The following is a 57,671-nucleotide window of genomic DNA, read 5'->3' on the forward strand; positions in this document are numbered from 1 at the left end:
TATGTGTACTATTGAATATCCGTAATGCAGCGAAACAATTAAAGCTATTCCAGTTAAGTAATCTGGATGAATATGCAAGCGGAAGCATGTGCTAAAAAAAATCCCGAAAAGACAATCTTTCCGGGACATTTTAAAACTAGAGAGGGAGGGGAATTAGTAGGTCATTTTAATGGTAATATCCCAGGTTCCCGGTTTGTAAATCGCGAAATTAAACCAGTAATTGAAATAGGCACCGTTGATATCTCCGTTGTTATACTGATCTATGGTGATTCTTTTTCCTGCGATATAAGGTAAAGGAAAATTCACATCCAATTCCAATCTGTCGGGAAAGACCGTATATTTTGTTGGATTTCCAGGTCCAAGGTTATGCCAGTCCTTAAGATCCGGATCGTTTCCTGCGGTTGCATAATCGTACCCCGACAATCTCGCCGGATTAACCGGGCTACCATCAGGTTTAAGGATGTGTACGATTAACTTATTTCCTGTTGCATCGATTTGTTTAAATTCAACAGCAATGGCATCTACCTTACCATCCACTCCCGAGAACTGATAGAAATAATCACCGGTTCCGGCAAACTTAACACTTAGACGAAGTGCTTTGGAAAAGACCTTTTCTCCACTGCTGTTCTTCACCCTGATGTCGATGAGATAGACACCTGCAGGAAATTTTGTGGGATCAAGCAGCTCCGGATAAATAAAAATCTCTCCGTTTACCGGATTGATATCCAACACAGGGCGTGTCACTTTCTTTCTTTTTGCATCTACCTCAACCGTTGTTTTTTCCTTCGAGGTGTACTCCCCGTTCCAGAAATAAGTATCGATGGTTGTGTTCAGTAAGAAATCAGCAGAGCTTCCGTCTTCCTTTTTGACCGATGCGATTGAGAATTCCAGCGGCTTTGTCGATTCATCTGTAATCATTGCTCCGGAACGGTACAACAGACCACCTACGTTGGCGGTCTGCAAACTCACATTATATTTGATCCCTTCGCTTAAGAATCCATCTTTACTATTTTTTTTACAGGATAAAATAAACATTACAGCGATGATCGAGGTGATTTTGAATATTTTTTTCATCTTCTTATTTTTTAATTTTTAGGCCTGAATGAAAGCTGGAATTGTAGTTTAACACATGCATAATTCCATTTGCAGTGATCAGGTTATGCGTTTTGATGTTGGACTCATAGTTGACTGTATCCATTTTAGTTTTACGGTGTTCATAAACAATTTTGAATCTTCCCTGTCCGATGGCAGTTACCCCGCCATTATCGTAATTTTCCCTGACTCCGGAAATGAACAGGCTATCTCCGTTATTGTCTTTATAATACTTCTTTCCATCGGCATAAGCTTTCTCGATATCGATTCTCGAATTCGGTATAATCAACCTGTTTAACAATAGCCTTAAAGTATCCAGGTTCATCTTACTCAATGGGCGGTTAAGTTGTTTCAGATCTGAGGGGTTGGGCTTGTATTGATTCTGAAACAGCACCACACTTTCATTACATGGAGGAAAAAACGTAATGCCTGGCTGGTTGATTAGATTTTTTGTCCCCGTCATGTCAATAATTTTCATCAATGAGTCGAAATTCCGGGCCTGATGACTTTTTAAATAATCGTACATGTTCATCGCTTTTTCGGCTTCTGACTGCGATGCCAGACCGCCGTCAAAATAATAATCCTTCTTTTTGCAGGCCGCAATGATGGACATACAGATACAGGCGTAAATGATTATTTTGGTTTTATTTATCTTTTTCATTGGAATACATTTGTTCTTATATTGATTTTCTTCAATCTTTTCAATGGATTTCATGGCAGGCTCAGGATTTATCTCCAGAAGCTGTTTTGAGTAAGTACAAAATTACTCGCCGCTATATTTGCTGCGGTTAATGGCAATAGCCATGCACCTGCTTCATACCAGTCTGCCTGCTTGATTTTACTATGGTATTTGGCCATTTTTCTCGTTCTGACCAGGTCAAAGAAATAATGCCCTTCACCAATCAACTCTTTTCTACGTTCGATCAGAATGGTATCTGCCAGCACTCCACCACTGGTATATACCGGTCTTTTTGCCCTGTTCCGGATTTTATTCAATTCGGTAATGGCCTCTCCCGGTCTGCCAAGGGCCTCCAATGCTTCTGCACGAAGCAGGATCACATCTGCAAGGCGGGTAATGACGATATTCGATTCATTGATGTTCTGGGACGCGGTATCTCCCTGAGCTTTAAGTGTGCGGTACTTTCCGAAAAAAAGAATTTCTTTAGTCCAGGTATCCTTGATAAACCATACATCTCTGCGCGTATCCCTTACTCCTGTAGGGAACAACAAAGCCCTGTTTGCAGGGGTAAAACCCAGGACATAATCATCAGTTCCACCACCACCATCACTCTGATCTTTATACCATGGACGTCCAAGTGTTCTGCCGTACACTTTATTTCTTTGCAACTCATTGTTTCTTGAGTCAAAATCAAGCTCAAAGATTCCCTCCTGCGACTTGCCGATAAAAATCGAGATCAGTGCTGCAGAATCCTGTACCAGACTATAAGTTCCTCCGGTGATCACGGTGTTACATAGTTTTTCACATTCATCGTACTTACGTAACCAGCCCATCACATGCGCTTTGATCGCAGCAGCGGCTCCTTTTGTTGCCCTGGTTGACTTTTCGGTATAGTTGTTTTGCAAACTCGCGATCGCGACATCCAGGTCCTCATTAATCAGCTTAAACACCTCTTCCTGGGGAGCACGTGGAATATTGGTAATTTCCACTGCCTTTGTGCTCAATGGGACATCTCCATACAAACGGGCCAGATAGAAATAGCACAATGCCCTGATGAACTTCGCTTCACCGATATACCTTTCTTTTTCATTGACCTGATATCCGCTAATTTTTGGAATAGTTTCCAGCAGCAGGTTACACTGTGCAATTGTTTTATAATAGCCATTCCAGTTTCCTGCTCCTGCCTGATATAAATCTCCCACACCACTTCTTCTTTGCAGGTCCGTTTCCAGTCTGGATCCGCCATTTTTAGCCTTATTGAAATTTTCCCCCTGAATGTCTCCAAATAAAAAGACCTGATCCGGAAGAAAAGTCCTCAGTATGGCATAAGCTCCTGCCACCCCGTGGTTGATGTCGGCCGGTGTTTTAAAGGCATTGGCTTCAGTTGGACTTTGAATGATGTCTCTATCAATAATTTTTTTGCAGGATGTGATGATAAAAAACAGCCCTATTATCATTAACCCTAATTTTGGGTACTTATGTTTGATCATGGTCATTGACATTAAATATTTACAATTCAAAATTAAATCCGATGTTAAACTTCTTAGGAATTGGGTATCCGTTTCCCTGTTCTACACCATAGTAATCGACATTCTCCGGGTCAACTCCGGAATATTTGGTCAGCAGCAGTAAATTATCTACACTGGCAAAAACCCGCAGTCTTCTGCCATTAAAACGTTTGATAAATTTCTGTGAAAAATCATAAGAGAAACTGATGTTCCTCAGTCTGAGAAAGCTGCCGTCTTCGAGAAACAAGCTACTGTTACCGATATAATTTCCGATAAAATCGTAGTTGACCTGATCTTTTCTCCAGGGATTGATCGTTGGATATTTCGCATCCGGATTTGAAGGGGTCCAGATGTCATATTTGGAAATGTCTACGAAGTTTCTTTGTCCTCCGGGAAAGTTCAGGTTACCTCCACCTTCCCAGCCTATGCTTCTTAAACGGTCGTTTAGTGTCTTATTGAGGACTTTATTTCCGATAGAATAGGTCATAAAGACATCCAGCTGAATGGCTGAACCGGATTTGAAGGCATAACGAAAAGAGTGGTTTAAACTTCCGTATACTTTAGGGTTCGGATCTCCCATATACACCTTATCCGAATAATCGTCGTCGTCCAGGCGAATCAGTCCGTCACCATTCTGATCTTTGAAAATGATGTCTCCAGCCTGGTAAGAACCACCAAAACTACCTACATTTTTATAGATGGAACGCAGTTTTGCTCCGGTATACTGGTTAATCGGCACTTCATCATTCGACTTATATACCCCCATATACTCATAGAGATAGAAACCATTCAATGGTCTGCCGATCTGTAAATAAGGTCCTGTTGCCCCCCTGCTGATACTTCTTCCAAATTCAGGAAGTTTGAGCAAGGTGTTTTTATTTTTTGAAGCATTTAAAGTGATGTTGTACTGGAAGGCATTGTTCACAGGCAAGGTATATACCGTTATTCCCAGATCAAAACCTTTATTTGAAACTGCACCACCATTGATAAATCGCTTACTGAAACCACTTGTACTAGGCAAAGGATCATCAAACAGGAAGTTGTCCGATTTCTTATAGTAATAATCAAAGGTTGTTGTTAAACGTCCGTTAAACAACTCCAGATCAAGTCCCCCGCCATAGTTTACAGAACTTTCCCAGGTTAAATCAGGGAGGGGAATTCCGTTTGAACCTTCATAGTTTGGGGCAAGGATCGATACACCTCCATAGGTCAGATTGGCGTTATACTTACCTACAGCCAGATAGCTGTCGTCATATTGCTTACCTGCCCGGCCATAGCTTCCACGCACTTTACCGAGGTTAAACCAGCTGCCTGCCAATTTCTCGAAAAATGATTCTTTAGAAAAAATCCAGCCTACCGAAGCGGAAGGAAAGTAACCCCATCTGTTGTCTTTACCAAATTTAGAGGAACCGTCGCCTCTCATGGCCAGCTGAAGAATATATTTAGCCTTGTAATCGTAGGTCAGACGACTGTAATAGCCCAAAGCACCATAATTGGTATTGTTTGTTCCCAGGAAAATATCCGTTTGAGGATAACCTGAAATCACTTGCTGGGCATCACTTGGCCCGTTCTTACCGGATCCGGTAATCGCATCAAATGTACTGACATTGATGGAGTTTCCCACCACGAAATCAAAAGAGTGTACGTTGTTAAAGGTATGGTGTGCCCTCAGATAGGTTTCACTTAAAAGGTTGAGTGTTTCAGCAGAATAGTAGGAAGCAGAAGTCAGCCCGTTGCTCGCTGCCTGCGAGGGCGTAAAGCCCCGTTGGCGGTCAAAATTATAAGTTGCAGAAGCGCGTGAAGTTAAGTTCAGCCATTTCAGGATATCATAAGAAGCCTCCAGTTTACCAAGCACCATTCTGCTCAGGTTCAGGTTAACCGATTTATTGTAGGCATCCAGATAGCGGCTGAAATAGCCGCTCTGCGGAGAAGGAAATAAAGAAGAGGTAAAATCATTCCCAATCACCGAAGCCAGGTTGTTGGCGCCTCTTTTTGCACTCGCATCTACCTGATTCAAAATTGCCTGCCCTGAAATACTCAATCCGGGTGTTGGATTGAACTGTCCTGTATAACTTAAGGCGTATCTTTTAAATCCAGACCCAACCACTACCCCGGTTTCATCATAATAATCAGCGCCCACTCTGTAGTTGGCATTTTCAGTTCCTCCGCTAATGCCCAGGTTTACATTTTTAAACAGCGCATTTTTGAATAAAATTCCCTGCCAGTCGGTAGAGTTGTTATAAAATGAATTTAAGCTGTCGGTCAGTTCTACTCCCAAATAGCCATAAGAGTTTTTCGGGTTTCCTGCCGAACCGAGATTTCCTTCCTGGGTAATTTTCTGGTAAGTATCCCAAAGCCTGATTTTCTGACCCCTTTCTGCATTTCCACCAATTGTAGCCCTTAATTCGGGTGTAGTAGATAAGCCAAACTGCGCATTCACTGCAACAACTGGTTTTCCGATTTTTCCTCTTTTGGTTTTGATCATGATCACTCCATTTGCTCCCCTTGAACCATAGATGGCAGTAGAGGAAGCATCCTTCAATACGTCGATAGACTCTACATCGTAAGGGTTGATCCCTGCCAGTAAACTCGTGAGCGACTGGTTAGGATTGGAGGCATTGAAATTATCCTGTTCCATTGGCACTCCATCAATCACAAATAAAGGCGGACTTACAATGTTAGAATTGGCGTCCCTGGAAACGGCAGCTAAGCCCCTCACCTGGATATTACTTCTTCCCCCCGGCAAGCCCGTATTGTTCTGCACCAATAGTCCTGGAACCAATCCCTGCAACATATTTTCTATCGTTGCATGCGGTTTATTCATCAGTTTTTCTCCGCTGACAGAGGAGATCGACCCCGTTACTTTTAATTTAGATTGCTCTCCGTAACCGATCACTACTACGTCATCTAACTGAGACTGATCTTCCAGCAGGGTAATTTTCAGCTTATCCTCTCCTTTCACCGGTACTTCTTTAGGCTTATAACCTAAGGAACTAAACACCAGTATATCCGTATCCTCCACGCTCAGGCTAAAACTTCCTGAGCCATCAGTAAAAGTTCCTTTTTTACTGTTCTTTACCCGGACATTTACGCCCGGGAGTGGCAATCCCTTCGTATCTACGACTTTTCCGGTAATTATTTTTGCGGTGGTAATGGTGTTACCGGATTCTTCTTCCCTCTTTCTAACCACAATCGTGTTTTGATTGATCGCATAAGTTAAAGGTTGCCCTTCGAAACACTTCTCCAGTACGGAATTCAGGGATTCGTCGGTTACCCGAAGCGTCACCCGCCTGGCTTCTTTTATTAATTTAGGGCTATACAGGAAGGTAAAACCACTTTGTTTTCTTATTTTCACGAAGAGTAGCTCCAGGGAGGCATTCTTTTCGGACAAGGTGATTTTTTGAGCAAATCCGCTTGCGCTAACCTGTAAAAAAGCGGTAATCATTAACACAACGGTCATTTTTATGCGCATGATGATTTGTTTTTTTATGCGCAGCCGACTGTTTTCATACGCCGACCGGCAATGAATATTTTTATTCATACTTTTGTATAGTTTGGGTTGAAATTAAATGGTCTTCAGAAATTCATTTGGCTGATCCCAGACCTTTGTCGGGAGGTGGTTCGAAGCACTTCCCGGCTTTTTCTCCGGATCGCCATGTAGGTGGGGCGTATCTATTTCTTCATATGTTGTTGGTTTAGGTGAGTTGATCAATTGCTTTTCACAGGCAGATGATTTTTTGATATGAGTGGTTAGTTCATATTTATGCGGTTTTATTGATGCTATCGTATTAGTTTGCGATAACTGTAATTCTCCTTCCTTCTACTTTAAAATGAACTATTCCTGTTAATTTCAGTGTTTTCAACACTTCAGATACATTTTGAAAACGGGATACTGAACCTGCAAGGTCCTGATCTCCAATATTGCCTTCGTACACGACCTCCATATCATACCAACGTGCAATTTTTCTCATTGCAGCAGGGATACTCTCGGCATTGAATACAAAGAATCCGTTTTTCCAGGCCATGCTCTCTTCGGCATCCACCTCTTTCAGCAGAAAAGTATTTCCATCCAGCTGAGCCTGTTGTCCGGGTTTAAGGATGACCTGACGTTGATTAGAGGTACTCGTCACCTTTACACTTCCTTCCAGCAGTGTGGTCCTTGTCCCCTCTTCGTCATCATAACTATTGATGTTAAAATGTGTACCCAGAACCTCTACACTTTGCTGTTTGCACAGTACCATAAAAGGTTTGTCTTTATTTTTTGCAATCTCAAAATAGGCTTCCCCATTGAGCTCCACCTGACGTTCTTTTCCGGTAAATAAAACAGGAAACTTTAAAGTGGAGGCGGCATTCAGCCAGACGGCACTGCCATCGGGAAGGTTGATTTGGTATTGTCCGCCTCTGGGTGTGGAAATCGTATTGTATCTTGTTGGATCTTCTTCTGAAACCGGGGCAGAATTATAAATCAGCTGCCCGTCTTTCGTTTTGGTAATGCGGAGCCCCGACTGACTGATGATGGTGCCCGTTTTTGCAGAATCCAGGTCGATGACTTTTCCATCTGCCAGCGTTAAAATGGCTTTATTTCCACCCGGAGCCACGTCATTAAGCCCTATAGACGCATTCCTGGTTTCCGGTTTCTGCTGTTGAGGGGGATAAAAGAATAATCCGGCAGCAACCATCAGCAACAAACTCGCGGCAATGGCCAGGTAAGTTTTCCGGGAGGGCTTAGCCCTCTGCTCTTCCTTTTGGTACAAGCGGATAACCGGGGCCTCCTGATCCAGACTCCGTTCTATCCTTTGGATCAGACTGCCGTCCGGGATTTCGACGCCCGGATGCCGGGTCAGCACTTCCTCCCAAAGCTTCAGAATGGACAAGTACGCCTTCTGATCAGCTTGCTGAAGCAATTTCTGAAAAGCAGCATTTTGTTCAGCATTCAGTTCACCTGTTGCCAATTGTTCCAGCAGTTCTTTGGTCTCTTGTCGGTTCATTTAATGGGGCCGTTTAAGAGTAAGACAGCAAGCCTTTACAATTAGACACCTCCAAATGAAAAAAAATAAAAATATTTATTATTTGATCTTAAAAACTGCCGAACAGCATAGGATGATCGCTGTTAAATCCGCGTGGACGCGTAGGTATTCCTTAAGGTACCGGACTGCGGAATAGAGTTGTTTTTTCACCATAGACTTAGAAATCTGCAATTCCGCAGCAATTTCATCATGCGACATTTCCTGGTACACACTCATTTCAAATACCTGTTTACGTTTTGGTGGCAGAAGATTGACTGCATTTTGTACCAGTTTATTGTACTGGGCACTGATGAAGGGTTCATCGGCCTGATTTCCAACAGCATCACTATGGCTGCTGATATAATCAATTGCTTTTTGTTTTACTTTGCCATGTTCATAGATGTTAACCAGCCGGTTTCTGGCCATACGGTACAGGTAACTGTTAAAAGAGCTGATACGGGAAAGTTCCTCTTTTCGCTCCCAGACCTTCATAAACAGATCGTGGAGAATTTCTTCTGTATCCGCTCTGGAAGAATTTACGAAGGGATAAATATATTTATATAATCTCGGGAGATAAAACTTATAAATTGCCGCAAATGCTTCACGATTACCCGTAGCGGCATCCTGAAGCAGCATACGTTCTCCCTGGAGCTCGTGCTGTCCTTTATTTTCCATTTAAAAAGATCCCCCTTCTTTTGATTGCCGTTAAACCAAAGCTAAGTAAAATAAATGTTACTTATTTAATTCAGGTTGAACTTATCATTTCTGACCTGCACCACGTTAGAAGCGGAGATAATCCCTACGATCAGTATACCGATCAGGACCGCCAGGGCAATCTGCAGGGTGGAATATAGTTTACTTCTGGAAACCATGGACGCGGAACTCTGGATCAGTTCCTGTCCTACCTGCGTCTGAATGTTCATCAGATCGGTCAGCTTTTCCATCGTTTTCAAACCATTTTCTCTTCCTATCGTTTCGTACAATTTCCTGCCATCTTCCAGGGTATGGCTAAGACTGAGCGCCATTACATGTTGTTCTGCGGCAATTAAGCCCATTAAGCGGTTCTTTAATTCTGCGAGTTGCTGTTTTTCCTTTTTGACCAGGAAAGTTTTCTCATACTTTTTCAGCAGGGAATCTATTGTCTTGTTGAAAGAGCTAAACTGTTCTTTTAATCCTGCGGCATCAGGTTGGGACAGCTTACCGGAATAGAGGAAGCTATCCAGCGCATATTTTTTAGCAAAAATATTTTCTGCAATATAAAACAGATCTGTAGCCGGTACCAGGCGATCGTTATACATGGACACGAACGATTCGTTCATGCTTTTCACACTCTTATCCTCTAAAATTCTGATCAAGATCATACACGCCATAATTGCAAACAGGAGTGTGGCGATTTTCATTTTCTGTTTTATAGAATAAGCAAATTTCATATCATTTAATACTAGGTTAGCTGACGATTATTCTTCTAAAGGAGAAGAAAAAAGGTTAGGGGCAAAATTTACTAAAAATAATTCTCTTTTCGCTCTTGTTACGCCGGTATATAACCAACGCAGGAAATCAAGGTCGATCATATCCTCTGTCAGATAGCCCTGATCAACAAAGACGGCATCCCATTGCCCACCCTGCGCCTTATGACAGGTCACGGCATAGGCGAACTTGATTTGAAGTGCATTATAATAGGGATCTTCCTTGATCGCTTTAAAGCGTTCCCTTTTATTGGTAATGTGTTCATAATCCTCATTGAGTCCTTCAAAGAGCTTATTGCTTTGTTCGTAAGAGAGGTTTGGCGTTTCGGCTGTCAGGGTATCCAGCATCACTTTACAGGTAATTTGTCCTGCATCCGGAAAGTCCATAAACTCCAGCAGCACTTCAGAAAACCGGAAGCCATACCGTTCTTCTTCGCCCCTTACGCGCAGTACTTTTGCCATATCGCCATTGGCGATGAAAGCTGCGGATTCATTGTCCGGGAGCCAGAAATAGTTGTTCCTCACCACCATGATCTGATCCCCTCCCGTTAACTCTTCTTCCCGGTAAAGCAAGCGGGCACGGATTTGCTGGTTGTAGACATTTGCCGATTTGTTGGACCTGCAAACCACCAGTGAATTTTCGATTCCGAATTTATGGTAGGCATATTCCAGTCCTTCGACCAGTTTTAGCCCCGTCATCCTGAAGATGTCTTTGTAATCCTTAGTGATAAACTGAGGGAGTTCCAGGCTACTGTCTTCCTCTTGTTCTTCGTTAATTAATTGGCGCAGCATGGTGGCATTGGCCAGAATTCCTGATTCTTTTTCCTGTCGGACCACTTCTTTCAGCTCCACCGCTCTTACGTCCATTCCGAAATTGGAAGCTACATAATCTTTATTCAAAGCCGGACTGTCGATGCTCCCCACCGGAGGCAGCTGCGCCGTATCCCCGACAAATACAGCCGCACAGTTTTTAGCATTATATACATATTCCATCAGGTCTTTCAGAAAGGAAGAGCCTGTCTGGGTATTCCATTCGTCTGCAATCATGGAGGCCTCATCAATGATAAACAAGGTATGTTCGGCAATATTCGGTGCAATCTGAAAAGACATGTCCGTGGATACTGCCGAGCGTTTTCTATAGATTTTCTTGTGGATCGTGAGTGCTTTCAGACCCGTATAATTGCTCATCACCTTCGCGGCACGCCCCGTTGGTGCCAGCAAAACTGCTTTCAATCCGAATTTAGGCAGTGCCTTCACCAAAGCCGCTACAGAAGTTGTTTTTCCCGTTCCCGCATAGCCCCTCAATATAAAACATTGATCATCCAGTCTTTGGGTCAGGAAGGAAGCCATCTCTCTGCAAAAAACAAGCTGTTCGGCCGTTGGTGTAAATGCATAAGATTGCGCAATAATTGATGCTTTATCCATTTAACAAAGATGCAATGGTGATGTTATAGAAAAAAGGATTAATTTTGATCTTAAATAATTTGATCTAGATGAGCCATAAAAACAGCATATTATTAGTCGATCCGGAATTTGATCCTAGTACTGCGCCAGACTGCAATTTATTGTTAAAGATTACAGCAGATAGCTTTTCCTATGCAATTATCGATAAAACCAGCAATCAGTTAAAAGCAGTATACGACCAGCAGGAATGCAATCATATTCCCCAGGCCCTTTCTGCAAAATTAAAAAACGACAGCTATTTAAACCTTGCCTTCAAGGAGATTAAAGTGGCTGTATATACAGAAAACTCCATTTCTATTCCGAATGACCTGTTTGACACGCACAATCTGGATCAATATGCTAAATTTTTCACAGAAGAGCAGTCGGACAACTTATATATCAGGCCATTTAGCAGTTATGGCTTTACTTCGATCTTTACTTTACACCGTTTTATAGATGAGACGCTGGCAGATTCACTGCTCAGCTGCAAGCTGTATGATCAGCTCGCCCCGGTACTGGCAATGAGCAAAGAGCAGCAGCAGAAATCATTGATTCTTGATTTCACCGCTTCTTCTTTTAATGCCGTTGTGACGGAAGGCGAAAAACTGATCTTCCGCAATTATTATGAAGTGGCCAACGCCGAAGAATTTAACTATTACCTGCTGTTTATCATCAACCAGCTTCAACTCAATACCAAAGAGAGCAATGTTCAGCTGAGTGGTATCGTCCATGAAAACGATCATTATTATCAATGTATTGAGAAATACTTTAGAAACATCAGTTTCATTACCCCCTTAAGTGATCAGGTAGATCACAAAATTTTAGACGACATGCCTGCTCATTACTATAGCAGCCTGCTAGCCCTTGACCTATGCGAATAATTGGCGGTACATTGAAAGGCATCCGTTTCAATGCCCCGGAAAGCTTACCCGTAAGGCCTACAACAGATATGGCCAAAGAAGCACTTTTTAATATCCTTTATAATACCTATGATTTCGACAGCTGCGATGTGCTCGATCTTTTTTGCGGCACAGGGAACATCAGTTTTGAATTTGCGTCCCGTGGAATCAGAAAGGTGACCGCAGTCGACAAACATTCGGGTTGTATTTACTGGGTAAAGTCTGTCATTGCCAAACATGGGCTTGACACGATCGATGTACAGAAGGCCGATGTATTCAAGTTTCTGGAATCGCATACCAAATCTTATCAGATCATCTTTGCTGATCCTCCATATGACCTGCCTACGATCCCATTGATCCCTCAGCTAGTCATGAAAAACAACCTGTTATCGGATAACGGACTGTTAATCGTAGAACATCCATCGTTATTGAAGTTAAAGGACCAGCCTGGGTTTAAGGAAACCAGAAGGTATGGTAATTCCTCATTCAGTTTCTTTGAAAAAACAACATAATATGAAGATTGCCTTGTTTCCGGGATCATTTGATCCCATTACCATTGCCCATGTTGACATTCTGAAGCGTTCCTTACCTCTTTTCGATAAAGTGGTGGTTGGGATTGGATTGAACAGCTCCAAACAGGGTTTTCTTTCCGCAGAAAAACGCGAAGAGATTGTTAGAAAAGTCTTTGTTCATGAGCCTAAAGTTGAGGTACAGCTTTATGAGGGGCTAACGGTTGATTTCTGCAGAAAGATCAACGCGCAATATATGGTTCGTGGCATCCGGTCTGTAGGTGATTTTGAGTATGAACGTGCCATCGCACAAATCAACCAGACCATGATGCCTGAAATGGAAACCATTTTTATTCTGAGTAAGCCGGAATACTCTGCAATCAGTTCTACAATTGTCAGAGATATCCTGCGAAACAACGGAGATGTAAGCCCTTTTTTACCCAAGGACGCTATCGCTTTCCTTTAATAGCGCACCAGCTTCCAGAACCTGGACGATGGAAGGGTAAGTATTACTCAGCACCGGTGCAAGTTCAGCTGTACTCAACCAGCTGGCTTTGGTAATGCCTTCTTCCTTTTGGGGAATCAATTTGGGTTCTCCTTTGACCGTCATACTGTACCAGTTGGTTTTCTTTAAAACCACTTTACTGCCTATCGTATATACGTGATAGGTTTTACATAGCTTTTCATCATTGGTATAAATTTTCACGCCACATTCCTCTTCTACTTCCCTCAGTGCGGCTTCTTTCATCTTTTCGTCTTTCTCGACTTTCCCTTTGGGCAGGTCCCATTTCTTGTTCCTGAAGATAAACAGGTAATTTCCTTTGGCACTTTTTACCAGGCCACCTGCGGCTTTAATGAGGGTAAGGCTATTTTTAATCTTTTTGAATACCGCCTGCGGATTTGCATCCAATAATAAATAATCTTTCTTACTATCGGACGGAATGCTTTTATAAAGCTGCTTGAAATCAAAATTCTGAACGTCGATTTGCTGAATTTCTTTCTCCTGTTTAGGTGCGGAATCGGCAATAAACAGGGTATTGTCGTTGATATAAATTCTATAATTCTTCATGATAAACGCTCAAAATGGTTTTAATAACAGGCCTTTAAAATTCCCATAGAAATAACAGACCCCTTTGAATAGCATTCTAAAGGGGTTTTCAATGGAAAATTCTACAAAATCACCTGGATATTTGAGTTTTTAAAACTATAAATATTTATTCAATTTTCCATTAAAGGCAATTACTATTCTCTCTGGATCCCCATAAACCGCTATTTTAGTTCTTATGATGCTGATTCTCAAAGGATGGCAAAAAACAGCTTTTCTTCCCAACAATAAATCCCGACATTTGACGCTAAATAAGAAATATTTAAACGAGGATTTTTAAGCGATATTTCTCACATTACTGAAAGTAGTGCTAGGACAAACGTATGAAATTCTGTAATTTTGGAGCATGTATAATAAAAGTGATATTGAATTAAAGGTAGCTGAATTTTTATTACAAATAAAAGCAATAAAGTTACAGCCTAACAATCCATTTACATGGGCTTCGGGTTGGAAATCTCCTATTTATTGCGATAATAGAGTTACACTTTCCCATCCCTCAGTAAGAACATACATCAGACAGAAGCTGACGCAATTGATCCAGGAAGAATTTGGTTCCGTAGATCTGATTGCGGGTGTAGCTACTGCAGGTATCCCTCAGGGGGTTCTTGTTGCTCAGGAGCTGGGATTGCCTTTTGCTTATGTAAGAGCTAAAGCAAAAGAACACGGCACCGGAAGTCTGATTGAAGGAGAAATTGTGGAAGGACAGCGCGTAGTAGTGGTAGAAGATCTGATCTCTACAGGAAAAAGCAGCTTACAGGCTGTGGAAGCATTGAGAAATGCAGGTCTTTCCGTAGCTGGTTTGGTATCTATTTTCACCTATGGTCTTGACCAGGCAGAAGAAAACTTTAAAGTTGCCAAATGTCGTTTCGCTACTTTATCTAATTACAATACATTGATTGAATATGCTGCTGAACATAGCTTCATTGCTCAAAACGATGTAGATCTATTGGCCAAATGGCGTAGAAACCCTTCAGACTGGGGAAAAGAATTAGAACAACTAACCTAAGATCATATAATGACAGTTATCGAGAGTACTACTGAGATCAACCAGCCTGTAGCCACAGTTTATGCATTTTTAGCTGATTTAAACAACCATCAGCAATTGATGCCTGAAAACATCTACAACTGGTCATCCACCAATGATGAAGCAAGCTTTACCATTCAGAATATGGCCAAGTTGGCGATTAAAATTTCTAACCGCGTAGAGAATGAAGAATTAACGGCTATTCCTACGGAGAAAGCCCCTTTTGATCTGGAGTTGAAATGGACAGTTGCAGACAATGGCAATGGTGGTACTACCGCTAAACATATTATTACTGCAGATTTGAATATGATGATGAAAATGCTGGCCGCAGGTCCACTGCAGAAATTAGCAAATCATCAGACAGAAAGACTTGCAGAAGTATTGAAGTAAAATCATTTTTTTTAAAATATAAGAAGCGGCTGCCTGTTGAGGGCAGCCGCTTCTTTTTTAGTCTGATTTTTATTCCCGTCAGGTGGTAGCCAACGGTTAGGAAGATCTTTAATGTGGTCAGGATTTGCATTGGGTAGTATCACATCTGCGGGGAAATCTCTATCAAGTTTGGTGATGCCCACACTGACAGAAAGGACATTAAAAAATCATTATTTCTTAATAATGATATTCGAAGTCGATCAAAGGCAATAAGCTGCGTGTACTGATGTCAGAGATCCCATCGCTCAGTACCGGATTATGTTCATTACTAAAGAAACCGTTAGAAAAAGTAACGACGTCCTGTTTTAAGGGATATACCGGTGCGCCTTCTTTATTGCTTAACCAGCCGACATAATCGGTCATGTTGTGGTATGGTCCCCCAGCTACGTAAGTCCGGCTGATGTAATAGGTTTGTTCCGGGTAAATCTCCACAGGATTTTTGAGCGTAAAGAACTGAATAGAAGAAGTATGCTCCGGCTTTACCAGGCAAGTCCCCAATGCCTTCGTCTTCCCCACCTGCCATAAAGAGATCCGGTAAGTAATTCCCGGCTTCCAGGCCTGATACCCTACTTTGGTAATTAAGATCGGTTGCTCTGCATTAAACTGACAGGCATGGGTCTTGAGGTCCATGGCTACGATACTGCGGTAACCTTTATCAGACAGGAGGACAGAAATCAGTGTTTTCAGCGCATAAAAGCACATTGGAGCTTCAGGAAACTGTTGGGCCAGGACAGAAAAAGGAATGCCGGCGAGAGAGGAGATCAACTTCTTCATGGTTGTGGTTCTTGGTTTATACTTTCATATCAACCAGGAACAGAAATTGTTACCCCTGTCTTCTAATTCAGGGAGAACTCCAGATAAACCGGCACATGATCAGAGATTTTCCTTGCTGCTTTCAACTCCGTAAAATCCCTGTAAAAATGAACAATCCCCGTATCGCTGACTTTCAGTTTATCTTCCGGGTAATAGAAATTATCATATTCTGAGGCCAGACAGTTGTCGTTAATACAGCGCTGTTTAAGAGAGGTTTTCTGTTTGACCAATGCTGAAGTATAGCCCATCTTTCTCAAAGGATTAAACACGGTATGTGATTGGGGAAGGTTAAAGTCCCCACAAAAGATCAGGAGGTCATTTGGGTAGAGGTCGGGAAGGAATTTGAAATATTTAATCTCCATCTCCGGTTGTTTGGATTTTGGGCGTGCATGGAAAGAACTCAGCGTAAAGGTTTTCTTTCCTGCCCTGAACCTGGCAAAATAAGGCTCTCTGTCGATCAGCAAATTATATTCCTTTTCCAGCCAGGCCTCTCCTACTTTTTGGAGCTTAGCACTCTTCCAGATAAAGGCATACCTTTCCTTACTGTACCGGTCGCTGGAAGTCCCGTGGCTAAAGGTACACTCCCATTGCGTTCCGCTTTGGTTTAACGCTTCTGCCAGTCTGATGACTGCCTTTGGGCCACCATAACCGGCCACTACCTCCTGAATCGCCAGGACATCAAAGCTTTTGACTACACTGGCAATATAACCAATCTCCTCATCACTTTTGGACTGACCAAAATCTTTCAGGTTCCAGGAACAGACCCGGATCTTTTGTGCAGAGGCTTGAAAAAAACATAGAACGAACAGGAAAAGCATAGCATGTCTAAGCATGCGCGAAAAGGACTGCATCAGGAGATTAAGATTTAAGGGGGTTATTTAATGGTATTTAGCTTCATTCTCTTCATCACAAAGAAAAATCCGATGGAGGTCAGCAACAGTACAATTGCCGTTCCCCACCACAATACAGGAAAGCCATATACTGCGGCTACGCGTGTTCCTACAAATGGAGAAAACACATGGGCTGCGGAAACAGAAAGTGCGTTGATGCCCATATAGGCACCTCTCGTTTTTATGGTAGAGCGTTGCAAAGTGATCGTTGCCATGAATGGCATCGCCAGAATTTCGGCCAGGCAAAGCACAAACATCGCCGTATATAAGACCCACATTCCATGCGCCAGATTAAGAATCAAAAAAGAAAAACCACAGAGCAAAGTTCCCAGAACAATGATATCCCTCGGCGACAACCGTTTTTCTGCGATGTGAACCAGCAGCATTTCCAACAGAAAGACCACCACCCCACTAAAGGCCAGGATTACACCAATGTTTGCTTCGGTCATCTGATAGACCTCTCTGTAATACAGGGGAAGTGTACTTAAAAGCTGGAAAAAGCAGATGGTAAAAATGGAGCAAAGGATACTGAACAGCATGAAAAGAATATCTTTATAAGGAGAACGTTCTTTCAGTTCCGTTTCTTCTACAGGTGTCTCTGCAGCTTTCTTTTCATTTCCTTTTCTATTTCTAAAATATATAAAAAACAGGATGGCCGAGAAGAATGCGGCAATGGCATTTCCGTAAAACAAAAAGGTATAAGAAATTGCAGCCAGGAAGCCTCCCAGTGCCGGTCCGATAGAAAAACCAAGGTTCATCGCCATCCGGTTCAGTGAGAAGGAACGGATGATGTTATCAGGTTTGGAATAGTAGGCTATAGATACCGAATTCGCCGGTCTGAATGTTTCAGAGATGAGGCTCAACATAAACACACCTATTGCCAGTTTCATTACTGTATTGAGTTCAGGAAGCAGGAAAAACATAGGAACGGTTAGGATCAGACTAAACAGTTGCACCTTAAAATGTCCGACTTTGTCCGTCAGCCATCCTCCGGCAAAAGAGCCTGCTACCGCACCGATACCGAAACAGCTCAGAACAGTTCCCGTATCTTCTAATGAAAAACTCAAATGATTGATCATATAGACGCCAAGGAACGGAATCACCATCGCTCCGCTTCTGTTGATCAGCATCACCAATGCCAGCATCCATGCTGGTGCGGATAATCCCCGGTAAGCATCTAAATATAAACGTAAAAACTCCTTCATCTAATCTCGGCTATCTAATTTTAATGCCTGTTGTAAAATGCTTTCGATCACACTTACATTCAGGTCTTCATTCGGGTCTATCAAAAGTATTTTCATTCTCGCCCGCTTTTCTGTCAGCAGTTCGGGATGGTCTAACTTATTTCCATTGGCCATTCCGATATAAGGCTGTCCGTATTTTTTATGGATCCAGAGGTAACAGTACATTTTACCTTTGAAATAGAAAAAAGGAAGGCCATACTTCCATTCGGCAGTTATCCTGGAGTCCTGTTTTAATATCAGGTCTCTCAAAGCCAGAAAACATCCTCTTAGCGGTTCCTCCTTATTTAAATAAAAGTTGTCCAGGGGAGTTAGCATATCGATCGATTGAAATATCTTTCTGAAGACGCGAATTTAAGAAGAATTAATTGCCTTTCCGGTTTTAACATCCAATCATTATCGGAAATACGGATAAAATTCTGAGAATGATCAGGAAAAAATCCGACTACTTTCTCTGGCAATTGTCAGCACTTCCTTAGTTCCGGTAAAACTGCTGAAGCTGATTTATCAGCAAAAAACATATAAACAACTGAACATAAAGCAGTTATAAGACATTTTTTCAGCATAAGTCGCTATTTATCAGTCAATTAGTCATCAAATATTAAAATCACCCGACATAATTTCCGATATTTCCTCAAAGAACAATATGGCATTTACTTTGTTAATCTGCTGGTATGAACTTCAACAACTTTACTATAAAAGCACAGGAGGCGATTCAACAGGCTTCTGAAATAGCTCAGGGCAATCAGCAACAAGCTATTGAAACAGCACACATCCTAAAGGGATTGCTTACTGTTGATGAAAATGTAGTTTCTTATGTTTTAAAGAAACTAAACGTAAACCTAAATGTGTTAAGTCAGCATTTAGACAGTCAGATTGCCAAATTTCCAAAAGTGACCGGCAGCAGTCCGTATTTAACTTCAGGGAGCAATAGTGCTTTACAAAAAGCACAGTCTTACCTTAAGGAATTTAAGGATGAGTTTGTTTCCGTAGAACACTTATTATTGGGTTTATTATCGGTAAATGACCAGACTTCAAAATTATTAAAAGATCAGGGGGTTACAGAAAAAGACCTGAAAAAAGCCATTGTTGCTTTAAGAGGCTCGAGTCATGTAACTGATCAGAATGCCGAAGCAACTTATAATGCTTTGAATAAATATGCCAGAAACCTGAATGAATATGCAGAATCAGGCAAACTGGATCCCGTAATTGGCCGTGATGAGGAGATCCGCAGGGTAATTCAAATCCTTTCGAGACGTACCAAGAACAATCCGATTCTGATTGGTGAACCCGGAGTGGGTAAAACAGCCATCGCTGAGGGGATTGCTTTCCGGATCATCAAAGGGGATGTTCCATCGAACCTGAAAACGAAGACCGTTTTCTCTTTAGATATGGGCGCTTTAATTGCAGGGGCTAAATATAAAGGGGAATTTGAAGAACGTTTGAAAGCAGTGGTAAAAGAGGTGACACAAAGCGATGGAGACATCATCCTTTTCATCGATGAGATCCATACCTTGGTAGGTGCAGGTGGTGGCGAGGGTGCTATGGATGCGGCAAATATCTTAAAACCAGCACTGGCACGTGGAGAATTGCGTGCGATCGGCGCAACCACCTTAGATGAGTACCAAAAATATTTAGAAAAGGATAAAGCTTTGGAGCGTCGTTTCCAGAAGGTAATGGTCAATGAGCCGGATACTCAGGATGCGATTTCTATTCTTCGCGGATTAAAGGAGCGTTATGAAACCCACCACAAGGTGCGGATTAAAGATGAGGCGATCATTGCTGCGGTAGAATTGTCGCAACGATATATAGCAGACCGCTTTTTACCGGATAAAGCCATCGATTTGATGGATGAGGCAGCTTCTAAGCTGAGACTGGAAATGGACAGTGTCCCTGAAAATGTCGATGAACTGGAGCGCAAAATTATGCAGCTGGAAATCGAGCGTGAGGCGATCAAAAGAGAAAATGACGATAAAAAAGTAAAATCTCTTGGGGAGGAAATTGCCAACCTGTCTGCCGAACGTGACGAATTGAAAGCGAAGTGGCAAAGTGAGAAAGACCTGGTAGATGGGATAAATGCAGAAATTGAGCAGATAGAAAACTATAAACTGGAAGCCGAACAGGCGGAACGTGCGGGTGATTATGGAAAGGTGGCAGAGCTCCGTTATGGAAAAGTGAAAGAGGCACAGGACAAGGTAGAAAAACTAAAAGCTGAACTCGCAGGTCATCAGACGGAAAGCAGGATGCTGAAAGAGGAAGTGACGGCGGATGATATTGCTGGTGTAGTAGCACGATGGACAGGGATTCCGGTAACAAAACTGGTTTCCAGTGAAAGGGAAAAACTACTTCACCTGGAGGATGAACTGCACAAACGTGTGGCAGGTCAGGATGAAGCGATCGAAGCAATTTCGGATGCAATCCGCAGGTCAAGGGCCGGATTACAGGATAAGCGCAAGCCTATTGGCTCGTTCATCTTCCTTGGAACAACCGGAGTTGGTAAAACAGAGCTTGCTAAAGCGCTTGCGGAGTTCTTATTCAACGACGAGAATGCCATGACACGGATAGATATGAGTGAATATCAGGAACGTCATGCAGTATCCAGGTTAATCGGAGCGCCTCCGGGATATGTGGGTTATGATGAAGGCGGACAATTAACGGAAGCGGTACGTAGAAAACCATATTCTGTAGTCTTGCTGGATGAGATTGAAAAAGCCCATCCTGACGTGTTCAACATCCTGCTGCAAGTATTGGATGATGGACGTTTAACGGACAACAAAGGACGTGTAGTTAACTTTAAAAACACGATTATCATTATGACCTCCAATATCGGTTCTCATTTGATTCAGGATAACTTCAAAAGCCTGGATGATGAAAACCGCGATGAAGTAATTGCTAAGACCAAAAGCGAGCTGTTTGAATTGTTAAAACAAACCATCAGGCCGGAGTTTTTAAACCGGATCGACGAGCTGATCATGTTCACTCCATTGAACCGCAGCGAAATCAGAAATATTGTTGACTTACAGTTCAAACATGTACAGGATACACTGGCAGAGATGGGTGTCGAGATTGAGGCCTCTGTAGAAGCGCTGGATTGGCTGGCAGAATTGGGTTATGATCCCCAGTTTGGAGCAAGGCCACTAAAACGTGTGATTCAGAAAAGGATTCTGAACGAACTATCTAAGGAAATATTGTCCGGAAAGATAGATAAAGACAGTAAAATCAAACTTGATACATTTGATCACAAATTTGTCTTTTTAAATAACAAATAAGTTTAAAAAACATAATTTATAGTCAGGATAGTTAAGGTTTCGCAAGACTCTTAATTGTCCTGACTTTTTTTATGATTTGTTTATATTATTTTCATTATAGCATATTTAATTCAACGTATTTTAACTAATATTGCTAGACACAAATGAAATCAATAGTATGAACAAAAAATTAATCATCGCGGCCGCGTTATGTGGTCTCGCGCTCGGTTCCCGCGCGCAAACAGAAAAGGGAAATTTCCTGTTGGGGGGAAATTTCAGCTTCAATAGCAACAAAACCGACGAGAAGTATCCCCGCACGAATAGCTTTACAATAGGCCCCCAAATTGGCTATTTTATCAGTGACAATTTTGCAATAGGCCTTAAAATCGCGTACGGTTATTCCAGACAAAAGCCTTTTGTCGAATATACTCAGAACGAAGGACAGCCTTTTCGATATGCCCGTAGCGGGTATCGGGAAGAAGGACTTTACATTAACCCTTTTGTTCGCTATTATGTAAACCTAAACACGAAACTTAAATTCTTCGGCGCATTTTCAGCAACTATAGGTGATCAAAGAGGCAAATCAATAGGAGAAAACCAAAATAACAGTTTCTACGGAACTCAAAATAAGTCTTACGGACTAATTCTAGCACCAGGCCTCGCTTTCTTCCCCACAAAAAAACTGGCTATTGAATTTTCCACGTTACTGCTCAACTATCAACGATACAAATGGTCCAGTTATTCAATAACCGGCAATAGACAAGTGATCACAGACGATTTTACCACAGACAATCTATACTTTGGTGTGAGCACAATTCAGCCCTCAATTGGCATAAACTATCATTTTTAACAGCTAACTCATCAATTCACTGGCCTGCTCCGGTCTTGCCCTGACAAGCTGCAAAAAGGCATATTATCCATATTAAACACCAATAAAACCATTTATATGAAAATCAAACTAATTATCACCATAGCCATTAGCGCATTTACCCTTACTTCAATTGCACAAACAGAAAAGGGTACATTTTTATTGGGAGGTAGTATTGGCTACTCCTCAAGCGAGAATAAAAGCTCATCCCGACCAACAACCTCTAAGTCAAACTTTATAACGATATCTCCTAAAATGGGTTATTTCATTGACAATAATTTTGCAATAGGCGCAAAATTAGATTACACAACAGGCAAAAATAGATATCGTACAAGTGATTATGAAAATAGCACAGACATCTTTACTTCGTTTGGAAAGAGCGATAGATATGGAATTAGTCCCTTCGCCCGTTATTATATAAGCCTAACTGAAACACTAAAATTTTATGGAGAGCTGGAAATGTTATTTGAGACAGGAAAGTCGAAGAAAACCGACGAGGATGGAAACACTTTGAGTCTGGCCTATAAATTCAATACTTATCGTCCGGCGCTAAGTCCAGGCCTGGTGCTCTTTCCTTCAAAAAAATGGGCAATTGAATTTTCCTTTCCCCTGATCAGCTTTGAAAAAAGAACTTATTGGATGGTGGCAGAAGGAAATTCTAAAAGCAATACAAATTCCTTTGACTTCGGGTTGAATACATTTAATCCAAAACTTGGCTTTAATTATCATTTTTAGTGATATGCATAAAAAAAAGGCCGGTGTTTTTAAAAACACCGGCCTTTTTGCGACAAAATTTCCTGTCTGTCTTATAGGGTTCAAATCGGAAACACGATGATCTGCTGATTTATTTCTTCGCTTCAATATTAGGAAGGAAGCCCGTCAGCAATCCGATCAGTGGAAGGAAAGAACAAACATGGAATACGTATTCAATGCTCGTTCCATCTGCCAGTTTTCCCAGCAATGCAGAGCCGATCCCTCCCATTCCAAAAGCAAAACCAAAGAACAGGCCGGCTACCAGTCCGACTTTACCCGGTATCAGTTCCTGCGCGTATACCAGGATCGCAGAGAAGGCTGAAGCCAGGATCATCCCTATCGGTACAATCAGCACGCCCGTCCAGAATAAATTCGCATAAGGCAGCATTAATGCAAAAGGAGCTGTTCCCAGGATGGAAAACCAGATGACATATTTACGGCCAAAGCGATCCCCAACCGGGCCGCCAACCAAGGTTCCCGCAGCCACAGAGAACAGGAATACAAACAGGTAAATCTGTGAGCTCTGAACCGACACATGAAATTTATCTATCACGTAAAAGGTAAAATAACTCGTCAGACTGGCCATATAGAAATACTTCGAAAAGATCAGCACCAATAAGATCCCTACCGCAAAAATCACTTTCTTTCTGGAGAACGTACTGACTACCGTTTCTACTTTGGCCCCTTGCTTCGCTTTTTTCAGCATATAACCCTTGTACCAGTTTCCTACCCTGCTTAAAATCAGAATGGCCAGTAAGGCGATCAATGAGAACCAGATCACGCTAAATTGTCCATAAGGAACAATGATCCAGGCGGCCAACAGTGGTCCCAGGGAACTACCGGCATTTCCGCCCAACTGGAAGATCGACTGCGCCAATCCTCTTCGTCCACCTGAAGCAGCATGTGCCATTCGGGAGGCTTCGGGATGAAAAATCGAGGAGCCCGTTCCGATTAAAGCGACGGAAGCAAGCATCATATAAAAACCACTGGAAACAGAGAGAATTACCAGACCAAGCAAGGTAAATCCCATACCTATTGCCAGGGAATAAGGTTGTGGTTTTTTATCAGTATACATCCCGACAAAAGGCTGAAACAGAGAAGCTGCCATCTGGAAGGTCAGCGTAATCAGTCCGATTTGAGAAAAACTGAGGTGATAACTTTCTTTAATCACCGGATAAATGGCAGGAATCAGAGATTGAATGGTATCGTTTAATAAGTGCGAAAAACTAATGGCAAAGAGGATCGGGAAGACAGTATTTTCAACCATTTTCCCCGTGGAAGGAGCAGTATTCATGTCAAAATTAATGTTAACCACAAAGATATAAAATGTTTTGTTTAAGATTTCAGCTATTTTATTAGATAAAACGACAGGAATAACAAACCTTTTTTATTTAGAATTGTTATTAAGGCTCAGTCATCAAATCAATAAATACATGAAAATCGCTTATATTTCTTCTTATCCACCACGTGAATGTGGGATCGCTACGTTTAATCATAACCTCCTTCGTGCAATAGGCCATGATAAAGCTGCCGTATCCGACGATAGCTTTGTAGTGGCGATGAATGATTCCGAGGGTTTAGATGAATATGAATATCCTAAAGAAGTTAAATACATCATCCGCCAGGAAAACCAAAAAGACTACATCCGTGCAGCCGATTATATCAATACCAGTCTTGCGGATGCCTGTATACTCGAACATGAGTTTGGGATTTACGGAGGTGAAAGTGGCGTTTATATTCTCCCATTGATTGCGCGGTTAAAAAAACCGCTGATCACCATTTTTCATACGATCTTAAAAGATCCCAATTATATGCAACTGACCATCATCAGGGAAATTGCAAAACACTCCTCCAGAATTGTGGTGATGAGCCACAGGGCTATTGGATTTTTAACCAGTATCTACGGAATTCCTTTTTCAAAAATACAACTGATAGAACATGGCGTTCCGGACCTGGAAGCCAAAACAGAAAACCCGGTAAAACAATCACTGGCCTTCAAAAACAGGAAAGTGTTGTTTACCTTTGGCCTGATCAGCAGAAACAAAGGCCTGGAAACAGTGATAGAAGCCTTACCCGCCATTGTTGCCCAACATCCGGATGTGATGTATGTGATTCTGGGAACCACTCATCCTGGTGTAGTTAAAAACTCTGGTGAAGAATACCGCGACAGCTTAAAACGGCTAGCAAAAAAGCTGAATGTCGAAGCCAATCTTACTTTTATCAATAAATTTGTCTCTGAGGAAGAACTGTTCGACTACCTTACTGCCACCGATATGTACATCACGCCCTACCTTAATGAGGCGCAGATCACGAGCGGAACTTTATCTTATGCTGTGGGTTCAGGCGCGGCAGTCATTTCTACCCCCTACTGGCATGCACAGGAACTACTGGCCGAAGACAGAGGAAGGTTGTTTGATTTCAGGGATTCGGAAGGACTTGCCCTGATCGTAAATGAATTGTTTGCAGATAAAGAAAAACTGCAATTGCTAAAATCCAATGCTTACGAATACGGATTGCATTTACGCTGGCCAAGTACAGGACAGGTTTTTATCGATGTACTGGACGAAGCTGTTTCCAAATACCTGTCGGAAATGGAAAAAGACGGAAAACAAATCATTGAACCGGATATGATGCCTGCGTTTAGTCTGGCCCATGTCCGACGTCTGACAGACGATACAGGAATTGTACAGCATGCTAAATATGGCATTCCCAATCTGAAAGAAGGCTATTGTGTGGACGACAATTCCCGGGCCCTGATTCTCGCCATTCTTGCCTATCAGCAAAATAAGAGTAAAGTTGCCCTGGATCTCCTTCCAATTTACCTCAGTTTCATTCAATACATGCAGTCTGAGGACGGAAATTTCAGAAACTTCCTGAGCTTTAAAAGAGAATACCTGGATGAGGTCGGCTCTGAAGATTCTTTCGGGCGTACGATCTGGGCACTAGGCTACCTCATCAGCAATGCGCCCAACAATTCTTACCGGGAATTTGCCAAAGATCTTTTCTTAAAATCTGCCAGTCATTTTAAAAACTTAACGCACCTGAGAGGGATTGCCAACACCATTATCGGATTGGCAAAATACATGGAAGCACATCCTTATGATGAGCATATCCGGGAACAAATGGACTTGCTGGTGGTTCCTTTGAAAGCATCGTATAAAACACATAAGACCGGTGACTGGCATTGGTTTGAAGAAAAAATGACCTACGACAATGGCATTCTTCCACTTGCCTTATTTTCCTACTATGAGGTAAGCAAGGATCAGGAAGCTCTGGATATCGGTTTGGAAAGCATGGCCTTTCTATCCAAAAAAACACTGGCCGACGGCTATTTAAATCCGGTGGGCAATGATGGCTGGCTCTTTAAGGAAGGTCCGGAAATGGCATTATATGACCAGCAGGCGATAGAAACCATGGCCATGGTATTGATGTACTTCAAGGCTTATGAGATTACCCAAAACCTCCTTTACATCAAAGAAATGTATTTGTGTTACCAATGGTTTCTGGGAGAAAACAGCTTGCACCTTCCGCTATATGACCACGAAACCAAAGGTTGTGGCGATGGTTTGCAGCCCCATGGCGTAAACCGTAACCAGGGTGCAGAAAGTACCCTTGCTTACTGGATTTCGCACCTGATGGTGCTTCAGGCTTTAGAATCTGAGTATGAATACATTCAAAGCGGAGACTTGCTTTCTCTTCAAAAGGAAATCAACAATCCATTGATTTAAATATGAAGATTGCTGTATTGGCGCCCGTAGCCTGGAGAACTCCCCCAAGGCAGTACGGGCCATGGGAACAAATGGCTTCCAACCTAACGGAAGGATTGGTAAAAGCGGGAATTGAAGTGAGCCTTTTTGCCACAGGTGATTCCATTACGTTGGGAAAGCTGGATGCGGTAATTGCGCAGGGTTACGAAGAAAACCGGGATCAGGACGCGAAAGTCATAGAATGCTTACACATCAGCAACCTGATGGAGAAAGCCGGTGATTTCGACCTGATCCACAACCATTATGATTTTCTTCCCCTGAGTTATTCCCGTTTAATTGAAACGCCCATGATCACGACCATTCATGGATTTTCTTCGGAAAAGATCATCCCTGTTTATCAAAAATACAATGACCATGGATATTATGTTTCGATCAGTGATTCCGACCGGCATCCTTCGCTTAAATACTTAAAAACAGTCTATAATGGAATTGATACCACTGCTTTTGTGTTCAATGATCATCCTCAAGACTATCTTTTGTTCTTCGGGCGGATTCATCCTGATAAAGGGACCGCCGAAGCGATTCAAATTGCCATTCAAAGCGGGCGCAAACTCTTCATCGCAGGTATCATCCAGGACCAGGACTATTTCAATACCCGCATAGCACCATTTTTAAACGCCGACATTGAATTTTTAGGTGCCGCCGGACCAGAACAACGGAACGATCTTTTAAGAGGCGCCAGCGCGCTATTACACCCCATCAGCTTTGAAGAGCCTTTCGGTTTGAGTGTTGCTGAGGCCATGCTTTGCGGAACTCCGGTCATCGCGTATCACAGGGGTTCCATGCCAGAGTTGATCAAACATGGGAAAACTGGATTTCTGGTTAAAGAGATGGAAAGCGCGGTAGCTGCGGTTGCGCAATTGAATACGATCGACAGGAAGGCATGCCGGGAATGGGCAGTCAGCCGTTTTTCTCAGGAAAGGATGGTAAAGGACTATATCAGCCTCTACCATCAAATATTATCTGTTACTTCTTAGTTTCTTCTTTCATTGCCTCTGCTTTTTCCCTTGCTGCAATGGCACAGGCAGAGCTTTTCAGCTTATCGAGCACCAGTTCAATCTTAACCGAAGCAAAAGAGGAACAATAATCCGACAGGCCATAAGGAATGATCAGCTCATCGTTATGAATGATAGAACCGCAGGAATACAATACGTTGGGTACATACCCTTCCCGTTCGTCGTTATTAGGAACAACCAGCGGTTCATCTAACCTGCCAATCTCAATTGAAGGATCGTCCAGATCAAATAAACTCGCACCCAAACAATAGCGGCGCATCGGTCCTACCCCATGGGTAATTACCAGCCATCCGTCTTTTGTTTCAATCGGGGAACCACAATTGCCAATCTGGATAAATTCCCAGGGGAACATTGGTGACTGCAGCTTTACAGGATTATCCCAAACGGTTAATTTATCCGAATACATCAGGTAATTGTTCCAGCCATCAATTCTGGACATCATGGCATACTTCCCGTTGATTTTGCGGGGGAAAAGGGCAAGGTTTTTATTTTGGGCACCAATCCCATGCAGGGGGCTGATTTTAAAATCATAAAAATCTGTGGTCTGAAGGAGCTTCGGCATGATCATCGCCCCATCAAAAGCAGTATAGGTGGCGTAATAAATCACAGAACCATCGCTTTTCACAAAACGGACAAAGCGTGCGTCTTCAATTCCTTTGCGTTCAAATTCTGAGATGGGAAAGATTACGCGGTCGGAAATGTCTGTATCCCTGGAGAAACTGATCTCATGGTAGGTGTCAGACAGCCATAGGATTTTATCATATTCCAACTTCCTTAGGTCATTTTCCTGCAGGTTCTTAGTATCCAGAATGATCCTTCTTAAAGTTGCATAATCAAACTTTTCCTCCAGTTTTTTGCCAAGCTCATCGAGGATCTCAATATCAATCTTGGAATCTGCAGCTTTTTTGAGGAAGAGTTTCTTGTTATAAACCGCATTTTTAATCACCTCAGCTTCATCAATATAATTTCCGGCAGGAATTACCGTAATGTTATTGTCTCTGTCTATGAGGGCTCTGCGAAAGACAACAGAGGAAATATGCCCTTCACCTACGGCCCTGAAGCTGATGATGACTCTTTTCTCTCCTTCTACCAGTTCAGACTGGTCGGGATCTTCTACAATAGATGGGTTAAAAAAGGCGGCTGACTCGATGGAGTATTCATGTGTAAAATACGAACCAATGAGCAGGCGCTGGTATTTGTCCAGAGATTCGGGATCAAAACCGGCATCGTTAATCGCATTGACGACCTTCTTACAATGTCTTGTTAAGATTTTGGTAATGTTTCTATGCCGTTTAGAATACTCCTGCAATAAAGGAGAAATGATTCCAAAGACTTCCTGGTCGGAAAGCGCCATGACATGTTTAACAACTTCTATTGCTCTTTCGTCTCCATTAAAAAAGAAACGCGCGATCACTCGTTTTGGATCAGGATATACTTTAACCGGTTTTCGTTCTACTAATAATCTCATGTGTTATTAACGTTTCAGAAGGGTAAAAAGGTTTTATGAATTTAGAATTATTTTCAAATAAAACAACCTAGAATTCTAATGTTTGCTTTTTAGCACATCCTTTTTGTCAGGATCTGTGCCAAAAAGCGTACAAAACAAGCTGACAATATTACAAAATAAGTCAGACTGACTATATCATTTCAAGACGGTAAAATGACAAACCTCAGGCGATTGTCACGGCAAAATAATAAAGATATTTCACCATAAATCTTATTCACTTATCAATTAACAAGTTACATAAAACGTCCATTTATAACTCCTGAGCAGACATTTCATTTGGCACAGCAGTTGACTATATGACATCAATGGTCAGAATATATAAAACAATAAATGACCTGATTAATCAATTAAAAAATAAGAAGATGAAAAAATTATTATTATCATTAGTTGCAGTTTCTGCATTCGCTTTTAGTACTCAGGCACAAACTGAAAAAGGAAAAATTATGGTTGGTGGTAATGTTGCATTCGATACTCAAAAAAGCGATGCTTCAGGCGCTAAATCAAACACAAATTTCCAGATCGTTCCCAGTGTTGGTTATTTTGTAGCAGATAATTTCGCAGTAGGTACCGGAATAGGTTATGGTTACAGCAAAACCAGTGGTACTGTTTCAGGAACAGTGACCAAAATGGGCAACCAAAACACAGCATTTGTAGTTAGTCCTTTTGGCCGTTATTATGCAAACCTTTCTGAGTCATTCAAATTCTTCGGACAATTATCGGTTCCAATGGCATTTGGTAAAGACAAAGAAGTAAACGCAGACGGTAAAGTTGGTGCTAAAACTGCTTCTACTACAGAAATAGGTGTTGCTTTATCTCCAGGTTTTGCATTCTACCCTACTAAGAAAATCGGTATCGAGTTTGCTTTAAACGGATTAAACTACAACAACCTTCGTAAAGAAGACGGAAATGGCAACAAATTAAAAGGTGCTGGTTATGATGAGTTCAGCTTTGGTGCGAACTTCTTCTCTCCAAAAATCGGTATACAGTTACATTTTTAAGCATTTCTACTTAAATAGATTTGGTTAGATGAACAAGCCCGGGCAATTTGTCCGGGCTTGTTATTTTTAGGGATTTTTTTCTAATTTTAGCAATGAAAGCAGTTTACAGCTATGGCTAACTTATATATTCTCATGAAACCGTCGCCGATGATCACTTCATCACCTTACAAACCGATTTTGGGAGCTCTTGAGAACCATTAAAAATCAAAAAAAACAATATAGACTGATGAAAAAAATACTTTTAATTGCCTGCGGCATCGGATTTACACTTTCCGTAAATGCACAGGAAAACCCTTTGAAAACGATCAAGGATAATGCTGCGACTGCAGTTAAGAACCAGGGACAGTCGGGCACCTGCTGGAACTATTCCACAACTTCCTTAATAGAATCGGAAGAACTGCGTAAAGGACTGGGAGAATTTAACCTTTCCGAAATGTATACTGCCCGTAACATTTACCTGGAAAAAGCTAAAAATTATATTCTTCGTCAGGGGAAAGCTCAATTTGGCGAAGGCGGACTGGGACATGACCTCATCCGTGCGGTTTCTTTATATGGTGCCATGCCTCAGGAGGCTTTCCAGGGAGTAAGCGGAGAAATCCCCAACCATAGCGGACTGGAAGAAGCCTTGAAAACTTACCTTGACCAGGTCTTAAAAAAACGTCCTCTTGATGCCAACTGGCTAAAAGGTTATGAGGAAATCCTGGATCAGAAAATCGGAACTCCTCCGGCAACTTTCGATTATAAAGGGAAAAATTATACGGCAAAAACTTTTGCAAAAGAGGTATTAAAGTTTGATGCCAATGATTATGTAAACATTTCTTCTTTTACGCATCATCCTTATTATGCTCCGTTCATCCTGGAAGCGCCGGATAACTTCGCCAACGGATCATTTTATAACCTTCCATTGAACGAAATGGTAAACCTGACAAAAACAGCGCTTAAAGACGGATATACCGTTATGTGGGATGCCGATGTGAGCAGCAAAAACTTCCAGCAAAAGAAAGGATATGCGATGATGTTTGCTGATGAGGCAGATGTAAAAGCAGCTACTTTAAATCCGAATGCAAAGGAGACGGCCTATTCTCCGGAATTACGTCAGCAGTTATACGAAGATCTGACCACTCAGGATGATCACTTAATGCACCTGACCGGCCTGGACCAAAGCAGCGATGGCAAGTACTTTTTTAAAGTGAAGAATTCATGGGGCGATGTAGGTCCGTTTAAAGGATATATCGAAGTTTCAGAACCTTACTTTGCCATCAATACCGTTAGTTTAGTGGTACCTAAGGCAGCTTTGTCTAAAGAATTGAAAAAGAAATTAGGGCTATAATTTTACCCTGATATAAAAAAACGATGTCCTTAAAGCACATCGTTTTTTTTGTATTACTCCTCATGGATTGGTCCATATCAAAATCGAGATTCAGTAATGGTTACCATATTTCAGCAGGAATGCCCTGAATGATGCCTGGAATTGCCCCGACAGTAGCTCAGGAGTATCATTTGAAATAAAATAGCCTGTGTGCTTTAAGGACATGCAAATCTTTCTTTCAAAAGATTTGAGGACGCAAAGCGCACAGGCTATTTTAATACCAGAATTATTTTTTCTGTTCTATTTCTCTTTCCATCTCCACAACATCTACCTGATCAGTTTGGGAAAAATCCCCGATCAGGTATTTATTGAAATGATCTGCCAGTTTCCAGAACGTATATTCAGTTAAGTCACCGAAACCATGGCGTTGACCAGGAACGATCACGAACTCAAATCTTTTACCTGCTTTCATTAAGGCGTTTGCTACCCTGATGGTGTTTGCAGGATGTACGTTATTGTCAATATCACCAGTCATCAGCATCAGGTGTCCTTTTAGGTTTTTGGCCAGATCAGGATTCTTATCTATGCTATATTTAAAGGTAGTATCGCCTTTTGCGGAAATGATTTCTTTCACGCCATGGTGTTTCTCACTCCACCAACGGTTGTAGATACTGTTATCGTGGTTTCCTGCATTGGAAACTGCCGCTTTAAAGAAATCAGGATAAACCAGCATCGCTGCAGTCGACATAAAGCCACCACCGGAATGTCCTGTGATCCCAACCCTGCTCGCATCGATAAATGGATTTCTATCGGCCAATTGCTCAACCGCAGCTTTTTTATCTGCCAACCCATAATCACGCAGGTTACCATAACCAAAGGTATGATACCATTTTGATCTGGCAGGATTGCCACCACGGTTACCTACCGTAATCACAATATAACCGAATTGTGCCAGGCGTTCCGTTCTGTCCATACTTTTACTGAAAGCTTTATTTACCGCTTCCGTTTGAGGTCCTGGATAGACGTACTCGATGATTGGATATTTCTTGCTGGGATCAAAATCAAATGGTTTGTACATTACACCATAAATATCCGTGATGCCATCATCAGCTTTCACTTTGAAAGGCTCAGGAAATTTATAACCTGTGGCCATTAACAGGGATAGATCTGTAGTTTCCAGGTTCATCACCACTCTTCCGTTATTGTCCATCACCACCGCTTTAGGTGCTGTATTTACTCTGGAAAAGTTATCGACAAAGAATTTCGCTTCATCATTCATGCTGATGGCATGATCATAGTCGCCGGCGTTTAACAATTTGATTCCGGAGCCATCAAAATTGATGCGGTATAAATGCACATAGTAAGGGTCTTCTTTACTTTCTCTGCCATTGGCAGTAAAATAAAGCACCCTGTTTTTCTCATCTATATTAACGATGTCTTCACAATGGAAAGCACCTTTGGTAATTTGATTTTTTAATTTCCCCGCAGCATCGAACAGGTAAAAATGTCCCCATCCGTCGCGTTCCGACCAGTGGATGATTTCTTTACCATCGTTTACCAATCCCGGGCGATTCACTTCCACATAAGTATTGAAGCGTTCATCGATCAGTGGAGCAACTGTTCCCGTATGAATATCTACGGTGCAAACATCTACTCTTTTCAGGTCTCTGCTGGTCCTTGAAAAATAGATTTTACTGTTATTTCCCAACCAGATGGACGGTCTGAATTCGTTATCTCTGTCTTTATTTAGCGCAGGCGCTCCCCAGGCGGAAACACTCTGGTCTTTAAAGGCTGCGGTATTTAGCTTTTTATAGGTTTTTGCGCTAAAGTCGAACAGCAACATTTCGTCGATTGGTGCTTCCGGCTCACCAGGCATCTGGTATTTATACGTTTCCAGTGTCGGTCTTCCTGCGCTGATGTTATTGATCACCCAAAGGTCTTTCACCTTACGGCTATCTGATCTGTTTAATACAAAATATTTAGAATTTGGCGACCATAATACCCAGGCCCTTCTTCTCTTTTTATTGTTCTTTTCGTTCTCTTCATTATTTTCACCATCGCCATTGCTTCCATAAGAATAGAATTTCAGTCCGTCTTTAGTCAACTGGTTTTCTACGATGGTACTATCTTCTTCGTTCTTAACGGCTTTTTTATAATTCTCTTTGTCCATCCAATACAGGTTATAGTTCCTGGTAAAGATGATGGCTGAAGAATCCGGAGCTACCGAGCCCCAGGTCGGTTTTGCTTTAGGTTTTTCGTAGTTAGATACTTCAGTTAGCTTTGCACTGGCCAGCACATAATTGAAGAAATAGATCTTTTTCTGCATAGAATCCGCAGCTTTTTTGTCTTTTCTATCCTTTTTGAGCTCGTCAATGGAACTTTTCACTTCAAAGGTAACGGCTTTTTCATCGCTGGAAAACTTCAGGTTTTCCAAAGGCAGGTGTTGTGCATCAAAAGGATCACGAATGATCGTGGTGATCTCTGCCGCCAGTTTTGCATTGTCAAAAATTTTCTTCTTTGTCTTCGCCGATGGATCTACCAGGTACCATTCTTTTCCGGATGGTGTTTCATATTCATACCAAAAACGATTGCTCAGTTTCAGCCAATGTGGATCTACCGCGGTGGAGTAGACCATTTTCTTAAGCTTTGCAGGTGAAAATCTCGATGCCAGCTGGTAATTGGCTTTCGGTGCGGCTACTGTTGACTCTGTAATGGTGAAAGTTTTGGTTTGTGCCATCGCACCGTACCCCATACAAAGCGACAATAAAAGTGGTGTGTAAAGTTTCTTCATTTGTGCCTTTTAATAAACCGTCTAAATTATTGATTACCGACGGAATAGCAGCTTCCTTCTTTGTAATAAATGCGATAGTTTTCTTCGTTATGTTCAGGTCCTTTAACAATGTATTGAAGATGAGTTCGGGCACAATTGGTCTTTCCCTAATTTTCAATGGATGGTTTACGAGCCCGGAATTGGCCAGGAAGACCTTTTCATGGCTTTTTATCAGCGAACTGAACAACCTGCAAATGCGCAAATATCCCGAAAGCAATGGCAAATCATGCATTGCAAATTTTATGAGTAAATCAGGATTGATTTTTTAGTTTTGTATCAAATACTTATTTATGAAATACTCCTTCCTACCCCTTTTCGCTGCGGCGTTAATTTTTACTGCAGGATGCCAGTCAAAATCACAAAGCAACGGCACTGACAAAAATACAAAAGACACGCTGACGACCACTACAGACGGCACAAATACACCTGCCGCTGAAGAAGGCCAGGTGGCTACCGGCGACATCTCTAAAATGAAAGTTGCCGATGCAAAAACCATTCTTGCACGCAAGCAGGTTCCTATTTTATGTTATCATCAAATCCGCGACTGGAGGGCAAAAGACTCCAAAGGGGCTAAAGATTATATTATTCCTATTGCGACCTTTAAAGACCATATGAAAATGCTGGCCGATAGTGGTTATCATACAATCCTTCCTGATCAGCTCTATGATTATTTAAACAATGGTACAAAATTGCCAAGCAAGCCCATCATGCTGACTTTTGATGATACTGACCTTGATCAGTTTACCATTGCCGCTCCGGAAATGAAAAAATACGGATTTAAAGGGGTATTCTTTGTGATGACTGTTTCGCTTGGAAGACCAAATTACATGAGCAGAGATCAGGTAAAAGCACTTTCTGATATGGGTCATGTAATCGGTTCCCATACCTGGGATCACCATAATGTTAAAAAATATCAGGGACAGGATTGGGTAACACAAATTGAGAAACCAACAAAAACTTTAGAAGAGATCACTGGTAAGAACATTCATCATTTCGCCTATCCTTTTGGATTATGGAATCCGGAAGCCATTCCTGAACTTAAAAAAAGAGGGATGAAATCGGCCTTTATCCTGGCAACCAAACGTGATGAAAATGATCCATTATTTACCATCAGAAGAATCATTGCCAGCGGTTACTGGAGTTCAAAAACATTAAGTAACAGCATTAAAAACAGCTTCTAAGCGGAGCGTCTACCTACAGAAGATATGTTTATGAAAAGTACCTTATTAAAAGTGGCCGCTTTCTCGGCGCTGAGCCTTTCTGCCTGTGTGGGCAATAGCCAGGCAGGTAAAGAAAATGCAGTTGCTGCAGATGTTTCTGCATCTGCCAGTACAAGTGTTGTTAAAGACAGCTTAAGCAGTAAGCCTGCTACCGCAGCAGAGGTAATCGCTAAAAAAGAAGTTCCTGTGCTTTGTTATCACCAGATCAGGGATTGGAAAGCCAGCGATTCCAAACGTGCACATGATGATATTATTCCACCTGCAAATTTCAGTCAGCATATAAAAATGCTGGCGGATAGTGGTTACCATACCATTTTGCCGGATGAGCTATATGATTACCTGAATTATGGGAAGAAACTTCCTGAAAAACCAATTATGATCACCTTTGATGATACGGACCTGGATCAATATACTGTAGGTGCAAAAGAATTAAAGAAACATGGTTTTAAAGGGGTATTTTTCATTATGACTGTTTCTATCGGCAGGCCACGTTACATGAGTAAGGCACAGATTAAAGAGCTTTCTGATGAAGGGCATGTCATCGCCAGTCATACCTGGAACCATAAGAACTTTGCTCAATTTACAGATGAAGACTGGGAAATTCAGATTGATAAACCAACAAAAACGCTGGAAACCATTACCGGTAAGAAGGTAGAATATTTTGCTTATCCTTATGGGGTTTCTAAAGCGGAGAACCTGCACAAATTAAAAGAACATGGCTTCAAAGCTGCTTTTATTCTGTCTACGAAGCGGGATCCGAACTATCCTTTGTTTACGATCCGCCGTATTATAGATCCCGGAACTTATACGGCCAGGAATCTATATAACAGCATCAATAAAAGTTTTAAATAATCTTATTGAGGAGATAATCTTTGCCATTAAAAGCAAAGGTATCTCCTTTTTGCTTTCCTATAAGCAGCTTGCCAATCGGCGAGGCTGCGGAAATGGCGAAAATACTTTCTCCATCCAGTTGCAGTTGTCCGGCGCTAATGCTGATGTAAAAAGTACCCTGGGAAGTATAAGCCAGGTTTCCATTTCTCACCCTGTCATTTTCCGGTGTATCTTTAATCGCATTTAAAAGCTGCAGGTTTTGCTGTGCATCCATCAACAGGCTTTTATTCCTGCTGATGTCCTGCGCCATCATTTCCCGTGTGGTTTCAAACTTATCTCCGGCACTGCTCTTTGTATCATCATTACTGGCTTCCCTCGACTGTTCCAATGCCGTTTCGGCGGTCTGGATTCTTTGTTCTACGAAGCTTAAACAAAGGAGGTATAATTTCTCTTTAATGTCCTGCATAAATTACGATTCTACCCATTTAACTTTATCTTCAATGGGCGTTCTTTTTGCCTCTCTTGGGGCTTCGTTATGGTATCCCATATAGAAAAGTCCGAAACATTTCTCCTGATCACCGAGGTTTAAGAACCCTTTCAGGTCTTCGATCATTCCCGGTGAACTCCAGTAAGCACCAATATTTAAAGCTTCAGCAGTAAGGGCCATGTTCTGTACCGCGCAGGCCAATGCGGCCAATTCTTCCCATTCAGGAATTTTATCGGTATGTAATGCTGCGTTTAAAGTAATGATACAATTGGCTTGCGCCGCTTTCTCCAAAATGCTATCGTATTTCTTTTGCAGGAACTGATGCTCCGGCATTGCTGCCTTATACAGTCTGGCCAGCTCTGCTCCCAGTTTCATTTTCCCTTCATTTCTGAAGACGGTGAAACGCCAGGGTTCAGTCAGCTTATGTGTAGGCGCATAGTTCGCACTTTCCAGGATTTGTCTGATCAGTTCTACAGGAATCTCCTCTGTGGTATAGCTGACAGGGAAAATACTGCGGCGACGTTTAATAATGCGGCTTAATATATCTATTTCTTTTTCCATGGATCTTTCTTAAGATGTAATTATTTTCATTGACAAAAATAGCATTATCGCCTGCTCTTTTGTTTGCTAAAGGTCATTGTTTTCCATCTTAACTTTTTTCAGGGCTTTCCGGATCTGTTTCGCCCTTCCGAAAAAGGCAATACTTTCCCGGTCTTCCAGATGGGTTATGGTTTGCAGCAGTTCCTCTTTAATCCAGGTATAACGCGGAGCCAAATTGGCCAATGCCTGCATGGCATGAACTTTAGTTGCAACCAATACCTTTTCATCAATCAACCAGGTGAAGAGGATGTCAATAATCGGGTCGAAATCAATTTTATCCAGCTGTCCTTCTTTTAACCCTGCTGACTTTTTGCCAGTCAGCCAGGCGAGAATTTTCCCATAGTGCCGCATACAGCTCGGGTTTTTCTGCTCCGGAAAACGGCTGAGCAGATCTTCCAGGTGATCTCCGGCACAGTGGTGGTTCATAAAGATATACTCGAGCGTCCATGCAGCCCTGAACCCTACTTCTTTCTTTGGATGAAAGGTGAGATCGATCAGGCTTTTTATCTGATCGTATTGCTCCTGGTTTTCCAACTTAGAATCGGCAATGCCAGTCAGGATTTGCACCATTCTCGCTTCCATTGAAGCATTCAATCTTGCTGTTAATTCGTCGCGTGTCAAGTCATTGAAATTTAAAGATCAAAACTAATAAATCCCGAGTCAAATCATTTTATAAATTATAACTACCTTTGCGGCTTATTTTTCAGCAATATGATTTCAGTTTCAAACTTATCCCTCCGTTACGGAAAACGTACCTTATTTGAAGATGTGAACCTAAAATTCACTCATGGCAACTGCTATGGGGTAATTGGGGCTAACGGCGCAGGTAAATCAACCTTCCTTAAAATTCTTTCAGGTGAAGTAAACCAGACTTCTGGTAGTGTGGCTTTTACTCCCGGCGAACGTATGGCGGTTTTAAAACAAAACCATTATGAGTTTGATGAATTTACAGTGATTGAAACCGTAATGATGGGTCACAAGGAATTGTACGACATCATGAAGGAAAAAGATGCCATTTATTTGAAAGAAGATTTCACAGATAAAGATGGTGAACGTGCGGGTGAGCTGGAAAACAGGTTTGCAGAAATGGACGGCTGGAACATGGAGAGCAATGCTGCAACCATGTTGAGTAACTTAGGGATCAAAGAAGAACACCACTATAAACAACTGAAAGAGTTGGATGGTAACCAAAAGGTACGTGTGCTTTTGGCACAGGCTTTATTTGGTAACCCGGATATCCTTTTACTGGATGAGCCTACCAACGATTTGGACATCGATACCATTGCCTGGTTAGAAAACTTCCTTGCAGACTATCAAAGTATCGTATTGGTGGTATCTCACGATAGACACTTTTTAGATGCGGTATGTACACATATCGTTGATATTGACTTTAGCAAAATGAGTATTTATTCAGGTAACTATACTTTCTGGTATGAGTCAAGTCAGCTTGCTTTGAAACAACGCAGTGATCAGAATAAAAAACTGGAAGAGAAAGTTAAAGAACTTCAGGAATTCATTCAGCGTTTTAGTGCGAATGCTTCGAAATCTAAACAGGCAACTTCACGTAAGAAAGCTTTAGATAAAATCGATATTTCTGAGATTAAAGCGTCAAGTAGAAAATACCCTGCGATCCTGTTCAACAATTTAGGAAGAGAAGCGGGAGACCAGATTTTACAGATCGAGAATCTATCGAATACTTCAAATGGAGAAGTGATGTTTAAAAACGTTAGCTTCATGGTGAATAAAGGTGATAAGATTGCCGTTCTTTCTCAGAATAGCCTTGCTACCACCGCTTTCTATAACGTACTGACCGGTCGTGAGAAAAATTACACAGGAGAGTTTAAATTTGGGGTAACCATTAATGTGGCAGATATCCCGAATGACAATACGCCTTATTTTGAAGGTAAAGATGAAAACCTGGTAGATTGGTTGCGTGAATATTCAGGAACAGATCAGGATGAGCAGTTTGTAAGAAGTTTCTTAGGAAGAATGTTGTTCTCTGGTGAAGAAGTATTGAAAAACGTAAAGGTTTTATCAGGTGGTGAGAAGATGCGTTGTATGTTTTCTCAGATGATGCTGAGACATGCGAACCTGTTGTTATTTGATGAGCCAACGAATCACCTGGATTTAGAGTCGATTACGGCGTTAAATAATGGATTGAAGGATTTCAAAGGTACAGCACTGTTTACTTCACGAGATCATGCTTTAACGGAGTCTGTGGCGACGAGAGTAATTGAATTGACTCCTAAAGGAGTAATTGATAAGATGATGAGCTATGATGAGTACATCACGAGTGAAGATGTGGCTCAGTTAAGAGCAGAAATGTATAAATAGAATCAGACGCGGCTTGGCCGGGTTACAGTCGGAAGAGCACTCTTCCGACTTTTTTGTTTTTAATCGGATGGTGAATCCAGCTTTACGATGTCTTTGATCAGTTGATAGGCATTTCTTTGCTGGAAGTACCGGTCTTTATTGTTATCTACGTCTTGTTTCGGTGCAGGAATTTTAATGATCTCCCTGATGTCGTCAATAATTGTAGGACTGTCCAGGTTGATGGTCCTGAAATATTTTTCATTGTAGACTTCCGAAACATTAGGTGCGCCACTATAAATAGGGATTGTATTACAAAGCGCACAATCTACAAATTTTTCAGTGATGTAATTTCTCTCCTGTGAGTTTTCGACAGCTATGGAGTACTCATAAGGCAACAGACCGGTATGCTTAAATTCCAGCATTCCCATGTACCGTTCATCGGCAAGGTTAAATCCTTTCCCATAAATATCGATGTCCAGATCGGAGGCCAATATCCGGCGAAGTAGCCGCAAACGCTTCCCATAATTACCGATGTCTATAGCCAGGGAAGAGACAATCATAGATAATTTCTTCGTTTTGGGCACCTGTTCGGCTATCTGAAAAAAAGATTTATCTACATGGTCGTGAAAAAACATATAAGAAGGAGCTTCAAAAACCTTCTTTCCCAATTCAATCTGATAGAGATTTTCAAAGATTTCACGGTCGTGGATAATTAAGTAATCACTATTGGTCAGGAATTGATTATTAATATGGACTGAACTCCAGGAAGGTTCCTGAATAATCGTAATTACTTTTGCATTATCATTTATCTTCTGATAGGTTCTGTTAAAAACTACAGCATAATTATAATCTTCATTGGTCGTGAATTGTAAGCTTTCATCATAGACATGATAGTTGTCCATGAACCTTTTCAACAAATTTTCGGTCTTACCGTTATCCGAAAAAAATTTGATTTTCATATTTGATCAGCGCTTAAGGTTAGTAAAAATATTGATTTATCCAAGATATAAACTTGGATAAGCTTTAAGAAATACCTACACATTTTGGGACATTTGGCCCTATTAGAAGCATAGATTTCAGGGTAATTTAGGGCATTAAGATTCTAACCTTTAACGTTATGAAAACCCAAGATCCTTTAGTCTCCTGTATATGTATTACTAAGAACAGACCATCATTATTGCAAAGAGCTCTCGCTTGTTTCGACCGGCAAGATTACCCAAATAGGGAACTGGTTATCTCTTATCCAGTAAATGACGTGGCTACAAGGAGCATTGTAGACCAGATCGAACAGGTGTTTAAAACAAAAATCATACGATTAGAACATCCTGAACAGGAAAAATTAGGGACATCAAGGAACAATGCTATTTTGGTTGCAAACGGAGTTTACGTTTGTTTTTGGGACGATGACGACTGGCACGGTATGGATAGAATTTCCCAACAAATTTCAGTGCTGAGAAATGGACCATTCAAGGCAAGTGTCCTGATGAACGTACTAATTCATGACGAAGAGATTAAAGAAACTTACTACTCATTATACCGCTATTTTCAGGGAACATTGCTTTGTGAAAAGGAAGTATTGATGCAAATCAACTGTTCTGACACCGACAAAGAAGAAATAGATTCAGTAATCCGTTATTTGTTGTCAAACAATGTCTTGTTTCATTTGACAGACAAACCTGGCCTTTACATATTCATATACCATGGTGGCAACGCACTTGGAGAAGCAAGCTTCAATTACAATCTTCTGCAAAGCACTTTATTGGATCAGGAGATCAACCAAAAGGTCTTGAAGGTAACCAATCTTAAAAATCACCAGCTGAAGAACCATATCAAATGAATTGTGCTGATGCCAATCCCATAAAGTTACAGGTATTTATCTCACAACCTTAGAAAAAACCAACCCCGTAAAAATGGATAATAAATTATATAAAGAATTTGCCGGCTATTACGCTGCAATGAGCAATCACAGAGATTTTAAAGCACAACTTGAATGCATATTGGGTTTATATGCTCCTGCTAATCCCTGCAGGTCTATGCTGGAGCTATTTGCCGGACAATCATTTCACAGTATAGAAGCGCTTAACAAAGGAGGTATCGATGTCTGGGCAATAGACGGCAGTAATGAAATGAAGACACTCGCATTGAGTTCAGGCTTTAAAAAAGCAGAACAATATATCGTTGGAAACCTACCCGAATCAATTTTAATTTGCACAGAAAAAGTAAAGTTCGATTGCATCCTTTGTTTGTACCATGGTCTCAGCAACATGACAATGAAAGGTGTCTATGAGGCCTTTGGCTATATGAAAGACCTACTAAATAAAAATGGCAGAATTTTTCTCGAAATCCACAACATTGAAAAGATGATGGAGTATTTGGCCTCGCCGGAAATTCATGTAGAAGAACTTCAAACCTCAGAGAAAACTGATCAGGTCATTAAATATGCCTGGCCAGGCGAAAAGATTAGCTGGAATCCTTTTGACTACAATGCAATAGTGCCAATAAAATTGATACTGGAATCTTCAACAGGCACAGAAACTATAGAATTTACTTCCCAGGACCGTATTTTCAGTGCTGAAGATATTATGTTCATCGCCGGGCTTCTCGGATATGACAGCAGAATATTAACAGAAGAAATTCCAGGAAGGTCCTATTTTGGAAATTCGGTAATTATTGAACTGTCTGTCAACGCTTAAAATAACAATCTCATGAACTTACATATCCCTTTAATTTCCTGCATTTGTATCACTGATAACCGGCCATTGCTATTACAGAGAGCCATTTTCTGTTTTGATAGCCAGGATTATCCCACGAAAGAGCTGGTGATTTCGTACCCTCAGAGTGACGTAGCCACCAGAAATATCTTAAACAGTATAGAAGAAATTTTAAATATTAAAATGGTCAAAATAGAGCGCCCGGAACAAGAAAAACTAGGGACAGCCAGGAATCATGCGATTGCTTCAGCAAACGGTGAATATATATGCATCTGGGATGATGATGATTGGTATGACAGTAAAAGGGTTTCTCAGCAATATGAGGTTCTTAAAAGCGGCACCTTTAAGGCAAGCATTTTATTAAATGTACTCTTATATAATGCACCCGACAACAAAACTTATCACTTCAATTATCAGGAACTGGCAGGTACTCTTCTATGTGAAAAACAGACCTTCGTACAAACCAGTTATCCTGATCTTGAAAAGCGGGAAGACAATTTTATCATCCAATATTTAACTTCGAAAAATGTACTGTTCCGCATTGCAGAAATGCCACAGCTTTACATCTATATTTATCACGGCGACAACGTATCGGGAACACGTTACTTTAATCTTCATTTTATGCTCCTCAACCTTGTGGATGAAAATATCAATGCACAGGTTCAGGACGTAGTGAACCCGAAACAATATCGCATAGTTCAATAAAACGTACTTTATAAAAGTCCAGATAACATTCTATGAATTCGTCATTACCTCTTATATCCTGTGTCTGTTTCACTGAAAGCCAACCCCTGATCTTACAAAGAGCAATTGCCTGTTTTGAAAAGCAAGATTACACAAATAAAGAACTCGTGGTTTCTTATCCTGAGGAGGATCTTTTAACAAGCAATCTTCTCAATAAAATTGCACAGATTTCAGACATACAACTCATCAGGATCGAACGTTCTGGTCTTGAGAATCAGCATATCGCCAAAAACAATGTTATAAAGGCAGCAACAGGGCAATATATCTGCATCTGGGACGATCATAGCTGGCATCATAAAAGCAGGCTGTCTGATCAATACCATGTCATTAGTTCCCTCGGTAGCAAAGCTTCCATACTGAAGCAAATTCTTTTTTTTAATTATAATAGCAAGAAGACTTACGCCTCTCCTTTTTACCATTGGGAAGAAACACTAATTTGCGAGAAACAAATTTTACTGCAACAAATCAATGATCAGAAGCAATGGGAAGTATTCTGGGTGTTCGACGATCTCATCCCTATAGAAGCTTTAGCCGAAATCAACGACAAAGCGCATCTGATTGTTCATATTTGCCACGAGAGCAATACCTCTTCCGAAGACATTAGCGCTCTTCAGAATTGGCCTGAAGCTGTACATTTAAATGATAGCATTACAGGCCTGACCAGCCTGGAATACTACCTATTGTAATTTATCCAGTTTAGACATACTGAATGCCTTCTTTTGAAAGTCCAAGGACGATTTCCACATAGCCTTCTTTAAGGACGCTCATTTTCTGAAGAAATAAGATATTATACAAACCAATTGATCTTCCGTTTCCCTCAATTATGGTATATGGGCCATCTTTCTGTTTAGCAATAAATGTAATTCCCGACAACTGTACCTGACTGGTATCCGATTTAAAAGAATTAATAATACCGGTTATCCTTAAATTCAGGGAAGGGATATTTTGAACAATTCTCGCCGCATAGGGTACACGGTAAGTGAAATTTGTGATTTTCGCCAATTCCGGAACAGGCAAAGTATATAGCTTATTGAGTTCTGACTTTTTCAACTCCATTTTTGCTAAGTACCAATTGATTTTTAGGGGCAGACAATCTACCAGAGACAAATGGTGTAGCTTCAAGCTTCTTTTAATCCCTTTTCTCTCCAATCTTGGGTTATTTGATTGCAACCATTTTAAAGTTTCCTGAGCAGCGGGATCAGCCATTGCAGACAAATATTCTACATATACTTCTCCTATTGCCCAGCGCCTTAACATTTCATGCTTTTTTATTTTTCTAATGATTTCCATAGTTATTTTATTTAGTCCTGAAATAAGACCACTGAATTAAAAATCAAGTTAACAAAAACCCGAGTCGTTTAGCCAGGTCGCTAGATTTTGGGGCATTTGGCCCTATCCTCAATTTATATTTACCATTAATTTAGGAGATAGGTTAAACCTTACTCAAATGAAGCACCAACATCCTGTTATATCCTGTATATGTATCACCAGTAACAAACCACTGATGTTACAAAGAGCGATTGCCTGTTTTAGAAAACAGGACTATCCAAATACTGAACTCGTTCTTTGCTACCCTCAGGAGGATCTGTTGACTAGAATAATTGCAGACCGGATTGAAGCAATGTCAATCATTAAAATGATTCGGATCGAGCATTCAGAACAGGAAGAACCTTTATTCACTAAAAACATAGCTATTAATGCTGCTACCGGCAGGTATATATGCATATGGAACGAGGGGCACTGGTATCACGAAAGCCGGATTTCAGATCAATACACGGCGCTTAGGAAAAGTCCTTTTAAATCCAGTATTCTAATGCATGTACTTATCTTTGATTTTAAACATCAACGGACTTATTGCTCCAGGTATGCGAATTGGCAGGAAACACTCTTTTGTGAAAAACAACTTCTGCTTGAAGCCAGCTATATGCATATCGAAAGAGCTGACGAAAATCCGGTAATTCATTTTCTTTCTTCCAGAAACGTATTGTATCATATTTCTCATGCGCCTCATCTGTACATTTACATTTATAATGAGATACCAGAGGACACTTCCACATCTGCTGAGCGTATCCCTTATCTTTCGGATAATCAACCCATGGATGACATTAATGACACTGTAAAGGATATAATTGATACCGGACATTATATTTTCACAACACCGGATCATTAGAAACGTACACCTATGTTTTTGGGACATTTGGCCCTATTTAACCCTTCCGATTTTATCTAATTTTAAAATAAACAAATCTTCAACATTATGGCAAGATCATGGTATACTTATCTCGGATTTGGAGACCCCACCTCTTTCATTAACTACGCTCAGGTGACTGTTAAACATACCTGTCTTTGCGGCGATAAAATATGTGCTATTTATGTCGATGCTGATACTTTCCGCCTGGAATCTCCTCTTTCCGAGAACCTGCAGCGGTACATAAGAAACGCTTTGATAACCGGACAGCTTCAGCCTGAAAGTCCCACGGGGGCAAAAAAATATGTCTATCTGAAAACCAGCTAACCCTCTCCACTATGGCACAAACCTATCCATTGATTTCCTGCATCTGCATTACCAACCGCAGACCTGTACTTCTTGAGAAAGCAATCTCTTATTTTATCTCACAAAACTATCCCAATAAAGAAATGGTCATTTCTTATCCAAAAGGGGATAAACTAAGCCGGGAGCTGATTAAAAATTATCAGAATCAGGAAATCCAACTGATTTCGATGGAACGTGAAGAAGAAGAATCCCTGGGTTATGCCAGAAATCAAGCTATCGCAAAAAGTAAGGGCGACTACGTTTGCACCTGGGATGACGACGACTGGTATCACTCCAGCCGCCTTTCCTTTCAATTTAACAGTATGCAAACCAAGGGCTCCGGATATCAGGCAAGTGTGCTTACCCGTATCATTTTACTTGATGTCATTAACCAACAGGCTTACCTCTCATTTCCATATACCTGGGATGGTACTATTTTATGTAAAAAGGAAGTGTTAATGCAAAACCAGTATGGCTACACAAATAAGGCTGAAGATACCCATGTGATCAAATTCCTTTCCTCAAAAAAAATGCTGTTTCATATAGAGGATGCCCCGTTTCTCTACGTCTACATTTACCATGGTAAAAATACATGGGACTATAAACATTTTGAATACTTCACTTCCAAAAGTGAAGTATTGAGCGAGGAAATCAGGAAGAAACTCATGGAATTGCTTACGATTTAAGCTTCAACAATTTATATCATTCTATTCAAAACAACATCGGAAAATTTATGGAATCACCACTTGTATCTTGTATTATGCCTACTGCAAACAGGCAAAAATTTCTTCCATTTGCAATTCACTATTTCATTGATCAGGATTACCCTAACAAAGAACTTATCATCATAGATGATGGACTTGAATCTGCAAAGGCATTGATCCCTAACCATCCCCAAATCCGTTATTTCTATTCCGAACCGCTGGGAACAATCGGCGTTAAACGTAATCATGCCTGTGACAAGGCACAAGGTGAAATTATCATGCATTGGGACGACGACGACTGGTATGCTCCCGACTGGATTAGCAGACAAGTAGAGGCTTTATCAACTTCCGGTGCTGATATTACCGGGTTAAACACCGTATTATTTTATTCTCCTTCGGTAGAAAAACGTTGGGTCTATGAAGATTCCGACCTGGAAAAGCCCTGGCTCTGTGGTGCAACTATGGCTTACCGGAAATCCTTCTGGAAGGAACATCCATTTGTTGATATTCAGGTGGGTGAAGATTACGATTTTGTCTGGAATTCCGGAGCAAAGACATTTGCCCTTGATTACTTTCAAGGTTTTATATCAATTCTTCATGCCCACAATACCAGCATCAAGCCGGTAGAAAATCCCAGACATAAGAAAAAAGGAACAACCTGGAATCCGAAAAAAAACTAAGCTCATGAGTACACCTTATGTATCCTGTATCATGCCAACCGCAAACCGTCCTAAGTTTATTCCTTATGCAGCCGAATATTTTTTAACTCAAAATTACCGGAATACTGAGTTGGTTATTATTGATGATGGAAAGGAATCCATTGAACATCTGCTCCCCAAAAGTAAACGGATCAGTTACTTTTATAGCGATCCGATAGGAACAATTGGCAAAAAACGCAATTATGCCTGTGAACGTGCCAAAGGAGAAATCATTATGCACTGGGATGACGACGACTGGTATGCATCTGACTGGATCAGCCGGCAGCTTCAGGCGCTTGAAAGCTCTAAAGCTGATATTTGTGGACTAAATGACATCACATTTTTCTCCCCTTTGATGGGCAAATTCTGGCGGTATGCTGATCTGCAACAAGAGCGTCCATGGCTTTCCGGAGCAACAATGGCCTATAGAAAAAGCTTCTGGCTGGAACATCCTTTTAAAGACCTGCAGATTGGTGAAGATTACGATTACATCTGGAATTCAGGTGCTACATTATTTGCACATGACTATACTAAAGGCTTTATCGCAACCCTACATTCTGCTAATACTACATTAAAACCATTTGAAAATCCTAAACATAAAAAACATGCAGTTTTATGGATGGAGGTTACATACGAGGGGAAAGCCGGAACCCCTGAACAAAACAGGCCAAACTCTTAATATTAATCATATGCCCTGGTATCAATTTATCAACAATGAACTTGACATTTGTGACGCTGACAGCTATCAAATTTTAGACAAAGCACCGGATACTGTAGACGGTCCTTATCTGGCCGCTATTTTTGCAGATGAAATTCCAGATGATCCATTACACCGACCCGACATTGAGGGAACTCCCGGATTGCTATTTTACATTATCCGCGCTTTAGCCCGTGGAAAAGGACAGCCCTACTCTATCTTTCCACCAGTTCCACTAGAGGTTCGAATGTCTGCCATACCTGCTTCCGGCATAAAGGAAGAAGCTGTCGAAGAAGCTGGGAAATAATATCACTTCTCAAACCCATTTTGGGACTTATGACCCTAGCAAATTAGCCGAAGCTGACGTAAATTAGTACTATACTTATCTGATAAACAAACACTAAGGGGAAAACCGAAAACCCTGAAAAAGAGTAGGTACTATTAAAATTTTTGTTGCTTTTTAATGTACAAAAGCTTCCTGACTTATGGCAAATTCATGGTACGCTTATCTCGGAGCAGGAACAGATCCTCTTGTCCCGGCAAGTTACAGAAGAATAACGGTGAGACCTAGTTGTATTTGTGGCCCTAATATTTGTGCCATTTACCTTCTTGGCGAAACGGCTTCAGTTCCTTCGACAGCCTTAACATCAACCATGATTGGTTACATTAGTAATGCTCTGACTACCGCATCACCGCAGCCTACTGCCGCCGGAGGAGGGGTAAAGCTCTTTGTATACCTGAAAGGTGGTTGTGGTTAACAGTCATTCAGAACTAACTGCTAAAGTAAATTCAGAAAATGATCAATCAACATTTCTGATCAGTAGATGGGTAACGAAGGAGGACACCGAAAATCCTGAACAGAGTAGGTAGGAATAAAAATTTATTGCTTTTTAATTTATAAAAGCATACCTATTATGGCAAATTCATGGTACTCTTACCTGGGAGCTGGAAAAGATCCACTTGTTCCCGCAAGTTACAGAAGAATGACAGTAAAACCCGAATGTGTTTGTGGTCCTGCTATTTGTTCTATTTACCTTCTTGGTGAAACTGCAACTACTCCTTCTGCTGCGTTTACCCCGAACATTTTAACGTACATCAGTAATGCCCTGACCAACGGATCACCGCAACCGATTGCTGCTGGTGGAGGCTTGAAACTTTTTGTATACATGAAAAGCGGCTGCTGCGGTTAATCCGTAATTCGGGGACATATGCCCCTGTTAAATTATCAAATATCAACGTAAATTCGTATATCAATCGAACAAAGATTTTACCTCAATGGTCGACCCTAAGGTGAATCGTCAAGTTGAATTCAGAACATGATCATATATCAATAGTTTGATATTTTCAGAATAAGACCATGACAGCCCTGCTTAACCGCAGAGTAATGAAGGGAGAGGCCGAAAACCCTGATCAGAGTAGGCGAAAATCAAAGTTTTTGTTGCTTTTTGATACATAAAAGCAGCCTTTATTATGGCAAATTCATGGTATTCCTACCTGGGACAGGGAAAAGATCCGCTTGTTCCTGCAAGTTACAGAAGAATTACTGTAGACCCTTTGTGTCTGAATGGGATTGACATCTGTTCTGTTTATCTTCTAGGTGAAACTGCAACGACTCCGTCAGCTGCATTCACCCCGAACATTTTAACGTACATTACCAACTCCTTGTCTACCTTGACCCCGCAGCCTAATGGCGGCCCGGTAAAACACTTCGTTTATCTAAAAGGCTCATAAGCAGATCTGGAAATTCTAAAAAAAAGGGGGATGCCGAAAACCCTGAACAGAGTAGGCATTAAACAAAAAGTTTTTGTTGCTTTTTGATGAATAAAAGCATCTATTATTATGGCTAATTCATGGTATTCCTACCTGGGACAAGGTAAAGATCCACTTGTTCCTGCAAGTTACAGAAGAATCACTGTAGATCCTTTGTGTCTGAATGGGATTGACGTATGTTCTATTTATCTTCTTGGTGAAACTGCAACGACCCCGTCAGCTGCATTCACCCCGAACATCTTAACGTACATTACCAACTCCTTATCTACCTTAACTCCACAACCTAATGGTGGCGCAGTAAAACACTTCGTTTATTTAAAAGGTTCATAAGCGAACCTGATCATTCCAAAAAAAGGGGGATGCCGAAAACCCTGAACAGAGTAGGCGTTAAACAAAAAAGTTTTTGTTGCTTTTTGATAGAAAAAAGCATCTAATATTATGGCTAATTCATGGTATTCCTACCTGGGACAAGGTAAAGATCCGCTTGTTCCTGCAAGTTACAGAAGAATCACTGTAGATCCTTTGTGTCTGAATGGTATTGACGTATGTTCTATTTATCTTCTAGGTGAAACTGCAACGACCCCGTCAGCTGCATTCACCCCGAACATCTTAACGTACATTACCAACTCCTTATCTACCTTAACTCCACAACCTAATGGTGGCGCAGTAAAACACTTCGTTTATTTAAAAGGTTCATAAGTAGAATAAGTCGCAATTTCTGTTCCCCGGGAAGGAGTCCTTCCCGGGGTTTTTCAGAAGATACGACCAATTTCAGAATACCATCCTATCTTCTACATCGACAAGGTTATATTTCCATCAGACTTACAGACTTTTCTATGGGTCAGGTGGGAAATTAAAAGGGAAATACCAAAACCCCGAACCGCATAGGTTTTACCAGAATTTCTGTTGCTTTTTGATGGATAAAAGCAACTCTATTTATAGACCTATTGGCAGGATAAAATAAAAGACGCATCATCTCATTTGTTATCCCCCCGCTTCAAGGAAATGGCTGTTTTCAATGAAAAAGCCATTATTTCTTTTTTTGATCAGCAGATCACATTTTGAAATTTCAATATATACAAAATAAAAGGGGAACGCCGAAAACCCTACAACAGAGTAGGTATCATTTAAAGTTTTTGTTGCTTTTTGATCAATAAAAGCACCTTATATTATGGCGAATTCATGGTACGCATATCTGGGACAAGGAAAAGACCCATATCTCAATACGAGTTACAAAAAAGTGACAATAGATCCGCTATGCCTCAGTGGTTGCACGATTTGTGCAATCTACCTTCTTGGACAAACATCGGATATACCTAGTCAAATGCCGCTTTCAACACCAAAAATGATGGAATATATAACCAATAGTCTGGTCTCATTAAGTCCAGAACCTAATAGTGGCGCCGTAAAGCACTTTGTTTATCTTAAATGCTATTAAACCAATATGTTAGATTGTTATAAAATTCAGTATTTCAAGCAGGCCCATTGTACAGGAATGTAATTTATTTCGACAGAATGGCATTCATAACTTCAGCAAGCAGGGCTCAGCTATGTGAAAAACGCTTAAACAATTCTGCCAAACAAGAAAGGGAAAAACCGAAAACCCTAAAACAAAGTAGGTATCATTTAAAGTTTTCGTCGCTTTTTGATGGATAAAAGCAACTCATATTATGGCAAATTCATGGTATTCCTACCTGGGACAAGGTAAAGATCCACTTGTTCCTTCAAGTTATAGAAGAATTAACCCACAGTTCGTACCAACATGTACTGGTGGCTGCACAGTTTGCGCAATCTTCCTTCTAGGCGAAACAGCAACTACGCCTTCAACTGCATTCACAGCAAATATCTTAAATTACATCACCAACGGTCTAGCCTCGCAAACTGCACAGCCTGATTCGGATCCTTTTGTCCGTTTTAAAAATTGTTAACCTAAATGGCAATAATAAATCTCAGAAAGGATTACTTTTCCGGGGTTTGTTATTGCCTAAAAAAATACTTATAATTGACTGTAAAAGGAATTGAATCCAAAACATAGATCCCCATAATGGGTTTTCACACATGGCCTCCTACAGCTCATTTACAGATCTCGAACTCACCAATCTATTAAAGTCAGGCGATCACTCTGCCTTTCTTGAAATATACAGTCGTTTTCAGGGACTTTTATATATTTATGCCTGTAAAATTATAAGGGATGAAAATGAAGCTGAAGACATTGTACAAGAGGTCTTTCTTTATTTATGGGATAAAAGATCAACCATAATTTTAAAATCTTCTATTTCGTCTTATCTGTATAGCGCGGTACGCTTCAAGTTCTTCAATCTTTTAGACCGCAAAAAAATAAGAACAGATTATAAGGCATCATTCCAGCATTTTTTAGATCAGGGAGAATATGTGACCGACAATTATATTCGCGAAAAAGAATTCAGTCAGCTTATTGAGAAGGAAATTTCCGCTTTACCAGATAAAATGAGGGAGATATTTGAATTGAGCAGAAAGCAGCATTTAAGTCGAAAAGAAATCGCATCTCGGCTCAATTTATCAGAAAAAACTGTAAAAAACCAGATCAACAATGCCCTTAAAATTCTCCGCGGAAGGCTGGGGATTGTCGCTTTTTTACTCTTTCTTTTAAATAAGTAATTTTTTTCATTTTCATCTGGGCCTTCGTGGGCTTTGAACTTACATAGAGTATATCATGTATTTTTAAAGTAAAGATGACCAAGAAGCATTTTGCTGAAGAACTTCTCAATAAATATATCCAGGGCTCCTGTTCGGAAGAAGAAAGAGCAATGGTGGAGAGTTGGCACCTGAAAGATTTGTCTGAGAGCAATAAAATTCCATCAAAAGAGACTATTCTTCTGGTTAGCCAGAGAATGAAGTATGCTTTATCCGCCCGTACAGGCAATACTCAACCCTTACAAAGGACACAAAAGTTATGGTATCGGTTTGCCTATATTGCTTCAGCACTGTTTTTGATTTCATTGATGAGCTATCTATACATCAACAAATCAGTACATAGAGATCCTTTGACAGTAAACAGGAAATTGATCGATATCCTACCGGGAAGCAATAAAGCAATTTTGACAATTTCAGGAGGTAAGAAAATTTCTTTAGATGGCAATTCGAATGCCTTGCTTGCAGGGGAGACCAATGTTAACGCTCTTAAATCAACGCATGGTATTTTAGTATATGAACCGCTCAAAGAAGAAAACAAAAACATATATATCCATAAATTGGAAACCCCGAGGGGTGGCCATTATCAGGTAGACTTGCCTGATGGCACAAAAGTATGGCTGAATGCCGCTTCCAGTCTCACCTATCCTACTGTTTTCAAAGATAAAGAACGGAATATAACGCTTAGCGGTGAAGCCTACTTTGAAGTAGCAAAAGACAAAAACAAGCCGTTTAAGGTAAAAAGTGGCCAGCAGGTTATTGAAGTTTTAGGAACACATTTTAACATATTTGCTTATCCTGAAGAGGGGAAAATCCAAACCAGCCTTCTTGAAGGAAGTATAAAAGTGGTTAAAGGAGGCCAATCAAAACTCATCAGGCCAGGGCAATCAGCTACTACAGTTGATTCCACAACAGCCATCTCTATTGCCGAAGCAGATCTGGAAAAAAGTGTTGCCTGGAAAAATAATGAATTCATATTCAATGGAGAGAACCTGGAGAGTATCATGAAATCAATTTCCAGATGGTACAATATAGAAATTTTATACCGGGATAAAGCTGGCAAAACCAAATATTGGGGAGTCGTATCCCGAAATCAAAATCTGTCGGCAGTTTTAAAAATGTTACAGTCGACGGGGAAGGTTTCGTTCAAGCTAGAAGGAAGGAGGCTAATTGTTATGAATTAACTTTACTATTCAAAAAAATTTAAAGTAAAAACCGGAAGTGTTTGCAGCACTCCCGGCATGATTTGATTTTTTTCATCAAGCAAATTAACCTAATGAACCAGTGTTGTACTTGTTAAGCTCATAGACGGTAAGTACAACTCAAAAACAAACCAATCAAATGTATGAAATTTTATTCTAAAGTTTCATGCAGGCCTCCAGCCTGCATGAATAAATTTCTGTTCGTTATGAAACTTATCATTGTTTTATTGACTACAGTTTTTATACAGTTTAGTGTCGCAGCTGATGCTCAGAAAGTCACTTTATCAGCCAACAACTCCTCGCTCGAAAAAATCTTCAAGGAAATCAGGATACAAACAGGCTATGATTTCTTCTGTGACCTGGACTTACTTAAAAATGCAAAAAAAATTGACATCCATTTAAAAGATGTCAGTTTGGAAACGGCACTTATTTCCTGCCTTAAGGATCAGGAACTCACTTATGTTATTGACCATAAGATCATAGTGATCACCAAAAAAAAACTCAAAGACATCTATCTGACCGGGAAGGTGGTTGACGAAAGCGGACAGCCGCTTCCCGGGGCAACGGTTACCATTAAAAGAACCGGAAAATCAGTGATTACCAGTACAACCGGCGCCTACAGTATAAGCGCCGGAGAAACGGATATCCTGATCGTGTCTTACATTGGATATAACAGCAAAGAGGTCAAAGTTTCCGATTCAAAACCAGGTATATCCTTTATCGTTACCCTGTCTTTAAATCCAAATAAACTACAACAGGTAGAAATCGTAAGCACTGGTTATCAGGATTTACCTAAAGAACGTGCAACGGGCTCTTTTGAGGTGATTTCCAAAGAACAACTTCAACACAGCACAAGTGGAAACCTTCTGAGACGGCTGGAAGGTATTGCGACCAGTATGGATTTCAGCAACAACCAATTTCCAACACTAACACTTGGTCAGCCCCGCCGGCCCGCCCTTTCCGGGTTAACGATTCGGGGGAAAAATACCTTAACCCGGGGGCTTGTTCAGGATCCATTTTCTCTCAGTGGAAATGTGCTGATCGTAATTGATGGAATTGCCACTCCTTATTCAATCGATGATATCAATCCAAATGACGTGGAAAGCATTAACATCTTAAAGGACGCTGCTGCTTCCTCCATTTGGGGTTCCAGAGCATCAAATGGGGTGATTGTCATTAAAACTAAGAAAGGAATGTTCAATAGTCCTACCTCTGTCTCTTTTAGCAGTAATTTGAGTATCACAGATAAACTGGATCTGTTTTACAAAAAACGCATGAGCATCTCAGAGTATATTGATGCACAGGTACTCCTTTACAATAAGATGTATGAGGACAATGGTGAAGTCCCTGTAGAAGATCCAAATCTGATTCAACCTCAACAAAGAATGTCTCCCGTTGCCGAAATTATGAACGACCTTAAAATGGGAAGAATCGATCAGACCGAGGCAGATGCAAAACTAAATGCTTTGCGTGGTAACGACATCCGGAGGGACTATGAAAAATATCTGCTTCGTAAACCCATCACACAGAATTATACTTTGGGAATCAGTGGAGGAAGCAAAAACTTTGCTTATCGCCTGTCTGGTGGTTATGACTACTCGCTTGGCGGTGCAGTGACAGATGGAAGTAACCGGGCCACACTAAACTACACCACGACTATCCAACCTCTAAAAAACCTTGAAATACAAACTGTTGTTGCTTACAACCAACAAAACACCCATACACAACCGTCAGAATACATTGTTCGGGCACAGCTCACAGCCAATGGCTATTATCCATACAGTCGCCTCGCCGACGATCAGGGAAATCCACTATCCTTATATCCAGATTTCAGGCCTGCTTTCCTGGATTCTCTGGCAAAAAACTATGGCGATAAGATTCTGGACATGAGTTATAAGCCTCTTGAGGAAATTAAGTTAGGTTACAACAAACTCAAATCTCAGGGTCTTAACCTGAACCTCAATGCTAATTACAAAATCAACAATCTGCTCTCAGCGAGCCTCACATATAGCTATAACTGGGGCTTATCCGAAGCTACGGTATTGAATGATGTACGGTCGTACTACATGCGGCAACTGATCAATACGTATACCACCCCCGCCGCACCGGCTGATGGCAATCCTGAAGATCCGTTGAATGGTTTTACTCCATTTCAAAGACAGGTTCCACTAGGCGGGCGATACACCTATGAACCCACCAAATCCAATAATCAGACCTTAAGGGCTCAAGTTAATTTAAATAAAACATGGGATTCGAAACATGTACTTTCTGCAATTGCAGGAGCAGATGTTTCACAAAATTACAGCATCAGCCGAAGCAACCAGTATTTTGGTTATCAGGAAAACGGTTCAAGGGTATATTCCGAGATACCGTATGGAGTATACGTGTACACCTTATACAATGACAAAGATTTTGGTTTTTCCAGTAACATGATCCCAAGTCCAATACAGGGCATAACAGACCTCAAAAGCAGAATGTATAGCTTCTTTTCCAATGCAGCCTATACCTTTGATAGAAGATACACACTGTCGGGCAGCATCAGAAAAGATGCTTCAAGTTTATTTGGAAATGCTTTCAATACCGGAGGTACTCCTTATTTTTCCGTAGGAAGCAGCTGGAATATCAATAATGAGTCCTTTTATAAGTTAAGCTGGCTTCCTTATTTACAGCTCAAAGCAACTTTCGGTTATAATGGCAACACCAATGCACGTTTCAGTTCAATTCCAACTATTACCTTTAGTCAGGGCACAATTAATGGCTTGCCATTCGCAAACACAAATGAAGGAACCAACCCACAGTTAAGACCGGAAAAATCGGCCACATTGAATTTAGGGATCTATTTTGGATTGAAAAACAATCGACTTTCGGGAAGTTTTGAGTATTATGTCAGAAAAACAACCGATTTAGTCACCAGTACCCTGGTGGATCCAAGTACGGGCTTTCCAAGCCTCGCTTATAATGTTGGCAATCTTCGGTCTGCAGGGGTTGATCTCAGTCTGAGCTCTTTAAATCTCCAGGCCGGATTATTTAGCTGGACCAGCAATTTTCTTTTTAGTTATAACCGGGTGAAAATAACCAAGGATTTTAATGCCAAAACACCTACGGCTAATGATGTGATTAATCAGACCGTATTTATAGCAGGTCAAAATCTTTCTAGTCTATATGCCTGGAAATGGGCCGGATTAGATCCTCAAACCGGTGATCCCATGGGGTTTGTTGACGGAAAAGCGGTAAGCGTAACTAATTCACAGGCATATACTGCAATTAGCCAGGCCCCTGTTTCTAGTGCGAAATTCTTCGGTTCTTCAGTGCCGGTTTATTTTGGTTCCTTCAGAAATACCTTCCGATATCAGAATTTCGCAGTCTCGGCCAATTTCATGTATAAGCTCGGGTACTATTTCAGACCTCCTGCTACTGAATTTGCACTTTATAACCGGCTGTTTCCTTTAAATGAGCTTTTAGGTGCTGAATATGCCAACCGCTGGCAAAAACCCGGCGATGAAAATATTACCCATGTTCCATCCATTGATTATACTGGAAATGGCTCAAGGGACTCCTTCTACTATCTTTCAGAGGTAAATGTATTAAAAGCTGATCATATCCGGTTACAGGAGATTAATCTCTCTTACACCTTCAATACCAAAAGTCGCTTTATTAAAAATCCGAGAATTTATGCCTATGCAAATAACCTGGGTATAATCTGGAGAGCTAATAAAGCAGGCTTCGATCCTGATGTTCTGGACTATCCTCAGCCTCGCAGTTATAGTTTCGGCTTCAGCGCCAATTTTTAAGCTCTTTATAAAAAAACAAACATGAAAACTCATCACATCATATACTCACTGCTTGCTTTAAGCCTTACATTGTCTTCCTGCAAGAAATTCCTGGACATCAAAAGAGGGGATGATAAGGCTTATGTTACAACAGTTGATGATTGCCAGAAATTGCTGGACAATTATGAAAAAATGAATACCGGTTATCCCTACGATGGAGAAATTTCAGCCGACAACTATTTTATTCTTGATGCTACCTTTAATGCCACAGGTACAAGGATTTTGCCTGTGGAAAAAAACTTTTATTACTGGGTACCCACA

56 protein-coding genes (1 of these 56 cut by a window edge) are annotated in these 57,671 nt (G+C 41.0%); 35 read left to right on the plus strand and 21 right to left on the minus strand.

Annotated features, from left to right (window positions below; genetic code table 11):
- Window positions 1–153: 153 nt before the first annotated feature.
- The 8 genes from DBR43_RS19920 to DBR43_RS19955 form a co-directional block, all read right to left on the minus strand.
- Window positions 154–1,074 (minus strand): DUF5007 domain-containing protein, encoded by a 921-nt coding sequence (locus DBR43_RS19920; protein ID WP_124583980.1) that lies wholly within the window; start codon window positions 1,072–1,074, stop codon window positions 154–156.
- Window positions 1,075–1,078: 4 nt separating this feature from the next.
- A complete protein-coding gene (locus DBR43_RS19925) occupies window positions 1,079–1,753 on the minus strand; it encodes a hypothetical protein (RefSeq protein WP_124583982.1) in 675 nt (224 codons plus the stop codon).
- A gap of 68 nt (window positions 1,754–1,821) precedes the next feature.
- A complete protein-coding gene (locus DBR43_RS19930) occupies window positions 1,822–3,228 on the minus strand; it encodes a RagB/SusD family nutrient uptake outer membrane protein (protein WP_158622554.1) in 1,407 nt (468 codons plus the stop codon).
- Between the two features lie 52 nt (window positions 3,229–3,280).
- Complete coding sequence (locus DBR43_RS19935) at window positions 3,281–6,820, minus strand: TonB-dependent receptor (RefSeq protein ID WP_124583987.1); 3,540 nt, start codon at window positions 6,818–6,820, stop codon at window positions 3,281–3,283.
- A gap of 247 nt (window positions 6,821–7,067) precedes the next feature.
- Window positions 7,068–8,267 carry a FecR family protein gene (locus DBR43_RS19940; protein ID WP_124583989.1) on the minus strand — a complete coding sequence of 400 codons (1,200 nt, stop codon included), beginning with the start codon at window positions 8,265–8,267 and terminating at the stop codon, window positions 7,068–7,070.
- 78 nt (window positions 8,268–8,345) lie between these two features.
- A complete protein-coding gene (locus DBR43_RS19945; protein WP_124583991.1) occupies window positions 8,346–8,960 on the minus strand; it encodes an RNA polymerase sigma factor in 615 nt (204 codons plus the stop codon).
- Window positions 8,961–9,025: 65 nt separating this feature from the next.
- Window positions 9,026–9,715: an MCP four helix bundle domain-containing protein gene (locus DBR43_RS19950; RefSeq protein WP_124583993.1), complete on the minus strand. Its 690-nt coding sequence runs from the start codon at window positions 9,713–9,715 to the stop codon at window positions 9,026–9,028.
- Window positions 9,716–9,742: 27 nt separating this feature from the next.
- Window positions 9,743–11,176 carry an ATP-dependent RecD-like DNA helicase gene (locus DBR43_RS19955; protein ID WP_124583995.1) on the minus strand — a complete coding sequence of 478 codons (1,434 nt, stop codon included), beginning with the start codon at window positions 11,174–11,176 and terminating at the stop codon, window positions 9,743–9,745.
- Between the two features lie 68 nt (window positions 11,177–11,244).
- On the opposite strand from DBR43_RS19955, the gene DBR43_RS19960 reads away from it, so the two are divergent.
- From DBR43_RS19960 to coaD, 3 genes are read left to right on the plus strand one after another with little or no spacing between them, the layout of a single operon-like run.
- Window positions 11,245–12,075: a DUF3822 family protein gene (locus DBR43_RS19960; RefSeq protein ID WP_124583997.1), complete on the plus strand. Its 831-nt coding sequence runs from the start codon at window positions 11,245–11,247 to the stop codon at window positions 12,073–12,075.
- Window positions 12,066–12,605, plus strand: coding sequence for an RsmD family RNA methyltransferase (locus DBR43_RS19965; RefSeq protein ID WP_124583999.1), 540 nt, complete (start codon window positions 12,066–12,068; stop codon window positions 12,603–12,605). The genes DBR43_RS19960 and DBR43_RS19965 overlap by 10 nt, the downstream gene beginning before the upstream one ends.
- A 1-nt stretch (window position 12,606) precedes the next feature.
- Window positions 12,607–13,068, plus strand: coding sequence for a pantetheine-phosphate adenylyltransferase (gene coaD, locus DBR43_RS19970; RefSeq protein ID WP_124584001.1), 462 nt, complete (start codon window positions 12,607–12,609; stop codon window positions 13,066–13,068).
- Here the strand turns inward: coaD and DBR43_RS19975 are convergent.
- Entirely contained in the window at window positions 13,039–13,671 is a 633-nt protein-coding gene (locus DBR43_RS19975) for an NUDIX hydrolase (protein WP_124584003.1), read from the minus strand. The genes coaD and DBR43_RS19975 overlap by 30 nt on opposite strands.
- A gap of 382 nt (window positions 13,672–14,053) precedes the next feature.
- Between DBR43_RS19975 and pyrE the strand changes: the two genes are divergently transcribed.
- On the plus strand, window positions 14,054–14,713 hold the full coding sequence (pyrE, locus tag DBR43_RS19980) for an orotate phosphoribosyltransferase (protein ID WP_124584005.1): 660 nt from the start codon (window positions 14,054–14,056) through the stop codon (window positions 14,711–14,713).
- A gap of 9 nt (window positions 14,714–14,722) precedes the next feature.
- A complete protein-coding gene (locus DBR43_RS19985; protein WP_074605989.1) occupies window positions 14,723–15,121 on the plus strand; it encodes an SRPBCC family protein in 399 nt (132 codons plus the stop codon).
- Window positions 15,122–15,337: 216 nt separating this feature from the next.
- Here the strand turns inward: DBR43_RS19985 and DBR43_RS19990 are convergent, their stop codons facing one another.
- The 4 genes from DBR43_RS19990 to DBR43_RS20005 all read right to left on the minus strand — a co-directional run bounded on the left by DBR43_RS19990 (window position 15,338) and on the right by DBR43_RS20005 (window position 18,422).
- On the minus strand, window positions 15,338–15,934 hold the full coding sequence (locus tag DBR43_RS19990; protein WP_124584008.1) for a DUF4082 domain-containing protein: 597 nt from the start codon (window positions 15,932–15,934) through the stop codon (window positions 15,338–15,340).
- A gap of 62 nt (window positions 15,935–15,996) precedes the next feature.
- Entirely contained in the window at window positions 15,997–16,824 is an 828-nt protein-coding gene (locus tag DBR43_RS19995; RefSeq protein WP_199757093.1) for an endonuclease/exonuclease/phosphatase family protein, read from the minus strand.
- A gap of 23 nt (window positions 16,825–16,847) precedes the next feature.
- Window positions 16,848–18,068, minus strand: coding sequence for an MFS transporter (locus tag DBR43_RS20000; protein WP_124584010.1), 1,221 nt, complete (start codon window positions 18,066–18,068; stop codon window positions 16,848–16,850).
- Window positions 18,069–18,422, minus strand: a complete 354-nt coding sequence (locus DBR43_RS20005; RefSeq protein WP_124584012.1) for a DUF1801 domain-containing protein — start codon at window positions 18,420–18,422, stop codon at window positions 18,069–18,071. It abuts the gene before it with no gap.
- Window positions 18,423–18,778: 356 nt separating this feature from the next.
- Here DBR43_RS20005 and clpB point away from each other — a divergent pair, with 356 nt between their 5' ends.
- From clpB to DBR43_RS20020, 3 genes are all read left to right on the plus strand, one after another.
- Complete coding sequence (gene clpB, locus DBR43_RS20010; RefSeq protein WP_124584014.1) at window positions 18,779–21,373, plus strand: ATP-dependent chaperone ClpB; 2,595 nt, start codon at window positions 18,779–18,781, stop codon at window positions 21,371–21,373.
- A 157-nt stretch (window positions 21,374–21,530) separates the two neighbouring features.
- Complete coding sequence (locus DBR43_RS20015; RefSeq protein ID WP_124584017.1) at window positions 21,531–22,202, plus strand: outer membrane beta-barrel protein; 672 nt, start codon at window positions 21,531–21,533, stop codon at window positions 22,200–22,202.
- A gap of 96 nt (window positions 22,203–22,298) precedes the next feature.
- Window positions 22,299–22,955: an outer membrane beta-barrel protein gene (locus DBR43_RS20020; protein ID WP_124584019.1), complete on the plus strand. Its 657-nt coding sequence runs from the start codon at window positions 22,299–22,301 to the stop codon at window positions 22,953–22,955.
- Window positions 22,956–23,064: 109 nt separating this feature from the next.
- Here the strand turns inward: DBR43_RS20020 and DBR43_RS20025 are convergent, their stop codons facing one another.
- The gene (locus DBR43_RS20025; protein ID WP_124584021.1) at window positions 23,065–24,267 is read right to left on the minus strand and encodes an MFS transporter; all 1,203 of its coding nucleotides are present in this window, start codon (window positions 24,265–24,267) and stop codon (window positions 23,065–23,067) included.
- Between the two features lie 139 nt (window positions 24,268–24,406).
- On the opposite strand from DBR43_RS20025, the gene DBR43_RS20030 reads away from it, so the two are divergent.
- The gene (locus DBR43_RS20030) at window positions 24,407–26,701 is read left to right on the plus strand and encodes a glycosyltransferase family 4 protein (protein ID WP_124584023.1); all 2,295 of its coding nucleotides are present in this window, start codon (window positions 24,407–24,409) and stop codon (window positions 26,699–26,701) included.
- Window positions 26,702–26,703: 2 nt separating this feature from the next.
- Window positions 26,704–27,717, plus strand: coding sequence for a glycosyltransferase family 4 protein (locus DBR43_RS20035; RefSeq protein ID WP_124584025.1), 1,014 nt, complete (start codon window positions 26,704–26,706; stop codon window positions 27,715–27,717).
- Here the strand turns inward: DBR43_RS20035 and DBR43_RS20040 are convergent.
- A complete protein-coding gene (locus DBR43_RS20040) occupies window positions 27,707–29,224 on the minus strand; it encodes a glycoside hydrolase family 130 protein (protein WP_124584027.1) in 1,518 nt (505 codons plus the stop codon). The two genes, DBR43_RS20035 and DBR43_RS20040, sit on opposite strands and share 11 nt — an antisense overlap.
- A gap of 401 nt (window positions 29,225–29,625) precedes the next feature.
- Here DBR43_RS20040 and DBR43_RS20045 point away from each other — a divergent pair, with 401 nt between their 5' ends.
- The gene (locus tag DBR43_RS20045) at window positions 29,626–30,261 is read left to right on the plus strand and encodes an outer membrane beta-barrel protein (RefSeq protein ID WP_124584029.1); all 636 of its coding nucleotides are present in this window, start codon (window positions 29,626–29,628) and stop codon (window positions 30,259–30,261) included.
- Between the two features lie 226 nt (window positions 30,262–30,487).
- Window positions 30,488–31,591: a C1 family peptidase gene (locus DBR43_RS20050; RefSeq protein WP_124584031.1), complete on the plus strand. Its 1,104-nt coding sequence runs from the start codon at window positions 30,488–30,490 to the stop codon at window positions 31,589–31,591.
- Window positions 31,592–31,856: 265 nt separating this feature from the next.
- On the opposite strand, the gene DBR43_RS20055 is transcribed toward DBR43_RS20050, so the two are convergent.
- Window positions 31,857–34,361, minus strand: a complete 2,505-nt coding sequence (locus DBR43_RS20055; RefSeq protein WP_124584033.1) for a S9 family peptidase — start codon at window positions 34,359–34,361, stop codon at window positions 31,857–31,859.
- A 2-nt stretch (window positions 34,362–34,363) separates the two neighbouring features.
- Here DBR43_RS20055 and DBR43_RS20060 point away from each other — a divergent pair, with 2 nt between their 5' ends.
- From DBR43_RS20060 to DBR43_RS20070, 3 genes are read left to right on the plus strand one after another with little or no spacing between them, the layout of a single operon-like run.
- Window positions 34,364–34,669 carry a hypothetical protein gene (locus DBR43_RS20060; RefSeq protein ID WP_124584035.1) on the plus strand — a complete coding sequence of 102 codons (306 nt, stop codon included), beginning with the start codon at window positions 34,364–34,366 and terminating at the stop codon, window positions 34,667–34,669.
- A gap of 21 nt (window positions 34,670–34,690) precedes the next feature.
- Window positions 34,691–35,581 (plus strand): polysaccharide deacetylase family protein, encoded by an 891-nt coding sequence (locus DBR43_RS20065; RefSeq protein ID WP_124584037.1) that lies wholly within the window; start codon window positions 34,691–34,693, stop codon window positions 35,579–35,581.
- Window positions 35,582–35,611: 30 nt separating this feature from the next.
- Window positions 35,612–36,472, plus strand: a complete 861-nt coding sequence (locus DBR43_RS20070; RefSeq protein ID WP_124584039.1) for a polysaccharide deacetylase family protein — start codon at window positions 35,612–35,614, stop codon at window positions 36,470–36,472.
- Here the strand turns inward: DBR43_RS20070 and DBR43_RS20075 are convergent.
- The 3 genes from DBR43_RS20075 to DBR43_RS20085 all read right to left on the minus strand — a co-directional run bounded on the left by DBR43_RS20075 (window position 36,465) and on the right by DBR43_RS20085 (window position 38,159).
- Window positions 36,465–36,917 carry a 3-oxoacyl-ACP synthase gene (locus DBR43_RS20075; protein WP_124584041.1) on the minus strand — a complete coding sequence of 151 codons (453 nt, stop codon included), beginning with the start codon at window positions 36,915–36,917 and terminating at the stop codon, window positions 36,465–36,467. The genes DBR43_RS20070 and DBR43_RS20075 overlap by 8 nt on opposite strands.
- Window positions 36,918–36,920: 3 nt before the next feature.
- The gene (locus DBR43_RS20080) at window positions 36,921–37,499 is read right to left on the minus strand and encodes a nitroreductase (RefSeq protein ID WP_124584043.1); all 579 of its coding nucleotides are present in this window, start codon (window positions 37,497–37,499) and stop codon (window positions 36,921–36,923) included.
- Between the two features lie 66 nt (window positions 37,500–37,565).
- Window positions 37,566–38,159, minus strand: a complete 594-nt coding sequence (locus DBR43_RS20085; protein WP_124584045.1) for a hypothetical protein — start codon at window positions 38,157–38,159, stop codon at window positions 37,566–37,568.
- A 90-nt stretch (window positions 38,160–38,249) separates the two neighbouring features.
- Between DBR43_RS20085 and DBR43_RS20090 the strand changes: the two genes are divergently transcribed.
- Window positions 38,250–39,872 carry an ABC-F family ATP-binding cassette domain-containing protein gene (locus DBR43_RS20090; protein ID WP_124584047.1) on the plus strand — a complete coding sequence of 541 codons (1,623 nt, stop codon included), beginning with the start codon at window positions 38,250–38,252 and terminating at the stop codon, window positions 39,870–39,872.
- A 59-nt stretch (window positions 39,873–39,931) separates the two neighbouring features.
- On the opposite strand, the gene DBR43_RS20095 is transcribed toward DBR43_RS20090, so the two are convergent.
- Window positions 39,932–40,810 (minus strand): glycosyltransferase family 10 domain-containing protein, encoded by an 879-nt coding sequence (locus DBR43_RS20095; RefSeq protein ID WP_124584049.1) that lies wholly within the window; start codon window positions 40,808–40,810, stop codon window positions 39,932–39,934.
- Between the two features lie 158 nt (window positions 40,811–40,968).
- On the opposite strand from DBR43_RS20095, the gene DBR43_RS20100 reads away from it, so the two are divergent.
- The 4 genes from DBR43_RS20100 to DBR43_RS20115 all read left to right on the plus strand — a co-directional run bounded on the left by DBR43_RS20100 (window position 40,969) and on the right by DBR43_RS20115 (window position 43,992).
- On the plus strand, window positions 40,969–41,688 hold the full coding sequence (locus tag DBR43_RS20100) for a glycosyltransferase family 2 protein (RefSeq protein WP_124584051.1): 720 nt from the start codon (window positions 40,969–40,971) through the stop codon (window positions 41,686–41,688).
- A 73-nt stretch (window positions 41,689–41,761) separates the two neighbouring features.
- On the plus strand, window positions 41,762–42,544 hold the full coding sequence (locus tag DBR43_RS20105) for a hypothetical protein (RefSeq protein WP_124584053.1): 783 nt from the start codon (window positions 41,762–41,764) through the stop codon (window positions 42,542–42,544).
- Between the two features lie 12 nt (window positions 42,545–42,556).
- Complete coding sequence (locus tag DBR43_RS20110) at window positions 42,557–43,267, plus strand: glycosyltransferase family 2 protein (protein WP_124584055.1); 711 nt, start codon at window positions 42,557–42,559, stop codon at window positions 43,265–43,267.
- 32 nt (window positions 43,268–43,299) lie between these two features.
- Complete coding sequence (locus DBR43_RS20115) at window positions 43,300–43,992, plus strand: glycosyltransferase family A protein (RefSeq protein ID WP_124584058.1); 693 nt, start codon at window positions 43,300–43,302, stop codon at window positions 43,990–43,992.
- 10 nt (window positions 43,993–44,002) lie between these two features.
- On the opposite strand, the gene DBR43_RS20120 is transcribed toward DBR43_RS20115, so the two are convergent.
- Window positions 44,003–44,596 (minus strand): hypothetical protein, encoded by a 594-nt coding sequence (locus DBR43_RS20120; RefSeq protein WP_124584060.1) that lies wholly within the window; start codon window positions 44,594–44,596, stop codon window positions 44,003–44,005.
- Between the two features lie 157 nt (window positions 44,597–44,753).
- Here DBR43_RS20120 and DBR43_RS20125 point away from each other — a divergent pair, with 157 nt between their 5' ends.
- The 15 genes from DBR43_RS20125 to DBR43_RS20195 form a co-directional block, all read left to right on the plus strand.
- The gene (locus tag DBR43_RS20125) at window positions 44,754–45,476 is read left to right on the plus strand and encodes a glycosyltransferase family A protein (RefSeq protein WP_124584062.1); all 723 of its coding nucleotides are present in this window, start codon (window positions 44,754–44,756) and stop codon (window positions 45,474–45,476) included.
- 87 nt (window positions 45,477–45,563) lie between these two features.
- Window positions 45,564–45,821, plus strand: a complete 258-nt coding sequence (locus DBR43_RS20130) for a hypothetical protein (RefSeq protein WP_124584064.1) — start codon at window positions 45,564–45,566, stop codon at window positions 45,819–45,821.
- An 11-nt stretch (window positions 45,822–45,832) separates the two neighbouring features.
- Window positions 45,833–46,525: a glycosyltransferase family 2 protein gene (locus tag DBR43_RS20135; RefSeq protein WP_124584065.1), complete on the plus strand. Its 693-nt coding sequence runs from the start codon at window positions 45,833–45,835 to the stop codon at window positions 46,523–46,525.
- A gap of 47 nt (window positions 46,526–46,572) precedes the next feature.
- Window positions 46,573–47,223: a glycosyltransferase family 2 protein gene (locus DBR43_RS20140; protein WP_124584067.1), complete on the plus strand. Its 651-nt coding sequence runs from the start codon at window positions 46,573–46,575 to the stop codon at window positions 47,221–47,223.
- A 4-nt stretch (window positions 47,224–47,227) separates the two neighbouring features.
- Window positions 47,228–47,920, plus strand: coding sequence for a glycosyltransferase family 2 protein (locus DBR43_RS20145; RefSeq protein ID WP_124584069.1), 693 nt, complete (start codon window positions 47,228–47,230; stop codon window positions 47,918–47,920).
- Window positions 47,921–47,930: 10 nt separating this feature from the next.
- On the plus strand, window positions 47,931–48,245 hold the full coding sequence (locus tag DBR43_RS20150) for a hypothetical protein (protein WP_124584071.1): 315 nt from the start codon (window positions 47,931–47,933) through the stop codon (window positions 48,243–48,245).
- A gap of 178 nt (window positions 48,246–48,423) precedes the next feature.
- Window positions 48,424–48,696, plus strand: coding sequence for a hypothetical protein (locus DBR43_RS20155; protein WP_124584073.1), 273 nt, complete (start codon window positions 48,424–48,426; stop codon window positions 48,694–48,696).
- Between the two features lie 156 nt (window positions 48,697–48,852).
- Window positions 48,853–49,128 carry a hypothetical protein gene (locus DBR43_RS20160; RefSeq protein ID WP_124584075.1) on the plus strand — a complete coding sequence of 92 codons (276 nt, stop codon included), beginning with the start codon at window positions 48,853–48,855 and terminating at the stop codon, window positions 49,126–49,128.
- Window positions 49,129–49,408: 280 nt separating this feature from the next.
- On the plus strand, window positions 49,409–49,669 hold the full coding sequence (locus DBR43_RS20165) for a hypothetical protein (protein ID WP_124584077.1): 261 nt from the start codon (window positions 49,409–49,411) through the stop codon (window positions 49,667–49,669).
- Window positions 49,670–49,777: 108 nt separating this feature from the next.
- Entirely contained in the window at window positions 49,778–50,038 is a 261-nt protein-coding gene (locus tag DBR43_RS20170; protein WP_124584080.1) for a hypothetical protein, read from the plus strand.
- 108 nt (window positions 50,039–50,146) lie between these two features.
- The gene (locus tag DBR43_RS20175) at window positions 50,147–50,407 is read left to right on the plus strand and encodes a hypothetical protein (RefSeq protein ID WP_124584080.1); all 261 of its coding nucleotides are present in this window, start codon (window positions 50,147–50,149) and stop codon (window positions 50,405–50,407) included.
- Window positions 50,408–51,766: 1,359 nt separating this feature from the next.
- The gene (locus DBR43_RS20180) at window positions 51,767–52,345 is read left to right on the plus strand and encodes an RNA polymerase sigma-70 factor (RefSeq protein WP_124584082.1); all 579 of its coding nucleotides are present in this window, start codon (window positions 51,767–51,769) and stop codon (window positions 52,343–52,345) included.
- A gap of 74 nt (window positions 52,346–52,419) precedes the next feature.
- Window positions 52,420–53,562 carry a FecR family protein gene (locus DBR43_RS20185; protein ID WP_124584084.1) on the plus strand — a complete coding sequence of 381 codons (1,143 nt, stop codon included), beginning with the start codon at window positions 52,420–52,422 and terminating at the stop codon, window positions 53,560–53,562.
- 224 nt (window positions 53,563–53,786) lie between these two features.
- Window positions 53,787–57,371, plus strand: a complete 3,585-nt coding sequence (locus tag DBR43_RS20190; RefSeq protein WP_233603056.1) for a SusC/RagA family TonB-linked outer membrane protein — start codon at window positions 53,787–53,789, stop codon at window positions 57,369–57,371.
- Between the two features lie 21 nt (window positions 57,372–57,392).
- Window positions 57,393–57,671, plus strand: partial view of a RagB/SusD family nutrient uptake outer membrane protein gene (locus tag DBR43_RS20195; RefSeq protein WP_124584088.1) — the start only. It continues 1,125 nt past the right edge of the window; 279 of the gene's 1,404 nt are visible here — the first part of the coding sequence; its start codon is at window positions 57,393–57,395; its stop codon lies off the right edge, out of view.

The sequence above is a fragment of the Pedobacter sp. KBW06 genome (assembly GCF_003852525.1).
Classification (GTDB): Bacteria; Bacteroidota; Bacteroidia; order Sphingobacteriales; family Sphingobacteriaceae; genus Pedobacter.

Coding starts and splice junctions, on each gene's coding strand:
- DBR43_RS19920 (WP_124583980.1), bottom strand. CDS start 1,074: ATGAAAAAAATATTCAAAATCACCTCGATCATCGCTGTAATGTTTATT.
- DBR43_RS19925 (WP_124583982.1), bottom strand. CDS start 1,753: ATGAAAAAGATAAATAAAACCAAAATAATCATTTACGCCTGTATCTGT.
- DBR43_RS19930 (WP_158622554.1), bottom strand. CDS start 3,228: ATGATAATAGGGCTGTTTTTTATCATCACATCCTGCAAAAAAATTATT.
- DBR43_RS19935 (WP_124583987.1), bottom strand. CDS start 6,820: ATGAATAAAAATATTCATTGCCGGTCGGCGTATGAAAACAGTCGGCTG.
- DBR43_RS19940 (WP_124583989.1), bottom strand. CDS start 8,267: ATGAACCGACAAGAGACCAAAGAACTGCTGGAACAATTGGCAACAGGT.
- DBR43_RS19945 (WP_124583991.1), bottom strand. CDS start 8,960: ATGGAAAATAAAGGACAGCACGAGCTCCAGGGAGAACGTATGCTGCTT.
- DBR43_RS19950 (WP_124583993.1), bottom strand. CDS start 9,715: ATGAAATTTGCTTATTCTATAAAACAGAAAATGAAAATCGCCACACTC.
- DBR43_RS19955 (WP_124583995.1), bottom strand. CDS start 11,176: ATGGATAAAGCATCAATTATTGCGCAATCTTATGCATTTACACCAACG.
- DBR43_RS19960 (WP_124583997.1), top strand. CDS start 11,245: ATGAGCCATAAAAACAGCATATTATTAGTCGATCCGGAATTTGATCCT.
- DBR43_RS19965 (WP_124583999.1), top strand. CDS start 12,066: ATGCGAATAATTGGCGGTACATTGAAAGGCATCCGTTTCAATGCCCCG.
- coaD (WP_124584001.1), top strand. CDS start 12,607: ATGAAGATTGCCTTGTTTCCGGGATCATTTGATCCCATTACCATTGCC.
- DBR43_RS19975 (WP_124584003.1), bottom strand. CDS start 13,671: ATGAAGAATTATAGAATTTATATCAACGACAATACCCTGTTTATTGCC.
- pyrE (WP_124584005.1), top strand. CDS start 14,054: ATGTATAATAAAAGTGATATTGAATTAAAGGTAGCTGAATTTTTATTA.
- DBR43_RS19985 (WP_074605989.1), top strand. CDS start 14,723: ATGACAGTTATCGAGAGTACTACTGAGATCAACCAGCCTGTAGCCACA.
- DBR43_RS19990 (WP_124584008.1), bottom strand. CDS start 15,934: ATGAAGAAGTTGATCTCCTCTCTCGCCGGCATTCCTTTTTCTGTCCTG.
- DBR43_RS19995 (WP_199757093.1), bottom strand. CDS start 16,824: ATGCAGTCCTTTTCGCGCATGCTTAGACATGCTATGCTTTTCCTGTTC.
- DBR43_RS20000 (WP_124584010.1), bottom strand. CDS start 18,068: ATGAAGGAGTTTTTACGTTTATATTTAGATGCTTACCGGGGATTATCC.
- DBR43_RS20005 (WP_124584012.1), bottom strand. CDS start 18,422: ATGCTAACTCCCCTGGACAACTTTTATTTAAATAAGGAGGAACCGCTA.
- clpB (WP_124584014.1), top strand. CDS start 18,779: ATGAACTTCAACAACTTTACTATAAAAGCACAGGAGGCGATTCAACAG.
- DBR43_RS20015 (WP_124584017.1), top strand. CDS start 21,531: ATGAACAAAAAATTAATCATCGCGGCCGCGTTATGTGGTCTCGCGCTC.
- DBR43_RS20020 (WP_124584019.1), top strand. CDS start 22,299: ATGAAAATCAAACTAATTATCACCATAGCCATTAGCGCATTTACCCTT.
- DBR43_RS20025 (WP_124584021.1), bottom strand. CDS start 24,267: ATGAATACTGCTCCTTCCACGGGGAAAATGGTTGAAAATACTGTCTTC.
- DBR43_RS20030 (WP_124584023.1), top strand. CDS start 24,407: ATGAAAATCGCTTATATTTCTTCTTATCCACCACGTGAATGTGGGATC.
- DBR43_RS20035 (WP_124584025.1), top strand. CDS start 26,704: ATGAAGATTGCTGTATTGGCGCCCGTAGCCTGGAGAACTCCCCCAAGG.
- DBR43_RS20040 (WP_124584027.1), bottom strand. CDS start 29,224: ATGAGATTATTAGTAGAACGAAAACCGGTTAAAGTATATCCTGATCCA.
- DBR43_RS20045 (WP_124584029.1), top strand. CDS start 29,626: ATGAAAAAATTATTATTATCATTAGTTGCAGTTTCTGCATTCGCTTTT.
- DBR43_RS20050 (WP_124584031.1), top strand. CDS start 30,488: ATGAAAAAAATACTTTTAATTGCCTGCGGCATCGGATTTACACTTTCC.
- DBR43_RS20055 (WP_124584033.1), bottom strand. CDS start 34,361: ATGAAGAAACTTTACACACCACTTTTATTGTCGCTTTGTATGGGGTAC.
- DBR43_RS20065 (WP_124584037.1), top strand. CDS start 34,691: ATGAAATACTCCTTCCTACCCCTTTTCGCTGCGGCGTTAATTTTTACT.
- DBR43_RS20070 (WP_124584039.1), top strand. CDS start 35,612: ATGAAAAGTACCTTATTAAAAGTGGCCGCTTTCTCGGCGCTGAGCCTT.
- DBR43_RS20075 (WP_124584041.1), bottom strand. CDS start 36,917: ATGCAGGACATTAAAGAGAAATTATACCTCCTTTGTTTAAGCTTCGTA.
- DBR43_RS20080 (WP_124584043.1), bottom strand. CDS start 37,499: ATGGAAAAAGAAATAGATATATTAAGCCGCATTATTAAACGTCGCCGC.
- DBR43_RS20090 (WP_124584047.1), top strand. CDS start 38,250: ATGATTTCAGTTTCAAACTTATCCCTCCGTTACGGAAAACGTACCTTA.
- DBR43_RS20095 (WP_124584049.1), bottom strand. CDS start 40,810: ATGAAAATCAAATTTTTTTCGGATAACGGTAAGACCGAAAATTTGTTG.
- DBR43_RS20100 (WP_124584051.1), top strand. CDS start 40,969: ATGAAAACCCAAGATCCTTTAGTCTCCTGTATATGTATTACTAAGAAC.
- DBR43_RS20105 (WP_124584053.1), top strand. CDS start 41,762: ATGGATAATAAATTATATAAAGAATTTGCCGGCTATTACGCTGCAATG.
- DBR43_RS20110 (WP_124584055.1), top strand. CDS start 42,557: ATGAACTTACATATCCCTTTAATTTCCTGCATTTGTATCACTGATAAC.
- DBR43_RS20115 (WP_124584058.1), top strand. CDS start 43,300: ATGAATTCGTCATTACCTCTTATATCCTGTGTCTGTTTCACTGAAAGC.
- DBR43_RS20120 (WP_124584060.1), bottom strand. CDS start 44,596: ATGGAAATCATTAGAAAAATAAAAAAGCATGAAATGTTAAGGCGCTGG.
- DBR43_RS20125 (WP_124584062.1), top strand. CDS start 44,754: ATGAAGCACCAACATCCTGTTATATCCTGTATATGTATCACCAGTAAC.
- DBR43_RS20130 (WP_124584064.1), top strand. CDS start 45,564: ATGGCAAGATCATGGTATACTTATCTCGGATTTGGAGACCCCACCTCT.
- DBR43_RS20135 (WP_124584065.1), top strand. CDS start 45,833: ATGGCACAAACCTATCCATTGATTTCCTGCATCTGCATTACCAACCGC.
- DBR43_RS20140 (WP_124584067.1), top strand. CDS start 46,573: ATGGAATCACCACTTGTATCTTGTATTATGCCTACTGCAAACAGGCAA.
- DBR43_RS20145 (WP_124584069.1), top strand. CDS start 47,228: ATGAGTACACCTTATGTATCCTGTATCATGCCAACCGCAAACCGTCCT.
- DBR43_RS20150 (WP_124584071.1), top strand. CDS start 47,931: ATGCCCTGGTATCAATTTATCAACAATGAACTTGACATTTGTGACGCT.
- DBR43_RS20155 (WP_124584073.1), top strand. CDS start 48,424: ATGGCAAATTCATGGTACGCTTATCTCGGAGCAGGAACAGATCCTCTT.
- DBR43_RS20160 (WP_124584075.1), top strand. CDS start 48,853: ATGGCAAATTCATGGTACTCTTACCTGGGAGCTGGAAAAGATCCACTT.
- DBR43_RS20165 (WP_124584077.1), top strand. CDS start 49,409: ATGGCAAATTCATGGTATTCCTACCTGGGACAGGGAAAAGATCCGCTT.
- DBR43_RS20170 (WP_124584080.1), top strand. CDS start 49,778: ATGGCTAATTCATGGTATTCCTACCTGGGACAAGGTAAAGATCCACTT.
- DBR43_RS20175 (WP_124584080.1), top strand. CDS start 50,147: ATGGCTAATTCATGGTATTCCTACCTGGGACAAGGTAAAGATCCGCTT.
- DBR43_RS20180 (WP_124584082.1), top strand. CDS start 51,767: ATGGCCTCCTACAGCTCATTTACAGATCTCGAACTCACCAATCTATTA.
- DBR43_RS20185 (WP_124584084.1), top strand. CDS start 52,420: ATGACCAAGAAGCATTTTGCTGAAGAACTTCTCAATAAATATATCCAG.
- DBR43_RS20190 (WP_233603056.1), top strand. CDS start 53,787: ATGAAACTTATCATTGTTTTATTGACTACAGTTTTTATACAGTTTAGT.